This window comes from Nocardia sp. 149-1B (assembly GCF_057747975.1).
The window spans coordinates 507,789-564,680 of record NZ_CM173233.1 but is presented as its reverse complement, the minus strand read 5'-3'; the positions used below and the strand labels follow the sequence as shown (position 1 = coordinate 564,680).

At 72.2% G+C, this 56,892-nt stretch carries 52 protein-coding genes and 1 tRNA gene (2 of these 53 running past the window's edge); 25 read left to right on the top strand and 28 right to left on the bottom strand.

Annotated features, from left to right (window positions below):
- From AC3ANS_RS02650 to AC3ANS_RS02635, 4 genes are all read left to right on the top strand, one after another.
- Nucleotides 1-495, top strand: the 3' end of a protein-coding gene (locus AC3ANS_RS02650; RefSeq protein WP_488294620.1) for an alpha,alpha-trehalose-phosphate synthase (UDP-forming). 951 nt of this gene lie to the left of the window's left edge; the window shows 495 of its 1,446 coding nt (coding positions 952-1,446); the start codon falls outside the window, past its left edge; its stop codon occupies nt 493-495.
- Nucleotides 496-561: 66 nt separating this feature from the next.
- The gene (locus AC3ANS_RS02645; protein WP_488294619.1) at nt 562-1,917 is read left to right on the top strand and encodes an alpha/beta fold hydrolase; all 1,356 of its coding nucleotides are present in this window, start codon (nt 562-564) and stop codon (nt 1,915-1,917) included.
- Between the two features lie 97 nt (nt 1,918-2,014).
- The gene (locus tag AC3ANS_RS02640) at nt 2,015-3,346 is read left to right on the top strand and encodes an MFS transporter (RefSeq protein WP_488294618.1); all 1,332 of its coding nucleotides are present in this window, start codon (nt 2,015-2,017) and stop codon (nt 3,344-3,346) included.
- A 5-nt stretch (nt 3,347-3,351) separates the two neighbouring features.
- Nucleotides 3,352-4,827 (top strand): pyridoxal phosphate-dependent decarboxylase family protein, encoded by a 1,476-nt coding sequence (locus tag AC3ANS_RS02635; RefSeq protein ID WP_488294617.1) that lies wholly within the window; start codon nt 3,352-3,354, stop codon nt 4,825-4,827.
- Here the strand turns inward: AC3ANS_RS02635 and AC3ANS_RS02630 are convergent.
- Nucleotides 4,788-5,702: a carbohydrate kinase family protein gene (locus AC3ANS_RS02630; protein ID WP_488294616.1), complete on the bottom strand. Its 915-nt coding sequence runs from the start codon at nt 5,700-5,702 to the stop codon at nt 4,788-4,790. The genes AC3ANS_RS02635 and AC3ANS_RS02630 overlap by 40 nt on opposite strands.
- Nucleotides 5,703-5,737: 35 nt before the next feature.
- Nucleotides 5,738-6,388: a TetR/AcrR family transcriptional regulator gene (locus tag AC3ANS_RS02625; protein ID WP_488294615.1), complete on the bottom strand. Its 651-nt coding sequence runs from the start codon at nt 6,386-6,388 to the stop codon at nt 5,738-5,740.
- Nucleotides 6,389-6,454: 66 nt separating this feature from the next.
- Here AC3ANS_RS02625 and AC3ANS_RS02620 point away from each other — a divergent pair, with 66 nt between their 5' ends.
- The 5 genes from AC3ANS_RS02620 (at nt 6,455) to AC3ANS_RS02600 (ending at nt 11,592) form a co-directional block, all read left to right on the top strand.
- Nucleotides 6,455-7,972, top strand: coding sequence for a flavin monoamine oxidase family protein (locus AC3ANS_RS02620; protein ID WP_488294614.1), 1,518 nt, complete (start codon nt 6,455-6,457; stop codon nt 7,970-7,972).
- Nucleotides 7,969-9,000 (top strand): SMP-30/gluconolactonase/LRE family protein, encoded by a 1,032-nt coding sequence (locus AC3ANS_RS02615; RefSeq protein ID WP_488294613.1) that lies wholly within the window; start codon nt 7,969-7,971, stop codon nt 8,998-9,000. Before AC3ANS_RS02620 ends, AC3ANS_RS02615 begins: the two co-directional genes overlap by 4 nt.
- Nucleotides 9,001-9,062: 62 nt before the next feature.
- Nucleotides 9,063-9,713 (top strand): uracil-DNA glycosylase, encoded by a 651-nt coding sequence (locus AC3ANS_RS02610; RefSeq protein ID WP_488296585.1) that lies wholly within the window; start codon nt 9,063-9,065, stop codon nt 9,711-9,713.
- Between the two features lie 53 nt (nt 9,714-9,766).
- Complete coding sequence (locus AC3ANS_RS02605) at nt 9,767-10,759, top strand: potassium channel family protein (RefSeq protein ID WP_488294612.1); 993 nt, start codon at nt 9,767-9,769, stop codon at nt 10,757-10,759.
- Nucleotides 10,760-10,830: 71 nt separating this feature from the next.
- A complete protein-coding gene (locus AC3ANS_RS02600) occupies nt 10,831-11,592 on the top strand; it encodes a dioxygenase family protein (protein WP_488294611.1) in 762 nt (253 codons plus the stop codon).
- 15 nt (nt 11,593-11,607) lie between these two features.
- On the opposite strand, the gene AC3ANS_RS02595 is transcribed toward AC3ANS_RS02600, so the two are convergent.
- From AC3ANS_RS02595 to AC3ANS_RS02585, 3 genes are all read right to left on the bottom strand, one after another.
- Complete coding sequence (locus AC3ANS_RS02595; protein WP_488294610.1) at nt 11,608-12,477, bottom strand: endonuclease/exonuclease/phosphatase family protein; 870 nt, start codon at nt 12,475-12,477, stop codon at nt 11,608-11,610.
- A gap of 149 nt (nt 12,478-12,626) precedes the next feature.
- A complete protein-coding gene (locus AC3ANS_RS02590) occupies nt 12,627-14,186 on the bottom strand; it encodes a succinic semialdehyde dehydrogenase (RefSeq protein WP_488294609.1) in 1,560 nt (519 codons plus the stop codon).
- Between the two features lie 5 nt (nt 14,187-14,191).
- Entirely contained in the window at nt 14,192-15,820 is a 1,629-nt protein-coding gene (locus tag AC3ANS_RS02585; protein WP_488294608.1) for a GMC family oxidoreductase, read from the bottom strand.
- Between the two features lie 144 nt (nt 15,821-15,964).
- On the opposite strand from AC3ANS_RS02585, the gene pdxY reads away from it, so the two are divergent.
- Both pdxY and AC3ANS_RS02575 read left to right on the top strand, forming a co-directional pair.
- Nucleotides 15,965-16,813 (top strand): pyridoxal kinase PdxY, encoded by an 849-nt coding sequence (gene pdxY, locus AC3ANS_RS02580; protein WP_488294607.1) that lies wholly within the window; start codon nt 15,965-15,967, stop codon nt 16,811-16,813.
- 127 nt (nt 16,814-16,940) lie between these two features.
- The gene (locus tag AC3ANS_RS02575) at nt 16,941-17,588 is read left to right on the top strand and encodes a DUF305 domain-containing protein (protein WP_488294606.1); all 648 of its coding nucleotides are present in this window, start codon (nt 16,941-16,943) and stop codon (nt 17,586-17,588) included.
- Between the two features lie 100 nt (nt 17,589-17,688).
- Here the strand turns inward: AC3ANS_RS02575 and AC3ANS_RS02570 are convergent.
- From AC3ANS_RS02570 to AC3ANS_RS02560, 3 genes are all read right to left on the bottom strand, one after another.
- Nucleotides 17,689-17,761, bottom strand: a tRNA-Thr gene (locus AC3ANS_RS02570).
- Between the two features lie 51 nt (nt 17,762-17,812).
- Nucleotides 17,813-18,535, bottom strand: coding sequence for an SDR family NAD(P)-dependent oxidoreductase (locus AC3ANS_RS02565; protein WP_488294605.1), 723 nt, complete (start codon nt 18,533-18,535; stop codon nt 17,813-17,815).
- Nucleotides 18,536-18,553: 18 nt separating this feature from the next.
- Nucleotides 18,554-19,003, bottom strand: coding sequence for a nuclear transport factor 2 family protein (locus AC3ANS_RS02560; protein ID WP_488294604.1), 450 nt, complete (start codon nt 19,001-19,003; stop codon nt 18,554-18,556).
- Nucleotides 19,004-19,173: 170 nt separating this feature from the next.
- On the opposite strand from AC3ANS_RS02560, the gene AC3ANS_RS02555 reads away from it, so the two are divergent.
- Entirely contained in the window at nt 19,174-20,382 is a 1,209-nt protein-coding gene (locus AC3ANS_RS02555) for a DUF4032 domain-containing protein (RefSeq protein WP_488294603.1), read from the top strand.
- A gap of 262 nt (nt 20,383-20,644) precedes the next feature.
- On the opposite strand, the gene AC3ANS_RS02550 is transcribed toward AC3ANS_RS02555, so the two are convergent.
- The 13 genes from AC3ANS_RS02550 to AC3ANS_RS02490 form a co-directional block, all read right to left on the bottom strand.
- Complete coding sequence (locus AC3ANS_RS02550; protein ID WP_488294602.1) at nt 20,645-21,226, bottom strand: hypothetical protein; 582 nt, start codon at nt 21,224-21,226, stop codon at nt 20,645-20,647.
- Nucleotides 21,227-21,229: 3 nt separating this feature from the next.
- The gene (locus tag AC3ANS_RS02545; RefSeq protein ID WP_488294601.1) at nt 21,230-22,903 is read right to left on the bottom strand and encodes a hypothetical protein; all 1,674 of its coding nucleotides are present in this window, start codon (nt 22,901-22,903) and stop codon (nt 21,230-21,232) included.
- Nucleotides 22,900-23,607, bottom strand: a complete 708-nt coding sequence (locus AC3ANS_RS02540) for an ABC transporter ATP-binding protein (protein ID WP_488294600.1) — start codon at nt 23,605-23,607, stop codon at nt 22,900-22,902. Before AC3ANS_RS02540 ends, AC3ANS_RS02545 begins: the two co-directional genes overlap by 4 nt.
- Nucleotides 23,604-24,404: an ABC transporter ATP-binding protein gene (locus AC3ANS_RS02535; RefSeq protein ID WP_488294599.1), complete on the bottom strand. Its 801-nt coding sequence runs from the start codon at nt 24,402-24,404 to the stop codon at nt 23,604-23,606. Before AC3ANS_RS02535 ends, AC3ANS_RS02540 begins: the two co-directional genes overlap by 4 nt.
- Nucleotides 24,394-26,436, bottom strand: a complete 2,043-nt coding sequence (locus tag AC3ANS_RS02530) for a branched-chain amino acid ABC transporter permease (protein ID WP_488294598.1) — start codon at nt 26,434-26,436, stop codon at nt 24,394-24,396. The genes AC3ANS_RS02535 and AC3ANS_RS02530 overlap by 11 nt, the downstream gene beginning before the upstream one ends.
- Before the next feature lie 6 nt (nt 26,437-26,442).
- The gene (locus AC3ANS_RS02525) at nt 26,443-27,900 is read right to left on the bottom strand and encodes an ABC transporter substrate-binding protein (protein ID WP_488294597.1); all 1,458 of its coding nucleotides are present in this window, start codon (nt 27,898-27,900) and stop codon (nt 26,443-26,445) included.
- Nucleotides 27,901-27,992: 92 nt separating this feature from the next.
- Entirely contained in the window at nt 27,993-29,444 is a 1,452-nt protein-coding gene (locus AC3ANS_RS02520) for an ABC transporter substrate-binding protein (RefSeq protein WP_488294596.1), read from the bottom strand.
- Nucleotides 29,445-29,536: 92 nt separating this feature from the next.
- Complete coding sequence (locus AC3ANS_RS02515; RefSeq protein WP_488294595.1) at nt 29,537-31,057, bottom strand: hypothetical protein; 1,521 nt, start codon at nt 31,055-31,057, stop codon at nt 29,537-29,539.
- A 23-nt stretch (nt 31,058-31,080) separates the two neighbouring features.
- Nucleotides 31,081-32,025 (bottom strand): 23S rRNA (guanosine(2251)-2'-O)-methyltransferase RlmB, encoded by a 945-nt coding sequence (rlmB, locus tag AC3ANS_RS02510; protein ID WP_488294594.1) that lies wholly within the window; start codon nt 32,023-32,025, stop codon nt 31,081-31,083.
- Nucleotides 32,025-33,416: a cysteine--tRNA ligase gene (gene cysS, locus AC3ANS_RS02505; RefSeq protein ID WP_488294593.1), complete on the bottom strand. Its 1,392-nt coding sequence runs from the start codon at nt 33,414-33,416 to the stop codon at nt 32,025-32,027. Before cysS ends, rlmB begins: the two co-directional genes overlap by 1 nt.
- Before the next feature lie 37 nt (nt 33,417-33,453).
- Complete coding sequence (locus AC3ANS_RS02500; protein ID WP_488294592.1) at nt 33,454-36,009, bottom strand: ATP-binding cassette domain-containing protein; 2,556 nt, start codon at nt 36,007-36,009, stop codon at nt 33,454-33,456.
- Entirely contained in the window at nt 35,996-38,224 is a 2,229-nt protein-coding gene (locus AC3ANS_RS02495; RefSeq protein WP_488294591.1) for an ATP-binding cassette domain-containing protein, read from the bottom strand. Before AC3ANS_RS02495 ends, AC3ANS_RS02500 begins: the two co-directional genes overlap by 14 nt.
- Entirely contained in the window at nt 38,224-39,024 is an 801-nt protein-coding gene (locus tag AC3ANS_RS02490) for an HlyD family secretion protein (RefSeq protein ID WP_488294590.1), read from the bottom strand. Before AC3ANS_RS02490 ends, AC3ANS_RS02495 begins: the two co-directional genes overlap by 1 nt.
- Before the next feature lie 149 nt (nt 39,025-39,173).
- Between AC3ANS_RS02490 and AC3ANS_RS02485 the strand changes: the two genes are divergently transcribed.
- Genes AC3ANS_RS02485 through AC3ANS_RS02460 form a run of 6 tightly spaced genes read left to right on the top strand, consistent with a single transcriptional unit; the run spans nt 39,174 to nt 45,039 of the window.
- On the top strand, nt 39,174-39,461 hold the full coding sequence (locus AC3ANS_RS02485) for a hypothetical protein (protein ID WP_488294589.1): 288 nt from the start codon (nt 39,174-39,176) through the stop codon (nt 39,459-39,461).
- 57 nt (nt 39,462-39,518) lie between these two features.
- On the top strand, nt 39,519-40,778 hold the full coding sequence (locus tag AC3ANS_RS02480) for a YcaO-like family protein (RefSeq protein ID WP_488294588.1): 1,260 nt from the start codon (nt 39,519-39,521) through the stop codon (nt 40,776-40,778).
- Complete coding sequence (locus AC3ANS_RS02475; RefSeq protein ID WP_488294587.1) at nt 40,775-42,226, top strand: TfuA-like protein; 1,452 nt, start codon at nt 40,775-40,777, stop codon at nt 42,224-42,226. Before AC3ANS_RS02480 ends, AC3ANS_RS02475 begins: the two co-directional genes overlap by 4 nt.
- Before the next feature lie 6 nt (nt 42,227-42,232).
- Nucleotides 42,233-43,006, top strand: a complete 774-nt coding sequence (locus AC3ANS_RS02470; RefSeq protein ID WP_488294586.1) for a hypothetical protein — start codon at nt 42,233-42,235, stop codon at nt 43,004-43,006.
- On the top strand, nt 43,003-43,833 hold the full coding sequence (locus AC3ANS_RS02465; protein WP_488294585.1) for a sulfotransferase domain-containing protein: 831 nt from the start codon (nt 43,003-43,005) through the stop codon (nt 43,831-43,833). The genes AC3ANS_RS02470 and AC3ANS_RS02465 overlap by 4 nt, the downstream gene beginning before the upstream one ends.
- Before the next feature lie 9 nt (nt 43,834-43,842).
- Nucleotides 43,843-45,039, top strand: coding sequence for a C39 family peptidase (locus AC3ANS_RS02460; RefSeq protein ID WP_488294584.1), 1,197 nt, complete (start codon nt 43,843-43,845; stop codon nt 45,037-45,039).
- Between the two features lie 67 nt (nt 45,040-45,106).
- On the opposite strand, the gene AC3ANS_RS02455 is transcribed toward AC3ANS_RS02460, so the two are convergent.
- The gene (locus AC3ANS_RS02455) at nt 45,107-46,210 is read right to left on the bottom strand and encodes a hypothetical protein (protein WP_488294583.1); all 1,104 of its coding nucleotides are present in this window, start codon (nt 46,208-46,210) and stop codon (nt 45,107-45,109) included.
- A 183-nt stretch (nt 46,211-46,393) separates the two neighbouring features.
- Nucleotides 46,394-47,953, bottom strand: a complete 1,560-nt coding sequence (locus AC3ANS_RS02450) for a molybdopterin-dependent oxidoreductase (protein ID WP_488294582.1) — start codon at nt 47,951-47,953, stop codon at nt 46,394-46,396.
- Between the two features lie 37 nt (nt 47,954-47,990).
- Between AC3ANS_RS02450 and ispF the strand changes: the two genes are divergently transcribed.
- On the top strand, nt 47,991-48,473 hold the full coding sequence (ispF, locus tag AC3ANS_RS02445) for a 2-C-methyl-D-erythritol 2,4-cyclodiphosphate synthase (protein WP_488294581.1): 483 nt from the start codon (nt 47,991-47,993) through the stop codon (nt 48,471-48,473).
- 8 nt (nt 48,474-48,481) lie between these two features.
- Here ispF and nirD read toward each other — a convergent pair whose 3' ends face one another.
- Nucleotides 48,482-48,853 (bottom strand): nitrite reductase small subunit NirD, encoded by a 372-nt coding sequence (gene nirD, locus AC3ANS_RS02440; RefSeq protein WP_488294580.1) that lies wholly within the window; start codon nt 48,851-48,853, stop codon nt 48,482-48,484.
- A gap of 127 nt (nt 48,854-48,980) precedes the next feature.
- Here nirD and AC3ANS_RS02435 point away from each other — a divergent pair, with 127 nt between their 5' ends.
- A complete protein-coding gene (locus tag AC3ANS_RS02435) occupies nt 48,981-49,649 on the top strand; it encodes an IspD/TarI family cytidylyltransferase (RefSeq protein WP_488294579.1) in 669 nt (222 codons plus the stop codon).
- Here the strand turns inward: AC3ANS_RS02435 and AC3ANS_RS02430 are convergent.
- Nucleotides 49,606-50,208 (bottom strand): 2-C-methyl-D-erythritol 4-phosphate cytidylyltransferase, encoded by a 603-nt coding sequence (locus AC3ANS_RS02430; RefSeq protein WP_488294578.1) that lies wholly within the window; start codon nt 50,206-50,208, stop codon nt 49,606-49,608. The two genes, AC3ANS_RS02435 and AC3ANS_RS02430, sit on opposite strands and share 44 nt — an antisense overlap.
- Nucleotides 50,209-50,298: 90 nt before the next feature.
- Nucleotides 50,299-50,784, bottom strand: a complete 486-nt coding sequence (locus tag AC3ANS_RS02425) for a CarD family transcriptional regulator (RefSeq protein WP_011757466.1) — start codon at nt 50,782-50,784, stop codon at nt 50,299-50,301.
- 210 nt (nt 50,785-50,994) lie between these two features.
- On the opposite strand from AC3ANS_RS02425, the gene AC3ANS_RS02420 reads away from it, so the two are divergent.
- The 3 genes from AC3ANS_RS02420 (at nt 50,995) to AC3ANS_RS02410 (ending at nt 53,252) form a co-directional block, all read left to right on the top strand.
- Entirely contained in the window at nt 50,995-51,831 is an 837-nt protein-coding gene (locus tag AC3ANS_RS02420) for a UbiA prenyltransferase family protein (RefSeq protein WP_488294577.1), read from the top strand.
- Between the two features lie 110 nt (nt 51,832-51,941).
- Nucleotides 51,942-52,484, top strand: a complete 543-nt coding sequence (locus AC3ANS_RS02415) for a hypothetical protein (RefSeq protein ID WP_488294576.1) — start codon at nt 51,942-51,944, stop codon at nt 52,482-52,484.
- Between the two features lie 27 nt (nt 52,485-52,511).
- Entirely contained in the window at nt 52,512-53,252 is a 741-nt protein-coding gene (locus AC3ANS_RS02410) for a phosphoglyceromutase (RefSeq protein ID WP_488294575.1), read from the top strand.
- A gap of 117 nt (nt 53,253-53,369) precedes the next feature.
- On the opposite strand, the gene phoU is transcribed toward AC3ANS_RS02410, so the two are convergent.
- The gene (gene phoU / locus AC3ANS_RS02405) at nt 53,370-54,023 is read right to left on the bottom strand and encodes a phosphate signaling complex protein PhoU (protein ID WP_488294574.1); all 654 of its coding nucleotides are present in this window, start codon (nt 54,021-54,023) and stop codon (nt 53,370-53,372) included.
- A gap of 120 nt (nt 54,024-54,143) precedes the next feature.
- Here phoU and AC3ANS_RS02400 point away from each other — a divergent pair, with 120 nt between their 5' ends.
- Nucleotides 54,144-55,298 carry a sensor histidine kinase gene (locus tag AC3ANS_RS02400; protein WP_488294573.1) on the top strand — a complete coding sequence of 385 codons (1,155 nt, stop codon included), beginning with the start codon at nt 54,144-54,146 and terminating at the stop codon, nt 55,296-55,298.
- Nucleotides 55,295-55,972: a response regulator transcription factor gene (locus tag AC3ANS_RS02395; RefSeq protein ID WP_284533172.1), complete on the top strand. Its 678-nt coding sequence runs from the start codon at nt 55,295-55,297 to the stop codon at nt 55,970-55,972. The genes AC3ANS_RS02400 and AC3ANS_RS02395 overlap by 4 nt, the downstream gene beginning before the upstream one ends.
- 665 nt (nt 55,973-56,637) lie before the next feature.
- On the opposite strand, the gene AC3ANS_RS02390 is transcribed toward AC3ANS_RS02395, so the two are convergent.
- On the bottom strand, nt 56,638-56,892 hold the final stretch of the coding sequence (locus AC3ANS_RS02390; protein WP_488294572.1) for a maleylpyruvate isomerase N-terminal domain-containing protein. It continues 366 nt past the right edge of the window; only the last 255 of its 621 coding nucleotides appear in the window; the start codon falls outside the window, past its right edge; the stop codon is at nt 56,638-56,640.

Here is a 56,892-nt window from a genome sequence, read left to right as displayed (position 1 = left end):
GTGGAGCAGTACCGCATCCTGCGCGACGACATCGACCGACTGGTCGGCCGCGTCAACGGCGACCTGGGGAAGATCGGCCGTCCGGTCATCCACTACCTGCACTCCTCCTACCCGCGCGAGGAGATGGCCGCGTTCTACCGCGCCGCCGACATCATGGCGGTCACGCCGCTGCGCGACGGGATGAACCTGGTCGCCAAGGAGTACGTCGCGTGCCGCTTCGACAACGACGGCGCCCTGGTGCTCTCGGAGTTCGCGGGGGCCGCCGACGAGCTGCGGCAGGCGTGGCTGGTCAACCCCCACGACATCAACGGCATGAAGTCGGCGTTCCTGGAGGCCTACCGCGCCGACGAGCGTGACCTGACCCGCCGGATGAAGGCGATGCGCAAGACCGTCCGGCAGAACGACGTGGCCGCCTGGGCCGAGAGCTTCCTCGCTGAGCTCAACGCGCTGCGGCCCTCGCACGAGAAGTCGGTGCGCCCGCCCGACCGGTCCTGACGACCGTGTCGGGGACCTCACTCGACCGGCGTCGTGACCTCACCCCGGGGGAGTAGTTTTCCGGGCATGGACCTCGTCCCGAAGCCCGACCAGGTGGCATCCGCGGCCGGCAACGTCGCGCACCTGCTGCTGTACGGCGGCCTCGCCGACCTGCGCCCGATGCCGCGCACGCTGATCGACGACGGGATGCTGCGCGAGGTCTACCACTACCGCCCGGTCGCGAACGTCCGCGCGCAGGGCGACCCCGTCCTGCTGGTCACGCCGCTGGCCGCGCCCGCGATCTGCTTCGACCTGCGCCGGGGGTGCTCGGTGGTCGAGCACTTCGTGAGCGTCGGGCGCCCGACGTACGTCGTGGAGTACGGCAACGTCTCCTTCCGCGACCGCAACCTCGGGCTCGAGCACTGGGTCGAGGAAGTCGTCCCGGCGGCCGTCCGCGAGGTGTCCGCGCACGCCGGCGGCCGGCCCGTCCACGTCGTGGGCTGGAGCCTCGGCGGGATCTTCGCGATGCTCGCCGCGGCCGACGCCACCGACCTGCCGATCGCCTCGCTGTCGGTGCTCGGCTCTCCGGTGGACGTCACGCGGGTGCCGCTGGTCGCCCCGCTGCGGCCGCTGCTGGACCTGACCGGCGGGCACAGGTTGGTCACCCGGGCCTACCGCGCCGCCGGTGGAGCCCCGACACCGCTCGTCCGGTGGGCGTTCCAACTCTCGTCGTTCCAGAAGCTGGTGACCAAGCCGCTGGCGATCGCGACCCACCTCGACGACACCGACTTCCTCGCCCAGATCGAGGCGGTCGACCGCTTCACCGCGAAGATGACCGCCTATCCGGGGCGGAGCTTCGGGCAGCTCTACCACCGCTTCGCGAAGGGCAACGCGATGGCGACCGGCTCCCTCGAGATCGGTGACCACGAGGTCTCGCTGTCGGCGATCAAGGCGCCCGTGCTCGTGTTCGCCGGCGCCACCGACGGAATCGCGCCGGTCGAGGCGGTGCGCGCCGTCGTACCCCTCCTGTCGGCCGCGCGCGAGGTGCGGTTCGAGATCGTCCCGGGCGGACACCTCGGCATGCTCACCGGTCGCGCCGCCCGCGGCACCACCTGGCAGGTGCTCGACGAGTGGATCGCGCAGTGGTCCGGCACGGACGCCGTGCCGGCGCGGAAGGTCGCGGCGAAGAAGGCGCCCGCCAAGAAGACCGCTGCCACGAAGACCGCTGCCACGAAGAAGGCCACCGCGAAGAAGGCCACCGCGAAGAAGGCCACCGCGAAGAAGGCCACCGCGAAGAAGGCCACCGCAAAGAAGGCCCCCGCCACGAGGACGGCCGTCACGAAGAAGGCGCCCGCCAAGAAGGCCGCGGCCACACCGGATGCGATCGGCGCCAACCCACGCCGGCGCTACGGATCGGCCGGCTCGAGGGCCCTCTCCCGCTGACCCGACTGGCAATACCTGCACTTGTCGGGTGAAGTTTCGCACGACTTGTGCAGGTTTCCCCGGGTACCCGGGGAAACCGCCCGCTAGCCTCCCCCGCATGCCAGCCAGCGAGAGCCTGCCCCGGGGCGTGCGGATCGGGTACGGGTCGGGGTCCGTGGCGACCGGCGCGTTCGGGACGGTGCCGGGGCTGATGCTCCTGCCGTACCTCACCGACAGCCTCGGGATCAGCGCGCTCATCGCCGGCTTCATCGTGTTCGCCCCCAAGGCCTGGGACGTGGTGCTGAACCCGATCGCGGGCCGCATCAGCGATCGCACGGTCGACGCCCGCGGGCCGCGTCGACCGTGGCTGCTGCGCGCGGGCATCGCGCTGGCGGTCGGGTTCGGGCTGCTGTTCGCCGCGCCCGACATGGGCAAGGTCGCGGAGGCGGCCTGGGTGCTGGCGCTGTTCCTCGCCTGCGCGACGGCGTACGCGTTCTTCCAGGTGCCCTACGTCGCGATGCCGGTGGAGATGACCTCCTCCTACCACGAGCGCACCCGGTTGATGACGTGGCGAGTGGCGATCCTGGCGTTCACGATCATGCTTGCGGGTGCCACCGCACCGGCGATCCGCGACGCGGTCGGCGGTCGGGACGGCTACCGGGTGATGGGCGTAGCGATGGCGCTGATCATCCTGGTCGGCGTGGTCAGCGCGTACGTCGGCACCGGCCGGGCTCGGGTCGCTGCCGCGGAGCCCGGCGCCGGCACGTTGCGCGACCAGCTGCGGATCGTGGCGAGCGCGCGTGACTTCCGGTGGCTGCTGACCTGCTTCGTGGTGCAGGCGCTCGCGACCGGCTGCATGCTCGCGGGCGTCGACTACCTGGCCTCGGACGTGCTCGGCAAGGACGGTGCCGCCACGATCCTGTTCATCTGCTTCGTCGGTCCCGCCCTGCTGCTCACGCCGGCGTGGTCGGCCATCGGCAGCCGGCTGGGCAAGAAGCGCGGCTACGTCGCCTCCTCGATGTTCCTCGGCGCCGGCGCCCTGCTCGCGGCGACCGCCCGCACCGCTCCCCCGGCGTTCGTCTACCTGGCGGTCGCGCTGGTCGGCGTCGGGTACGCCGGGTGCCAGGTCTTCCCGATGGCGATGCTGCCCGACGCCGCGGCGGTGGACGCGCAGCGCACCGGCTCCAACCGGGCCGGGGTCTACACCGGCGTCTGGACCGCCGGCGAGACGCTCGGGCTGGCGCTCGGCCCGGGGGTGTTCGCGCTGGTGCTCGCGATCGGCGGCTACCGATCCTCCACCGACGGCGACGTCGCCCAGCCCGACTCCGCGCTGACCGCGATCGTGCTCGGGTTCTCGGTGCTGCCCGCGGTGCTGACGGCGCTCAGCCTGCTCTGGCTGCGCCGCTACTCCCTCGACGCCGACCAGGTCGACGCGGCGGTGGGAGCATGAGCGCCGTGAGCATCCCTGACGGCGACGCCCTCGCCCGGTTGCGGGCCATGCAGGCGGCCGACCTGCCGGTCCACGGCGGCCGGACGCTGGCCTACGTCTACGACTCCGGCCTGCCCGACATCGACCGGATCGGCCGCGAAGCGGTCGCGGCGTACGCCGGTTCCAACGGGCTCGACCCCACGGCGTTCCCCAGCCTGCTGCAGATGGAGAACGAGCTGGTCGGCTTCGCCGCCGACCTGCTCGACGCGCCTGAGAGCTGCGTCGGGACCGTGACCTCCGGCGGCACCGAGTCCGTGCTCCTGGCGGTGCAGTCCGCCCGCGACAGCCGACCCGGCGTCGACCGGCCGCGGATGGTGCTGCCGGTCACCGCGCACGCGGCCTTCCACAAGGCGGCGCACTACTTCGGGGTCGAGCCGGTGCTCGTGCCGGTCGGCACCGACTTCCGCGCCGACCCGGTCGCCATGGCGGCCGCCGTCGACGAGGACCCGGACCGGACCGTGCTGGTCGTGGTCTCGGCGCCGTCGTACGCGCACGGCGTCGTCGACCCGGTGACGGCGGTCGCGACGCTCGCCGCGGAGCGCGGGATCCGCTGCCACGTGGACGCCTGCATCGGCGGCTGGGTGCTGCCCTACGCCGCACGCCTGGGCCGGCCGGTGCCGCCGTGGACGTTCGCCGTCGAGGGCGTCACCTCGATCTCGGTCGACCTGCACAAGTACGGCTACGCGCCCAAGGGGAGCTCGGTGCTGCTGCACCGATCGGCCGGGCTGCGGCGCCCGCAGTTCTTCGCCTCGGCGGCGTGGCCGGGCTACACGATGCTCAACTCGACGATGCAGTCGACGAAGTCGGGCGGACCCCTGGCCGGCGCATGGGCCGTGGTGCAGTCGTTGGGCGACACGGGCTACGAGCTCCTCTCCCGAGACGTGTTCGAGGCCGTGGACGCGATCGTGGCAGGGCTCGCCGACATCCCCGCCCTGTCCTTGATCGCCGCACCCGACTCGACGCTGATCGCGATCGCGACCGACGGCAGCTGCGACGCGTTCACGGTCTGCGACGAGATGGCGGCGCGCGGCTGGTACGTCCAGCCGCAGATGTCGTACGCCGACCACCCGCCGACCATCCACCTCTCGGTCAGCGCCGCGACGCTCTCCCATGTGCCGGAGCTCCTGGTCGCACTGCGCGACTCCGTCGTGGCCGCGACCGAGGCCGGCCCGGTGGCCGTCGACCCCGGCATCGCGGAGTTCATCGCGGCCCTCGACCCATCGGCACTCACCGACGAGGACTTCGATGGCCTGCTGGCCGCCGCGGGCCTGGTGGGGGGTGCGGAGGGCCTGGACCTCCCCGAGCGGATGGCCGAGGTCAACGCGATGCTCGACCTCGCCTCGCCGGCGATGCGCGAGGCGCTCCTCGTCGCGTTCCTCGACCGGCTCTCGCGGCCGTCGCGTCAGCGCTCGGAGAAGGCCAGCACCGACTCGAGGTCATAGCTGCCGGCGTCGGTGCCGAGACCCTGCGCGACCTGGGCCGCGGTGGCGCAGCCGAGCTCCGCGGCGCCCCGCAGGTCGCGTCCGAGCGCGAGCCCACGCAGGAAGCCGGCCGAGAACGCGTCTCCGCACCCGGTGGTGTCGACGACCTCGATCGAGTACGCCGGGACCTCGATCGTCTCGTCCGCGGTCACGACCAGGGCGCCCTTGCTCCCCTGGGTCACCGCCACGCAGCCGGCCCCGGCCGCGACCAGCGCCCGCGCACCCTCGGCGAGCGTGGCGGCGCCGGTGAAGCCGAGCACCTGCTCGTCGTTGGGCAGCAGGTAGTCGGTGTGCGGCAGCGCGCCCGCCACCCACGCGAGCATGTCGGGGTCGCCGGGGGCGAGGATGTCGAGCGACGTCGTGGCGCCGATCGAGCGAGCGTGCGCGAGCAGCTCGCCGGCAGCCTCTCCGCCGAGGAACTCCGGGCCGCCCAGGTGCACGTGGGTGCAGCCCTCGAGCGCGGCGAGGTCGAGGTCGTCGAGCGTGAACGCGCCGTTGGCGCCGATGCAGTGCCAGGCCGGGCGGTCGCCGTTCGGGCGCACGGGGATCACCGAGGCGGACGTCTGCTGGTCGGCCTTGCGCACGAGACCGGTGACGTCGACACCCTCGCGCTCGAGGAGCGCGAGCAGCGTGGTGCCGATCGGGTCGTCGCCAACTGCCCCGAAGCTGTGCACCTCCGCACCCAACCGGCTCAGCACGATCGCCGTGCCTCCGGCGGTGCCGGCGGGCGAGACCCGGATCGTCTCGACGAGCTGCCCGTCGGAGCCGTCGGGGATCGAGTCGATGCCGATCACGTGGGTGTCGAGGACGTGCACGCCGACGGTGGCGATCTTCATGGGTTCTCCTGGTCGGTCTCGGGACGGGTCAACGGTCATCGGCGTACGCCGGCAAGGCCCTCGGGCGTCGCGTAGCGCTCGAGGTAGGCGGTGACGAGCGCGATGCCCTCCTCGACCATGGCCTCGTCGCCGTCGAGCGACTGCTCGAACGCGAGCTGGAACACCCGGTCGCCGACCTCGACGGCCAGCAGCGCGGCCGAGGCGGGGAGGTCCGGTCGCGCGAGGCCGCCCTCCACCGCGAACGACTGCAAGGTCTCGGCGATGCGGGCGTTGTGCTCGCGGCCGAACCTGTGGACGGCGACGTTGGTGCGACCGCGCAGGTAGATCTCCACGAACGCCGGCCGCCGGTGGTAGACCCGGACGAAGGCCCGCATGGTCGTGCGCACCAGGCTCGCCACCGAGAGCACCTCGACCGCGGCGAGGTCCTCGGCGACCTGGGCGTCCATCTCGTCCATGTCGCGCTGGGCGAGCGCGAGCATGACGTCCTCCTTGTCGGAGAAGTACTGGTAGAGCGAGGCGACCGGCGCACCCGCGGCCTCCGCGATGTCGCGGGTGGTCACCGCCTCCACCCCGTGGTCGATCACGAGCCGCGCCGCCGCGTCGAGGAGGCCCTCGACGCGGCGGCGGCTGCGCTCCTGGCGGGGGACCCGTCGCTTCGGGGTGGTCGTCGGGGTCGCGCCAGGCATACGGCGAGTGTAGAGTACGAACACGAATGTGACACACGTTCACATCTGGACGCTCCAGGAGCCGCCGTGACCCAGCCCCTGCCCTCCACCCCTCTCGGGATCCCGCTCTCGCGCCGGCTGCTGCTCGGCGGCGCCTCGCTCGGCGGGCTCGCGCTCGGCACCGGCGCGCTGCACGACGCGGTGGCCGCCGGCTCGCGCCAGGGATCGCTGCCGCGCCAGGTCGACGTCGTCGTGGTCGGCGGCGGCATCTCCGGCCTGGTCGCCGCGCGCGACGTGGCCCGGGGCGGCCACGACGTACTCCTCCTCGAGGCCCGCGACCGCGTCGGCGGCCGGGTCCTCAACCACCACCTGACCCAGGGCGGCGGCGAGACCATCGAGTCCGGTGGCGCGTTCGTCGGCCCGACCCAGGACCACATCCTGCGGCTCGCGCGGGAGCTGAAGGTGCCGACGTTCGCCGAGTACAACACCGGCAACAGCGTCTACATCTCCTCGCTGACCGGACGGACGGAGTACTCCGGGACGGTGCCGCCCGACCCGACGATCCTGCCGGACGCCGCGGTCCTGCTGACCCGCATCGACAACATGGCCGCGGAGATCGACGTCGCCGCGCCCTGGGCCCACGCGAGCGCCGCCGACTGGGACGCGATGAGCCTCGGGGAGTTCATCCGCCGCAACAGCCTCAACCCCGACGGTGTCGGCAACCTGATCAAGTCCTGGACGCAGCCGGGCTTCGGCGCCGATCCCGACGAGCTCTCGCTGCTGTTCGTGCTCTGGTACGTCGCGTGCTCGGGCAACGAGCGCAACGTCGGCACGTTCTCCCGCAACTCCGACACCGCGAACGGCGCGCAGGAGCGCCGCTTCGTCGGTGGCTCGCAGCTCGTGCCGATCCGGCTCGCCCGCAAGCTCGGCGACATCGTCGCCCTGCGGGCACCCGTGCGCCGCATCGAGCAGCGCGACCACCGCGTGGTCGTGCACACCGCGCGTGGCACCGTCACCGCCCGCCGGGCGATCGTCGCCGCGCCGCCGCCGCTGGTGCTCGACATCGACTGGTACCCCCGGCTCCCCACCTCGCGCCTGCAGCTGTTGCGCCACCTCGACATGGGTCAGCTGATGAAGTGCGACGCGATCTACGAGCGGCCCTTCTGGCGCGACGCCGGGCTCAACGGGTTCGGCATCAGCGACTCGGGTGCGGCGCGCGCGGTGTTCGACAACTCACCCAAGGACGGCACGCCCGGCGTGCTGCTCGCGTTCGTCGGTGGCGCGACCTGGCGCGAGTACGGACCGCAGCCGTTGGCCGCGCGCCGGCAGGCGGTCCTGGAGGGCTTCGCGGCGATGTTCGGCGAGCAGGCGCTGCACCCGGTCGACTACGTCGAGCACGACTGGACCAAGGAGCAGTGGACCCGCGGTGCGCCGACCGCGTTCCACGCGCCCGGGACGATGGTGCGGTTCGGACCAGCGATCCGCCAGCCGTTCGGCCGCGTGCACTGGGCCGGCACCGAGACCTCGACGTACTGGAGCGGCTACATGGACGGCGCCGTGCGGGCCGGCGAGCGCGCCGCGATCGAGGTCCGGGACCGCCTGTGAGGCGGCTGCCGGCCGTCCTCGCCGCCGCCGCGCTGGCGCTGGCCTGCTGGTCGCCCGCCATGTCGGCGACCGGGGAGCCAGGCGACACCCGGGTCTTCTCGCTGGTGCCGGCACCGGGCTTCCCGGCGTACGTCCACGTGCACACCAACGGTCGCGTGTACGCCGGTAGCTACACCGATTCCGGCAGCACGGCGCCGTCACGGGTCTTCGAGTGGCGCGCCGACGGCACCCTGCTGCGCAGCTGGGCCGTGCCCGGGCAGCGCCTCGACCAGGACCACGGCGTCCAGGTCGCGAACCAGACCCACGACGGCAGGCTGGTGCTGCTGGAGACCTCGACCGCCTCGGTGCTGACGCTCGACGTGACCACGGGGCGGTTCCGGCGGGTCGTGCGGTTCCCCGACGGCGCGGTGCCCAACTACGCGACCTGGGGACCGGGCGGCGCCCTGTTCGTCACCGACTACGCCGAGGGCGTGATCTGGAAGGTGCCGCACGGGTCACGGACGCCGCGGCGCTGGTTCAGCTCACCGGCGCTGACCGGCGCGATCGAGTTCGGCACGACCGGCATCCGCTACCGGCCCGCCCGCCACGACCTGCTCATCACCCAGCAGACCGTCAGCGACGGCAGCACGCTGCCCACCAATGGCGCGCTCTACCGGCTGCCACTGGGGCCACATGGCGGCCCCGGCGAGATCGAGACCATCTGGACCTCCCAGCCCGGCGACCTGCCCGACGGCTTCGGCATCGGCCGGTCCGGGCACGTGTACGTCGCGCTCGCGGGTCTGTCCAACCAGCTCGTCGAGCTGACCGCGCACGGCGAGGAGGTCCGCCGCTACGGCACCGCGCTCACCGGCGACAACGGCTCGCCGATCCCGTTCGACACCCCGTGCAGCGCCACGTTCCTGGGGCGCAGCGTGCTGGTCGCCAACCAGTCCGCCGTCGCCGGCGACGCCACCCACCAGGCGATCCTCGACGTCCGCGTGGGCGAACCCGGGCGTGCGCCGTACCTGCCTCGCCGCGCGGGCTTCTGAGACGGGCGCCCGCTAGCCTGCGGGACGTGAGCGCGCTGGCGGGGCTGGTCGACAAGGGGCTGATGGCGACGGACTGGGCGCAGGCGCTGGCGCCGGTCGACGACCAGGTCGCGGCGATGGGGCGCTTCCTGCGCGAGGAGCTCGCGGCAGGGCGGCCCTATCAGCCCACCGGCGAGCGCGTCTTCCGGGCGTTCCAGCGCCCACTCGCGGACGTGCGCGTACTGATCGTCGGCCAGGACCCCTACCCCAATCCGGAGCATCCGATCGGACTCAGCTTCGCGGTGCGCCGCGACGTGTGGCCCCTGCCGCCCAGCCTGGTGAACATCTACACCGAGCTCCGCGACGACCTCGGCATCGTGCCGCCTCGACACGGCGACCTGACGGCGTGGGCGGACCAGGGCGTGATGCTGCTGAACCGGAGCCTGACCGTGCGGCCAGGCGCCTCGAACAGCCACCGCGGCAAGGGGTGGGAGCCGATCACGGCATGCGCGATCCAGGCGCTCGCCCAGCGCGGCGGACCGCTGGTCGCGATCCTCTGGGGCAGCGACGCGCGCAACCTCAAGCCGATGCTCGGCGACCTCCCGGTCGTGGAGTCTCCGCACCCGTCACCGCTCTCGGCCTACCGCGGGTTCTTCGGCTCCCGGCCGTTCAGCCGGGTCAACGCGCTCCTCGAGGAGCAGGGCGCCCCGCCCGTGGACTGGCGTCTGGGCTGAGCGGGACCTTCGGCCCGGGCGCGCCCGGGAACGCGGACCCTAGCGTCAGGAACGTGGACGACGTACGCCGCATCGGCACCGCGCTCCTCGCTCTCGTGGCGGTCACGGTCTTCGGGACCGTGGGCTACCTGCTGCTGGGCTTCAGCCTGCTGGAGGCGACGTACCAGACGGTCACCACGGTCGCGACCGTCGGCTTCCGCGAGGTGCGGCCGCTGTCGTCGACCGGGCAGGTCTTCACGATGGGTCTGATCCTGGTCGGGGTCGGCACCGTGCTCTACAACCTCGGCGTGATCCTCGAGGCGGTCACCGAGGGCCACCTGCGCCAGACCCTGGAGAGGCGTCGCATGGACAAGACGATCGCCGCACTGCGCGGCCACGTGATCATCTGCGGCTACGGGCGGGTCGGCCGGGCGGCGGCCGACTTCCTGCGGTCCACCGGGGAGACCGTGGTGCTCGTCGACAGCGACGCCACCCGGTTCGACGGGCTGGACCCGCACGTGCTGCACCTCGTCGGCGACGTCACGGAGGACCCGACGCTGATGGCCGCGGGCATCGCGACCGCCCGCGCGGTCGTGGTCTCGCTGGAGTCCGACGCCGACACTATGTTCGCCACGCTCTCGGCGCGGGCGCTACGCCCGGACGTCGTGATCGTGGCGAGAGCGCGCACCTCGGGCTCCAAGACCAAGCTCGAGCTCGCGGGCGCCACCCGGGCCGTGAACCCGCAGCGCTCCGGCGGCCGGCGGATGGCGGCATTCGCACTCCAGCCGGACGTCGCCGAGTTCCTCGACGTCGTCATGCACGAGGAGAGCCTCGTGTGGCGGTTCCAGCAGGTGCTGATCGAGCCGAGCTCGGCCCTCGCCGGACGCCGCCTCGGCGAGCTGGCGCTGCGCGAGCGCACGGGCGCACTGCTTCTCGCGGTGCGGCGTACGCCGGACGGGCAGGTCGAGCCGAACCCGCTCGACGACCTCGTGATCCCGGCCGGCGCCGTCCTCGTCGCGCTCGGCACCCAGCCGGAGCTGGAGGCGCTCGCCGCCCTCGCGCGCTGAGCCTCGGCGGGCTATCCTCGAGGAATAAGTTGAATCTCGAACTACTTGAGGTGGACATGGACGATGCCCGCATGCCAGCGCTCTACCTCGGGCACGGCGCTCCCCCACTCCTCGACGACCCGGTGTGGTCGGGGCAGCTCGCGACCTGGGCGCGAGACCTCCCCCGCCCCAAGGCGATCCTCATCGTCAGCGCCCACTGGGAGTCGGCGCCGGTCAGCCTCAGCGCCAGCGGCGCGCCGCTGGTGTACGACTTCGGCGGCTTCGACGCCAGGTACTACCGGATGACCTACGAGACCCCGGACGCCACCGCACTCGCCCAGCGGATCGCGGCGATGATGCCGGCCGGTGAGCCCGTGCACCAGCACGCCAGCCGCGGCCTCGACCACGGCGCCTGGGTGCCGCTGAAGATCATGTACCCCGACGCCGACGTACCGGTCCTGCAGATGTCGCTGCCCACGCACGACCCGGTCCGGCTGATGCGCCTGGGTGAGCGGCTCCGGCCGCTGCGCGACGAGGGTGTGCTGATCATCGGCTCGGGTTTCCTCACCCACGGCCTGCCGTTCCTCAAGGAGTGGCGCATCGACGCCGCCGCACCGGGCTGGTCGACGGACTTCGACGCCTGGGCGGGCGAGGCACTCGCGCGCGGCGACGTCGACGAGCTCGCGAACTACCGCGCGCACGCTCCTGGCATGCCCTACGCCCACCCGACGGTCGAGCACTACACGCCACTCTTCGTGACCCTCGGTGCCGCCTCCGACCCGACCGAGCCGGGCCTGCAGGTCATCGACGGGTTCTGGATGGGGCTCTCGAAGCGCTCGCTGCAGGTGGCCTGACCTCGCGGGCTGCCCTCAGGGCAGCCGTACGTCGGCGACCGGGACCGTGTGGTCGGTGATCTCGTCGAGCACCCCGCCGTCGGCGAAGCGGAGGTCGGACCACTGCATCGACGGGCTCCCGAAGAGCCAGTCCACGTGCATCACCGACGGCGGACGACAGCCCTCGGCCTGGCTGTAGGAGCCGCCGTTCGCGGCGCGCAGGTCGGTGCTCGCGGCGACCGCGCAGAAGAAGTCGGCGTGGGCGTTCATGTCGCCGGTGACCACCACCGGCCGCTTCTTGGCCCGCAGGTCGGTGACCTCCTGCAGCAGCCGGCGAGTCCCGATCCGGCGCTCCCGGGCGCCGGCCTTGCCCCCGCCGGCCGTCATGTGGGTGCTGATCACCCAGACCCGGCGCCCGGTGCGGCGGTGGCTCAGCAGCACCACCGGCTGCTCGCGCACCTGGTCGCCGTCGAAGGGGATCGTGAAGGTGTGTGCCTTCACCAGGGTCCAGATCCCGGGCCGCCAGGCCACCGACTGGGCGGTCTGCGAGTTCGTCGACGACCACGGGCTCGGGTAGGACTGCCAACGGCCGTCGCGGGCGAGCGTGCGCAGCTGGTCGAGCTGGCCCTCCTGCAGGCCGGCGACGCTGATCTTCTCGCTCTCCAGCCACCGGGCGGCCATCCGGGCGCGCACCCGGCCGTTGCGCCAGTTCTTCGCGTGCACGGTGTGGTTGGAGCCGAGCACGTTGAACGACGCCACCCGGAACGACACGGGCTCCCGCGTCGGGGCAGCGGCCGGCCGCGCCTGCACGGTCGGACCGGTCACGACGAGACCGAGGAGGACGGCCACGACGGTGCCGACGACGGCTGCAGGGCGGGCAGGGAGGACGGGGGTCCGGTGGGACATGAGAGGGCTCCGAGAAGGTGGGCGATGGACGCTCGCTGTATCGGCCGGTCGACCCGACGGCCTGAGGAAGTTGTTCAACCATCACCCACATGGGTGAGGTCGTGCAAGCTCGCGACGCTCGTTCGCCGACGCGTGATCGCCCCCGGGGTCTACCTGATGCCCGTCTTGCGCATCAGGCGCAGCCCGCTGATCATCCCCTTGACGTACTTGTCGTAGTCCTGGCCGGGCTTGGCGCCCATCACCTGCTTCTTGAGCACCGCCAGGTTCTGCACGTCGGTGTACTTGAGCAGGCCCTGGTCGCCGTGCCGCGCACCGACACCCGACTGCTTGACCCCGCCCGACGGCGTGCCCTTCGAGGCGAACGCGGTGGCGAGGATGTCGTTGACGTTGACGTTGCCCGACTCGATCCTCATGCCCACCTGGCAGGCATTGGCGACGTCACCGCCCCACACCGAGGCGTTGAGGCCGTAGTCGGTGTCGTTGGCCAGCGCGACCGCCTCGTCCACGGTGCGGTACTGGTGCAGCGCCACGACCGGCCCGAACGTCTCGGTGACCCCGCAGAGCATGTCCGTCGTGACGCCCTCGAGGATCGTCGGCTCGAAGAACGCCGGCCCGAGGTCGGGCCGGGGCTTGCCGCCAGTGAGCACGGTGGCGCCCTTGGCGACCGCGTCGTCGACGTGCGCCTTGACGCGCTCCATGTGGTCGGGCGAGACGAGCGAGCCCATGTCGGGCCCGAAGTCGTACGACGCCCCGATGGTCAGGGCCTCGGTGGCGGCCACGAACCGGGACTTGAACTCGTCGTACCGCGAAGCCGGCAGGTACATCCGCTCGATGTGCATGCAGATCTGTCCGGTGTTGCCGAACGCCCCGAAGATCGCGCCGTTGACGACCTCCTCGAGGTCGGCGTCCTCGAGCACGATCATCGGGTTCTTGCCGCCGAGCTCGAGGCAGCAGCCGATCAGGTTGCGCCCGGCCCGCTCGCCGATCACCCGGCCCGTGGCGGTCGAGCCGGTGAACATCACGTAGTTGGCGTTGTCGATCAGGGTCGGACCGACGTCCGGGCCCTCGCCGCAGACCACCTGGAACAGGCCCTTCGGGAGTCCGGCCTCCTCGAGCATCGAGATCCCGTAGAGCGGTGAGAGCGCGGTCTTGTTGTCGGGCTTGAGCACGATCGCGTTGCCGGCCATCAGGGCCGAGATCGAGTCGGAGATGCCCGTGGCGAACGGGAAGTTCCAGGGGGCGATGATGCCGACGACGCCCTTGGGCTGGCGGATCTCGGTGGAGCTCGACACGAACGGCACCGGGCCGCCGCGCTTGACCGGCTTGAGCAGGTGCGGCGCCCGCCTGAGGTAGTGGCTCATCACCATCACCGGGTCGCAGGTCTCCTCGATCGCCATCCGGCGGTTCTTGCCGCTCTCGACCTGGATCAGGTCGGTCGTGGTCTGCGCGTTGTCGAGGAACAGGCTGTGGGCGCGCTTGAACACCTCGAGCCGATCCTTGAGCGGCCGCGCCGCCCACGACCGCTGCGCCTCGCGGGCGGTGGCGAACGCCTCCTCGATGTCCGCGGGCGTCGACTGCGGCAGCTCGACGAGCACGTCGCCGGTGTAGACCTCGGTGAGCTTCCACGTGCCACCGCTGGTCGAGGGGACCCGCGAGACGAGCTTCTCGAGGAACGCGTCGGTGATCGATGCCGGTCGCTGCAGGGCCATCGTGATCACGCCCGTCCGAGAACGAAGTCTGCGCCGCGCTCGCCGATCATGATCGCCGGCGCGTTGGTGTTGCCGCCGGTGATCGACGGCATGACCGAGGCGTCGCAGACCCGGAGGCCCTCGATGCCGCGGACCTTGAGGTCCGGAGTGACCACCGACAGCTCGTCGGTGCCCATCCGGCAGGTGCCGACGCCGTGGTAGACCGACGTCGCCCGGTTGAGGATCGCGTCGCGCAGCTGCTGACCCCTGAGGTTCGCGCCGGGATGGATCTCCTCCTTGACCGCGCCGCCGAATGCCGCGCCGCCCATGATCTCGCGGACCATCTCCGAGCCCTCGGCCAGGACCTCGAGGTCGCCGGGGTCCGCGAGGTACTGGAAGTCGATGAGCGGTGCCGCGGTCGGGTCCCCGGACGCCAGACGCAGCGTGCCGCGGCTGCGCGGGTAGATCAGCGTCGAGAGCAGCGTGATCGAGGTCCGCGGGTCGACGTCGTGGCGGATCGGCTCGTCCTGGTTCGGCGAGACGTAGGACCAGGGCAGCAGGTGGAGCTGGAGGTCCGGCACGTCGGTCGCCTGCGACGTACGCAGGAAGGCAACGGCCTCGAACACGGAGTTGGCCATGAACGTCTTGCCCGGCCGCACCGCCTCCTTGAGCACGCCCTTGCCGAAGAAGAACGCGTTGCCGCGCATCTTCGACGACGTCACGTGGAAGGTCAGCGCGTGGAACAGGTGGTCGTGCAGGTTGTCGCCGACCGGGAGGTCGGCGAGCACGTCGATGCCGTGGTCGCGCAGGTGCTGGGCGTGGCCGATGCCGGAGAGCATGAGGATCTGCGCCGAGCCCACGAACCCGGCCGAGAGGATGACCTCCTTGCCGGCCCGGACCGTACGCCGGGTGCCGTCCTTGTCCGTCACCTCGACCCCCGTCGCCCGGCCGTTCTCGACCACGACCTTGGTGACCAGGACCTCGGTCTGCAGCTGCAGCGTCGGGACGTCGAGGTGGTGGATGTAGCCGCGCGAGGCGCTGTAGCGCAGGCCGCCGGCGGCGTTCTGCTGCATCCGGCTCACGCCCTCCTGCGACTCCGCGTTGTAGTCGTCGAGGACCTTCACACCGAGCACGTCGGAGGTCGCCTGGATGAACTGGAGCGACCCCTCCTGCGGCGCGGCGTTGCGGGTGACCTTGATCGGCCCGCCGGCACCGCGGTAGTCGTTGGCACCGCCCTCGAAGTCCTCCATGCGCTTGTAGGCCGCGTTGACCTCGTCTGCAGACCAACCGGTGCAGCCCTCGGCGGCCCAGGAGTCGTAGTTGGCGCGGTTGCCCCGGACGTAGACCATGCCGTTGATCGAGCTGGAGCCGCCGACGACCTTGCCGCGCGGCACCGGCATCTTGCGGTCGAGGATGTGCTTCTGCGGGGTGGAGTAGTAGCCCCAGTCGACCCGCTTCTTGATCTCGGGGACGGAGTGCATCGGCCCGATCATGCCGGGCTTCTTCACCAGGTACTGGTTGTCGCTCTTGCCGGCCTCGAGCACGATCACGCTCGCTCCGGACTGGGCCAGCCGGCCCGCGACAGCAGCGCCCGAGCTGCCGGAGCCGACCACGACGTAGTCGGCTTCATTCTGGTACGGCGCGTTCTTGGCCATGTGTCGAAACCTCGCTGGAGCAGGGCGGCATACCGCAGGAATGTGGGCGCCGCCACACTGTAACGTGTTCTAGTAATGGTGTGCACCCCTCGCACGCATCGGGCGGGGGCCGGGGATCGGCCGCCGGTGCGTCACACTGCGCGGATGCAGATCCTCTCGATCCAGTCCTCGGTGGCCTACGGCCACGTCGGCAACTCGGCCGCGGTCTTCCCGCTGCAGCGACTGGGCCACGAGGTATGGCCGGTGATCACGGTGCACTTCTCCAACCACACGGGGTACGGCGCGTGGCGCGGACCGTTGCTGGACCCCGCCGACGTGCGCGAGGTGATCGCGGGCATCGACGACCGCGGCGCGCTGGGCGTCGACGCGGTCCTGTCGGGCTACCAGGGCGACCCGGCGGTGGGCCAGGTGATCCTCGACGCGGTGGCCCGGGTCAAGGAGCTCAACCCGGACGCGGTCTACTGCTGCGACCCGGTGATGGGCGACGTCGGGCGCGGGATGTTCGTGCGGCCGGGGATCCCGGAGTTCCTGCGCGACACGGTCGTGCCGCGCGCGGACATCGTGACCCCCAACCACTTCGAGCTGGACTTCCTGGCCGGTCGCGCGACCAGCACGCTGGCGGAGGTCGTGGACGCCGCCGACGAGCTGCGCGCGCGGGGGCCCCGCGACGTGCTGGTCACCAGCGTGGTCCACGGCGAGGTGCCCGAGGGCCGCATCGACGTGGTCGCGGTCTCCGACGACGGCGCCTGGGCGGTGGAGACGCCCCTGCTGCCGATCACGCCCAACGGTTGCGGCGACGTCACCGCCGCGCTCTACCTCGCCCACCTGCGGTCGACCGGGTCGGCGGAGACCGCCCTGGCCCGGACGACCTCGTCGGTGTTCGCGATCCTCGAGGAGACGCTGGCCGCAGGAACCCGTGAGATCCAGCTGGTCGCCGCCCAGGAGGCGATCGCCCACCCTCCGGCCCGCTTCGACGTACGCCGGCTGCGCTGAGCCCGGCCACGTCGCCGGTCGGCCGCCATCCCGGCGAACGGTCGAGTCAGCGGGCCGGGTCGCCGGTCCCGTCGGTCGGGACCTTCGCCTCGGGTTACCGAGCGGTAGTCGGACCTAGCGTCGAGGCATGGCTACCCTTCGTCGCCCCGCGCCGGGGCGCGTCGTCGTCGCCTCCGCGACGCTCGCGCTGTTCGCCGGGATCGGGCTGGCCGGGTGCGGGACGGACGTGGCGCTGACCGCCGCCCAGGTCCCCGAGCCGGCTCACGACCGTGCCGACGTCGCATTCGCAGCGGAGATGGTCCCGCACCACGAGCAGGGACTCGAGATGGTCGACCTCGCCGGCGCGCGCGACGTCAGCGCCGGATTCACGGACCTGACCCGGCGGATCGCAGCTGAGCAGGCGGACGACATCGACGAGATGGAGTCCTGGCTGACGACCTGGGGCGAGGAGCCCGCACCCGCTCCCGACCAGACGATGGATGACGACACCCTGACCGACCGCTCGATGACCGGCGCGATGCGCGGGCTGATGCGCACCCGGATGGGTCCATGGGCGCTCGATGCCGACGACCTCGACGCCCTCGGCGGCTGCGGCCCGGCGCGGTTCGAGGACTGCTGGCTGCGGATGATGATCATCCACCACCAGGGCGCGATCTCGATGGCCCGGCACGAGATCGCGCACGGCGAGTACCCGCCCGCGGTCACCCTGGCCGAACACATCGTGATGACCCAGCAGGCCGAGATCGAGGAGATGCGGCGGCTGCTGCGCGACTGATCCGCCGCCGGACGTCATACGGTGGGAGCAGGCGGACGCACTGTCCGCATGACGTCTCGGGGTGGGTCGCCCGAGGACGACGACCTCGGAGCCGGCCCCGAGCCGCGTAGGAGAGTCGAACTCCTGACCGTCCGCTTACAAGGCGGGTGCTCTACCAGCTGAGCTAACGCGGCATGCCCCGACCGAGGTCGAGGCGACGCCACATCGTACGGGGGGCTGTGGCCTCAGCTCATGCCACCGTCGAACGCGAGGATCTCGCCGGTGATCATCCGCGCCTGCGGCGATGCGAGGTAGACGATCGCCGAGCCGATCTCGTCGGGCCGGATCGCGCCGCCGGGCAGCATCATCATCAGCCGGTCGGCCACCCGGGTGTCGAGGTCGTCGGTGAGCTTGTGGAACACCTGCTCGACGATCGGGGTGTCGACGGTGCCGGGGCAGATCGCGTTGACGCGGATGCCTTCGGGCGCGAGCTCGAGCGCGAGGGCTCGGGTCAGCTGGGTCAGCCCGCCCTTGGCGGCGGCGTACGCCGTGGCGTAGGGCTGTGCCTTGTTGCCCGCGACCGACGAGACGTTGACGACGTTGCCGCCGCAGGCCCGCAGGTGCGGGAGCGCCGCCTGGATCAGCATGAACGGGCCCTTGAGGTCGACCGCGTGCACGCGGTCCCACTCCTCCTCGGTGACGGTCTCGATCCGGCCGAACTGCACGATGCCGGCGACGTTCGCCAGCACGTCGATGCGGCCGTCCGCCGCACACGTCTCGACCGCGGCGAGCACGGAGGCGCGGTCACCCACGTTGCACTCGACGTAGGTGACGCCGTCGGGGACGCTCGGTCGGATGTCGAGACCGAAGACGGTGTCGCCGAGGTCGCGGAAGAGCGCCGCGGTGGCGTGGCCGATGCCGGAGGCGGCCCCGGTGACGACGACGACGCGGTTGCCTGGCTCGTTCATGGGCGGCCCTTTCAGGGGCTAGAGGTTGATCGTGAGGTGGTGCTCGAGGACGCCCGATCGCCCGACACCGAACCGGCGCTCGGTGAAGTGCCAGCCGCCGGCGATGGGGCCGGGGGCGAAGGTGTCGACGTACGTGCCGGTGACGATCGGCTGCAGCGGGACGGCGGCCACGGCCTGGAAGACCAGGTACGCCGAGGTCGCGACCACCGAGCCGTCGGCGGCGGGCTCGTCGAAGGTCGTGTTGGCGACGACGTGCTGGGTGCCGGGCGTGCCGTCCTCGTGCAAGCGCACCAGCCCCGAGTACAGCCGCTCGACCTCGCCGGCGCCGGTCGCGAGCACCGTGCCGTCCTCGGTCCGCAGCACGGCGTCGGCCATCAGCGCGCCGACGCCCGCGAAGTCGCCGGCGTCGATGAGCCGGCAGTAGCTGCCCAGCAGCCCCCGGATCCGGTCGCCGTCGGTGAGCTGCACGGCGCGGACGCTACCACCATGCTAGAACACGTTCTAGGTCCACCGCGAGCAACCTGCGACCGCAACCGCGACCGAGCAGGTCCAGGACGTCGGAGCTGGCGGGCCGCGCACCTGGTGGCCCGCGCACGAGCGAGTCGGTAGACCCGCTCGCGGTGGCATAGCCTGGGAAGGTGGCGCTCCGCATCGTGGCCAACCGTCCCGACCCGTCCCTGCTCCAGCTGCCGTGGGACCTGCCGCTGGAGGAGTGGACCGAGCACGTCGTGCCACTTCCTCGCGGTCTCTCGCGGCACGTGGTGCGGATCGTGCGGCTGGGCGACAACACCTACGCGGTCAAGGAGACCGTGGACGAGATGGCGTTCCGGGAGTACCGGCTGCTGCGCGACCTCCAGCGCCTCGGCCTGCCCTCGGTCACCCCCCAGGGCGTCGTGACCGGCCGGGTCGACGAGCACGGCGAGGAGCTGCCCGCCGCGCTGCTCACCGAGCACCTGCAGTTCTCGCTCCCCTACCGCAGCCTGTTCGCCCACGGCCTCACCGCGGCCAACCTGCCCGAGCTGGTCGACGCGATGGTGGTGCTGCTGGTCCGGCTGCACCTGACCGACTTCTACTGGGGCGACGTGTCGCTGTCGAACGTGCTGTTCCGCCGCGACGCCGGCGGGTTCGCGGCGTACCTCGTCGACGCGGAGACCGGTGAGCTCAAGCCGAGCCTGTCCGACAACCTCCGGGAGTACGACGTCACCGTGGCCGTGGAGAACGTCTTCGCGGAGCTGCTCGACCTCCAGGCCAGCGAGTCCCTCGACCACGAGGTCCAGGCGCACGCGATCGTCGACCTGCTGTCCGAGCGCTACCACGCCCTGTGGGACGAGCTGACCCGCCCCGAGGAGTTCTCAAGCGGGGAGCTGTGGCGCATCGAGCGCCGGGTCGAGCGCCTCAACGACCTGGGCTTCGACGTCGACGAGCTCGACATCGTCACCGACTTCAACGGCGACCGGGTGCGCATCCAGCCCAAGGTCGTGGAGCTCGGCCACCACAGCCGTGAGCTGCAGGCACTCACCGGCCTCGACGTCGAGGACGCCCAGGCGCGGCGGATGCTCAACGACATCGCCTCGTTCACCGCCCACTTCGACCTGGGCCGCGAGGACCGCAGCCTGGTCGCGAACAAGTGGCTCACCCAGGTCTACGAGCCGATCATGGCGATGGTGCCGCCGGAGGCCCGGGGCAAGCTCGAGCCGGCCGAGATCTTCCACGAGATGCTGGTGCACCGGTGGTTCCTCTCGGAGAACGCCGGCCACGCCGTGAACATCTTCGAGAGCGCCCGGCACTACATCGACAACTACCTGCTCACGAAGCCCGAGGAGAAGGTCGCCGCCGACGAGGACTGACCCAGGGGTCATCGCCGAGTCGGCGCAACTGCACGCCCAGCAACGCCGAGTCGGCGCAACTGCACGCCTCAGACCGCCGAGTCGGCGCAACTGCACGCCCACGCCTGTGCAGACGCGCCGACTCGACACCCGCACCGCGTGCAGACGCGCCGACTCGACACCCGCACCGCGTGCAGACGCGCCGACTCGACACCCGCACCGCGTGCAGACGCGCCGACTCGACACCCCACCGCATGCAGACGCGCCGACTCGACACCCCTGGTCAGGGGTGGCAGATGCGGCAGGACGTGAGGTGCCCGTTGTCCTCGCCCACCGGGCGCAGGTCGGTGCGGTGGGCGATCAGCGCGCAGTCCCGGCGGTGCATCGTGGTGCCGTCACCGGCGGTCACGGGCAGCGCGGACACGTCGACGCCGTCGTCGCGCTGGCTGGCCGAGCGTGAGGTGACGTCGGCGAGCACGAGCAGGGTGTCGGCCAGGCGCTTGGAGGACTCCTTGCCGTCGGCCGCGATCCGGGCCAGCCAGGCGCCGAAGTAGAGGAACCCACCGGTGAACGTCAGTCCGAGGCCGAGCAGGCCGCCGGAGACGACGTAGGACAGCTGGTCGTACTGGTACGGCGTGTGCGCGGCGCCGTACCAGCCGAGCACGATCACGACCAGGCCGAGGGGCAACAGGATCGCGCCGGCCCAGAACAGGATCAGCTGCAGCAGCTGGTAGTGGTTGTCCTTGAGCGGAGCCGCTCCGGACCCGGTGCGGCTGCCGGCTCGGGGCAGGCCGAGGGAGAGCCGCTGCGCGGGCGCGGACGGGTCCGCCATCTGGGTCGCCATCTGGGGGGTCATCGTGGTCATCGGTCACGCCTTTCGCAGGTCGGGGAGGCCGCTGTCGAGGCCGTGGGTGCAGGAGCCGGAGCCGCCGAGCGCGATCACGCCCACCTTGCGCAGCCAGGTGCCGCCGACGGCGGCCAGGGCGATGCTCGCGACCAGGACCGCCCCGGGGATGGAGTAGAGCGGCGGCAGCCCCGAGCCGGTGAGCTGGGCGTCGCCGAGATCCCCGGCAGCGGACGGCGCACCGCCCGTGGATCCGGGGTCGACGGACGGCGAGCCGCCGGCGGGCAGCGAGCTCCCGCCACCCGCGCCGCCGGTGGCCCCGGAGCTGCCGGGGTCGTTGTCGGGGACGTCTCCGGTCGGGAGGTCGATGCCCTGGACGGTGTCGACCTCGGTGGAGGCGTTGCCCAGGGTGATCACGAACCGCGGGGAGAGCCCGACCAGCGCCTGGAGCAGGCTCTTGAGCTGGGGCGGGTCGCTCGGGAAGGCCCCGACGAGCTCGTCGAGCGGCAGCGCGTCGAGCTGCTTGCGCAGCTTGGAGGTGTCGATCTCGACCACCAGGCCCGCCATGGTGCTGCTGGCCTGGTCACCCTTCTTCTTCAGCCCCGGCTCGGGCAGCGTCAGCTTCACGCCGAGCTGCTCGAGCGCCTTCGCGGCCTGGTCCGGCAGGCCGGGGATGTCGGCGTGCTGGCCGGCCGCCTCGAACCCGTCGGGCCCGAAGGAGAACTCCTGCCCGGCGATCGTGATCCCTCCCAGTGTCGCCTTGCCGGCGGAGGTGCCCTTCACACCGTCGCTCGAGCTGGTGCTGGTCACGACCAGGCCGTTGAGCACGATGGTCCCGCCGAGCAGCGAGACGTCACCGAGGGCCGAGCGTGAGGTCGTGACGACCTTGGCGTCGGTGACGACGTTCTTGCTCGACGAGGTGTAGCCCTCGACGTCGACGAGCGCGGCGAGCTCGGGAGGCAACCCCGGGGCGCCCGGCGTGCCGGGGTCGGTCTGGGGCGCGTCGGCCGCGGCGCCGGCACCGCTCGAGCCGGTGATCGCCTGGCCGAACTGCTGGAGGAGCCCACTGCCGCCGCCGGCGCTCGTGCCGGGCGCTCCCGGGAGACCGGGCAGTGTCGGGAGCCCGGGGATGCTCGGGAGACCAGGAAGGCCGGGGACGCCGGGGGCTCCCCCGCCGCCACCCGATCCGCCGTCCTCGGTGCCGTCCCCGACCTGACCGTCGGGTGAGAACCCCACCTGGGCGATCGTGGTCTTCGCATCGGCGCTGGTGCGCATCACCGAGCCCGGGAACGGCTCGTCGGCCTGCTGGGCCTCACCGGAGGGCTGGGAGGAGTTGACCTGGATCGGGTAGCCCTGGGCCGCGAGCGGCCCGGAGAGCTGCGGTGGCAGCCCGAGGTTCTCGATCACGGTCTTGGCGCCCTCACCGATCGAGTCGCCGGGCCACAGCCAGCTGGCGCGTCCCACCGAGCTCCCCGAGTCGGCCTCCACCTTGGAGTAGGCCAGCTCGAGCTCGAGCTGCGGCGACGCCGGGATCGGGATGGTCGGCTCGTAGACCTCGATCTTCACCGGGGCCGCCCACGCGGTCGAGCTGTAGCCGGAGAACGGCGGCTTGTCCTGGCCGGCGGCCGCGCCGGCGGAGACCGGGAGCACGGCGGCGACGAGGGCCGCCGCCGAGATCGAGAAGAGTGCCGGCTTCATGCTGCGCCTCCGAGGATCACGTCGTCCATGGTCGAGAGAACTTCGGCCGGCTCGCCGCTGGCCACGATCCGGCCGCCGGTCATCACCGCCGCGTAGTCGGACACCCGCAGCGCCGTCCGCGCGAACTGCTCGATGCACAGGATCGAGACCCCGCTCTCGGCGATCTGCGCGACGGTGTCGTAGAGCTCGTCGACGATCAACGGCGCGAGACCCATCGAGAGCTCGTCGAGCAGCAGCAGCGCCGGGTCGGAGGCCAGGGCCCGCGACATCGCGAGCATCTGCTGCTCCCCGCCGGACATCGTGCCCGCGAGCTGGTGGCGGCGCTGGTGGAGCCGCGGGAAGTAGGAGTACGCCGTGTCGAGCACCGCGTCGGCCGAGACCCCGGCGTACGACATCAGCGTGAGGTTCTCCTCGACCGACAGGTTGGGAAACACCGACCGGCCCTCGGGCACCGTGCACAGACCCAGCCGAGCGAGCTCCTCCGGCTCGGCGCCCTGCACGTGCACGCCGCCGAGGTGGATGTCGCCGGAGGTCGGCTTCTTCTGCCCGCTGATGACCTTGACCAACGTGCTCTTGCCGCCGCCGTTGGGGCCCAGCAGCGCCATCACCGCGCCCTTAGGCACCCGCAGGTCGACCCCGCGCAGCACCTCGATGCGGCCGTACGCCGCATGCAGGTCGACGACCTCGAGGATCGGGACGCTCATGCTCGGATCGCCTCCATCTCGCGGGTGAGGTCCGCGGGCGACGGGGCGTCATCCGGCGCGGACTCGGAGTAGCCGAGGTAGGCCTTCTGCACGACCGGGTCGGCGCGCACCTCGGACGGGGCACCGGAGGCGATCACCCGGCCGAAGTCGAGGACGTGGATGTCGTCGCAGACCGACATCACGAGGTCCATGTCGTGCTCGACCATGAGGATGCCGCGACCCTCGGCGGCGAGCTGCGCGAGCAGCTCACCGAACGCGTCGGTCTCGGACTCGTCGAGGCCCGAGGAGGGCTCGTCGAGCAGCAGCAGCTGGGGCTCGGCGGCCAGGCAGCGCGCGAGCTCGAGCAGCCGTGCCACACCGGTGGGGATCGAGTCGGCGCGCTCGCCGGCGTACGCCGCGATGCCGACGCGCTCGAGCAGCCCGTCGACGTCGGCGGAGGCCGGCCGCACCAGGCCGGTGATGCCGCGGTGGATGTCGCGGGCGACCCGGACGTTGTCGCGCACGGTCAGCGAGCCGAAGGCCTCCAGCCGCTGGAAGGTGCGGCCCATCCCCCGCCGGGAACGCCTGTGCACCGGGAGCCGGGTGATGGTCCGCCCGTCGAAGCGCACCTTGCCCTGGTTGGGCCGCTGGAGTCCGCTGATCACGTTGAAGCACGTGGTCTTGCCGGCGCCGTTCGGGCCGATCAGGCCGGTGATCCGGCCCGCCTCGGCAACGAAGGTCGCATGGTCGACGGCCGTCACGCCACCGAACTGGACCACGACGTCCTCGACCTCGAGAAGGGGTCTGTCAGTGCGCATGGGCGGGCACCTCCTGGCTGGGGTTGTCGCCCGCGCGGTGGCCGGCGGGTGGGTCGGCCTCGGGCACGATGAGCACCGACCCGGCCCGCGACTCGGCACGGGAGTCGGCGAGGGGTACGGCGGTCGCGCTGTCGTCCTCGACCCGGGGGCGCGGCAGCGGCAGCAGCGGCACCGCGGTGCGGACCCGGTCGCCCAGGCGGGCGTCGAGGCGGCGGCCGAGACCGAACACCAGGTTGGCCAGGCCGTTGGGGTCGCGCCCGAGCGCGACCGCGCCGAAGCCGAGCACGGCGAAGACCAGGCCGGCCAGCTCGGGCCGGGAGCTCTGCAGCACCGGGAGCAGCATCAGGCCGACCCCGCCCATCGCCGCCCCGGTCACCGACGTCACGCCGCACACGACCGCGAGCAGGAGCAGCGGGAGGCTGTTGAAGAGCTGGAAGTCCGCGGCGCCGATCGTGCCGCGCAGGCCCGCGAACAGACCTCCGGCGAGGCCGGCCATGCCGGCCGAGAGCCCGAACAGCGCGACCCGGAACCACCGCATGTCCAGCCCGAGCGTGCCGCACGCGGCCGGGCTGTCGCGCATCGCGATGAGCAGCCGCCCCAGCACCCCGCGACGCAGCAGCAGCAGGGCGAGCGCCATCAGCACGAAGAACACCGCCATCACGAGCACGTAGCCACCGGTGGAGGTGAACTCGCGGCCCAGCACGGACAGCCGCCGAGCGCGCAGGGTGCCGTTGTAGCCGAACGCGAAGTCGGCCTGGAACACCATCTTGTCCATGAGCACGCCGAACGCCAGCGTCGAGAGCGCGAGGTAGAGGCCCGTCAGCCGCAGCACCGGCAGGGCCACCAGCGCACCCACCCCGGCGGCGATGGCGGCGGCGAGGAACAGCCCGACCAGGTTGGGCTCGTCGAGCTTGGCGTACGCGAGCGCACCGACACCGGCGAACGTGAACTGCGCGAGCGAGACGTGCCCGCCGTACCCGGTGAGCAGCACCAGCGAGAGCATCACCATCGCGTACGTCGCCGCCGTGCCGACCAGCAGCAGGTCGGCGTCGCCCATCGCGACCGTGAGCAGCGCGACCCCGACGAGCAGCACCGCACCCCAGCTGAGCGACTTGGTCAGCGACGGCAGGGGCGCGGACACGATCCCCTTGACCTGACCGATGCGCAGCTGAGCCTGGGGCATCGCGATGATCACCACGAACAGGAACAGCGCGGGCACGACCGCGCGGAGGCCGGCCAGGTTGCCCTCGGAGGGCAGGTAGGCGACCGCGAACGACTGCAGGATGCCCAGCCCCATCGCCCCGACGAACGTGAGCGGCAGGCTCTTGAGCCGGCCGAGCATCGCGGCGGCGTAGGCGTTGATCACGAGCAGCGTCAGGTCGTAGTAGTTGAGCCCGATCACCGGCGTGAGCAGGATGCCGGCGAGCGCGGCCAGCGAGATGCCGATCGCCCAGGCCAGCGACGCGACCCGGTCCGGCTTGCCGCCGAAGAGCCGCAGCAGATCCGGGTTGTCGACCGAGGCCCGCATCGCGGTGCCCACCCGGGTGCGGTTGAGCAGCACGTACAACGCGGCGGCCACCAGCGCGGACAGCGCGATCGTGATGAGCTGGTGGGCGGTGACGTAGGTGCTGCCGAGCTTGACGCCCTTGTCGGCCAGGAAGGGCGCGACCGTGCGCGGGGCCGGTGGCCAGATGTACTGCGCGACCCCGATCAGGCCGACGAAGAGGCCCACGGTGACCACGAGCGAGACGCTGACCGGCCCCTCGCCCAGGCCGCGGGTGACGAACCGCTGCACCAGCCACCCGGTGCCGGGTGCGACCACACCGAGGACCAGCACCAGGGCCAGCCAGGTCGGCATCCCCTGGCGGACGCTGAAGTCCCAGAACGTGAAGGCCATGACCATGCCGAAGGCACCGTGCGCGATGTTGAACACGCGCGTGGTCGTGTAGGTCAGCACCAGCCCACTGGCGGCGATCGCGTACGCCGCGCCCGTGAAGAGGCCGAGGATCGTGAAGGAGAGGATCGAGGACATCGGGGGTCAGCTCCCTGTTCCACTGTTGATGAGCGGCGCGCACATGAAGTTGCCGGGAGAGACCTGGCGCCACCTGCCACCGTCGAGCTGGAGGATGGACTGGCAGTTGGCCGTGGTCTTGGACCCGACCTGCTGCGGGGAGTGCAGACCGTTGCCGGTCCAGTTCTTGACGCCCTCGAGCGCGTCGACGAGCGAGGCCCGGCTGAGCTTGCCGCCCAGCGCCACCGCCTGCTCGACGAAGAGCCGCGCCGCCGACCAGGCGTAGAGGCCGTAGAAGTTCGGCACCGCGCCCGGCTTCACCTGGTCGAGCCAGGAGCGGTAGAGCTGCATCTCCTTGATGCCCGTGTCGTCGAACATCGCGGTGGTCGAGTAGGCGTACACGCCGTTGCCGTTGTCGCCGGCCTCGTCGACGAACCGCTGGTCGTAGATGGTCGAGTCCTGCAGGAACACGTCGGGCTCGTAGCCCTGCTGCTTCATGGCGTCGAGGAGCTTGACGGTGTCCTGGTAGGGCCCGACGTACACGACGAGCAAGATGTGCTTGTCCTTCAGCTGCTGGACGTACGGCGCGTAGTTGAACTCGGAGACGTCGATGCCCTGGAAGTAGTCGACCTTCCAGCCCGCCTTGTCCCACGCCGACCGGAAGGCCGCCGAGTTGACCGGGGAGGCGCCCGCGTTGATGTAGAGGAGTGCGGCGTGCTGGGTCGCGTCCTTGTCCTTGCCGAGGAAGTAGCGGGGCATCGCGCTCGGCACCAGGTTGGGGTCGACGGCCTGGGCGGCGAAGCAGGTCGAGCAGTCCCGCCGCTCGGGCGTCACCGTCGTGGAGCGGATGTCGGGGAGGCCGCAGGACTGGGCCGCCGACGCGCCGCCGGAGTCGAACGCCGACATCGAGCCGACCGCGGCGAAGGCGTCGTCGCACGCCTTGGTGTAGGCCTGCTGGTCGGCGCCGGCGTCGGCGCGGCTGTCGAGCAGCTCCACGTCGAGCTTGCGCCCGCAGATGTCGTTGCCGGAGTTGAAGTACGCGACGTAGGCCCGGGTGGCCTGCTGGGCGGACTCGAAGATCCCGGGCACGGGACCGGAGATGTCCGAGACGTTCGCGATCGTGATCGTGTCGTCGGTGATGCCGGTCTGGTTCTTGAACCCCTCGCAGCCACCGGCCTTGGCGCCGCCGGTCGCGGAGTTGTCGCCGGTCCCGGTCGCACCGCCGCCGCCCGAGCCGCCCGACCTGCTGGTCGTGCCGCCACCGCTGGTCGTGGAGCCGCTCGCGCTGCCGCCCGTCGGGTCACCGCCCGCGGCGGTCCCGGCGGCGGTGTCACTGCCCGTGCCGGCCGCGCCGGCCACGCCGGCGGCGGTGGTGCCGTTGACCTGGGCGACCGTCTCCGGGGCGAGCTGGGACCCGCACGCCGCGAGACCGGCGCAGAGCGCGCCGGCGACGATCGGCGCGAGCAGGCGTTGCGGGCTACGCATCGCTTCCCTCCCAGGAACCAGAACACGTTGCACCACTCAACGACCCACCGAGGGCGAGGTGACGCGGGCCACACGACGGTCTGGACATGGGCTCAGCTGCTGGTCGTGCCGCTACAGAGGTACTTGGTGCCGCCGATCGGCACCCAACGCCCCTTCTGCAGCTGGATGAAACGCCAGCACTCACCCGTGTGGCGCGGGCCCACGTGCTGCGGGGAGTGCATCCCGTTGGCGGTCCAGTTGTCGACCTTCGCGAGGTTGGCGAGCAGCGTGGACCTGCTGAGCTTGCCGCCGAGCGCGGTCGCCTGCTCGACGAACAGCCGGGCCGCAGACCAGGAGAAGAGCCCGAAGAAGCTGGGCTCCGCACCGGGCTTCACCTGCTGCAGCCAGCTCAGGTACAGCTGCAGCTCCTTGTTGCTCGACGCCTCCTCGAACGGCGTGAAGTTGATGAACAGCGTGGTGCCCTCGACCGCGTCGCCGCCGTTCTGCACGAACTCCTTGGTGTACGCCGTCGGGTCGAGCATGTAGACCTCGGGCTTGAACCCCTGCTGCTGCATGGCGTCGGCCAACCGGACGAACTGCGCGGAGGCACCGATCATCTGGACGTACTGGATGCCCTTGTCCTTCATCTGCTGGACGTAGGGCGCGTAGTTGAACTCCGAGATGTCGATGCCCTGGACGTAGTCGAACTTCATGCCGCGCTTCTGCATCGCCGACACCTGGGTCTTGGCGTTCTCGGAGGCGGCGCCGGCGTTGATGTAGAGCATCGCCGCGTGCGCGGCGGCGTCGGGATGGTTCTTCTTCACGAAGTCGGGGACGGCATTCTGGAACTCGGTCGCCACGGTCGACTGCGCGCCGTAGCAGGTCGTGCAGGCCTGGCGGTCGAAGGTGACGGAAGCGGACCGGATGTCGGGAAGCCCGCAGGCCTGGGCGGTCGAGGCGCCGCCGGAGTCGAACGCCGACATCGACCCGATCATCGCGAACGTCTCGTCGCAGGCCTTGGTGTAGGCCTGCTGGTCCGCGGCCGCGTCGGTGCGGCTGTCGTAGGTCTTGAGCACCAGCTTGTGCCCGCACAGCGAGCTGGTCGCGTTGTAGTAGGCGACGTACGCGCGCACGGCGTCCTGGCTCGCCTCGAACAACCCGGGCACCGGGCCCGACACGTCCGAGGAGTTGCCGATCGTGATCGTGTCGCTGGTGATGCCGGTCTGGTTCTTGAAGCCCTCGCAGCTGCCGGCCTTGGTGCCACCGGTCGCGGAGTTGTCGCCGGTGCCCTTGGCCCCGCTGCCGCCCGACCCGCCCGTGGTCGTGGTCGAGCCGCCGCCGCCCGTGGTGCCGGACGTGCCGGCACCGCCTCCGGTCGAGCCCGGCACCGAGCCGTCGATGCCCGTCGTGCCGCCGTCCGCGGCGACCACCTGGCCGCCAGAGCCACCCGCGGTGCCGTTGACCTGGGCCACGGTGGCGGGGTCGAGCTGGGAGCCGCAGGCGGCGAGGCTCAGCGCCGCGACGGCGCAGAGCGGCACCACGACGGCACGTCGGAACGGGAGCACAGGCCCTCCACACAGAACTAGAACAGGTATCAGTTCTGGCTCAACGACCCGGACCGGCATTAGTGACGCACGTCTCGTGCGGGTCGCCGGGATCAGCCGGAGGGGGTGCTCCCCGGTTCGTTCTCCTGCTGCACCTCGGGCGGGTCCTCGGGCAGCCGGAGCACCCGGTAGCCGGCGACCTCATAGGTGCCGTTCGTCTGCAGCGTCACCCACTGGATCCCCACGGGGCGGCCACCGTGGTAAGTGATCAGGCTGATCTGGGCGGGACGGCGGGGCTTGCTCCCGAGCGCGATCGCGTACGCCGCGCCGCCGGCCGTCCCGGTGGTGTAGCTGTAGCCGATCTCGCCGTTCTCGCCCACGACCCGGTCCGGCCCGACCCGCACGTGGAGGTGCCCGCCGATCACCAGGTCCACGCAGCCGCGCCGGAGGGCCTCATCACCGAGGTTCGCGTCGTGGACGAGGATCGTGTCGACCCGCTCGTCGGCCGAGCAGGCGGCGTCCGCGAGCCGGGTCCCGACGTCGTCGAAGCTCAGCCCGGTCTCGTCGCGCCAGTTGCCCAGACCGCTGGACCGCGGGTCGTCGACACCGAGCAGCGTGCTCCCTCCAGGCCCGTCGACGATCTCGCCGTCGAGCATCGTCCATCCCTGGTCGGCGAGGTAGGAGTGCACGAAGTCGCCGTGGTCGTGGTTGCCGGCCACGCCCCAGCGGTCCATGCCGTCGAACGCCGCCGAGACGGAGTCCAGCGAGAACGCCTCCCAGGTGTTGCCCGAGGAGGTGTCGTCGCCGCCGTCGAAGACGGCAGTGGCGCCCGCGGCGTCGGCGATCGCCCGCGCGACCGGGTCCATGCCGATGTTGTCGTGCCGGTCGGAAACGAAGGCGACCACGGTGTCGCCCTCGTCCGGCGTACGCAGGGGTAGGTCGGCCGCAGCGTCCGCGGCGTCGCGGTAGAACGTCTTGCTGGTGTCGTAGGTGTCGACCGCGCTCTCGATGAGCCGCCGGGTCTGCGCCGTGGTCACGTCGCCGCTGACCTCGACGCCGTCGGCCTCCGCCGGGAGGGGTACGTCGGGCCCGAGGAACTCCGCGAGCGGCATCCAGTCGCGGTCCTCGACGACGACGTCGTCGTCACCGGTCCACGGCTGCCAGAGGGCCAGACCGATCAGCACGGTCAGGACCAGTCCGAGCGCGACGTGCGGGGCGTGGATGCGGCTGCGCAGCTCACGTCTCCGCGCGGCGCCGACCAGCACCCAGCCGACCACGGGTGGCAGGGCGAGCACACCACCGCGCAGGGCCGCGCCGATCGCCATGTCGCCGACCGCGTCGGTCACCTTGGCGATCTGGCCGTCGGGCTGGCCCGCGATCGCGGCGTAGCGCTGCACCAGCTCGTCGGTCGACGTGGCGTCGGTCTTGCCGAGCCGGATGTCGACGCCGACGAAGCTCGGCGAGTCGACGCGCACGTCGGGAAGCACCGGCCCGGTGTGGAGCACCGCGTGGCCGGAGAAGTTCGGCCGGATCACGGCGTCGTGGCTGGCCAGCACCACCGAACGGCTGCTGGTGAGGAACATCAGCAGCCCGATCAGGACCGCGCACACCAGCCAGACCCCGGCGTACGCCAAGGCCCGAGGGATCCGCCCGACGCTCAGCGACGCAGCTCCGAGATCGCGTACAGCGCCACCGAGGCGGCCACGCCGGCGTTGAGGGACTCCAGCTGGTTGGCCATCGGGATGGACACCAGCTGGTCACAGGTCTCGCTGACCAGCCGGGACAGGCCGTTGCCCTCCGAGCCGACCACGACCACCAGGGGACCGTCGGCGAGGTCGAGCTGGGGCAGGCTGACGTCACCATCGGCGGCGAGGCCGATCACCATGCAGCCCGCCTCCTGGTAGGCCTTGAGCTGCCGCACCAGGTTGACGGTCTGGGCGACCGGCAGGCGGGCGGCCGCACCGGCGCTGGTCTTCCACGCGGAAGCCGTCATGCCGGCCGAGCGACGCTCGGGGATCAGTACGCCGTGCGCACCGAACCCGGACGCGCTGCGCACCACGGCCCCGAGGTTGCGCGGGTCGGTGACCGAGTCGAGCGCGACGATCAGCGGCGGCTGACCGCTGGCCGCGGCGGCGTCGAGGAGGTCGTCCGGGTGGGCGTACTCGTAGGCCGGGATCCGAGCCGCGAGGCCCTGGTGGACCGCGCCGCCGGTCATCCGGTCGAGCTCGCTGCGGGAGACCTCCTGGATGTTCAGGCCTCGTTCCGCCGCGGTCGCGAACGCCTCGCGCAGGCGAGCATCGCGCTCGGCGCCCTCGGCGACGTACACGCCGGTCACGGGCACCCCGGCACGCAGGGCCTCGACCACGGAGTTGCGGCCCGCGACCCACTCGGCGTCGCTGCTGCTCTTGCGCCGCGGGCGCCCTCCGGTGGACTTCTCCCCACGCTTCGCGGACTTGTAGGCCTGGTGGTAGGGCCGGTCCTTCGCCTTGGGCGTGGGGCCCTTGCCCTCGAGGCCGCGCCGGACGCGTCCACCCGAGCCGGCGGTGGGGTTGCCCTTGCCGGTCTTCTTGATCGCGCCCTTGCGCTGGGAGTTGCCTGCCATTACTTCGTTCCTGCTTCCAGTGACCACGTGGGGCCGTCGGGGGTGTCCGTGATCAGGATGCCGGCGGACTTGATCCGGTCGCGGATGGCGTCGGCGGCCGCGAAGTCCTTGGCCGCGCGGGCCTCGGCGCGCTGCTCGAGCAGGCCCGCGACCAGCACGTCCACCGCGCTCGTCAGCTGCTCCTCGTCGCCGCTGCTGCCGCTCGCCCAGGCCGGGTCGGCCGGGTCGAGGCCGAGGACGGCGAGCATGGCGCGCACCTGGGCGGCCTGCGCGGACGGGTCCGCGGCGCGGTTGCCCTCGCGCACGGTGTCGTGGAGCACCGCGGTCGCGGCCGGGGTGCCGAGGTCGTCGTCCATCGCGGCGGCGAAGGCCTCGGGCACCTCGCCGACCTCGCCCTCACCGGCACGCTCGAGGAAGCTCTCGATGCGCCGGAACGCCACCGCCGCCTCGTCGAGCGCCTCGAAGCTGAACTCCACGTGGCTGCGGTAGTGGGCGGCGACCATGTAGTAGCGCAGCTCGATGCCGCGGTAGCGCTCCAGCACCGAGGGGATCGCCAGCGAGTTGCCCAGCGACTTGCTCATCTTCTCGCCGGCGGTGGTGATCCAAGCGTTGTGCATCCAGTACGACGCGAACGGGTGGCCGGCCGCGCGCGACTGGGCGAGCTCGTTCTCGTGGTGCGGGAAGCGCAGGTCGACGCCGCCGCCGTGGATGTCGAAGGCGCTGCCGAGGTACTTGCCGGCCATCGCGGAGCACTCGATGTGCCAGCCCGGGCGGCCGCGGCCCCATGGGCTTGCCCAGGAGGCGGTCTCGGGCTCGGACTCCTTGTGCCCCTTCCACAGGGCGAAGTCGCGCGGGTCGCGCTTGCCGCGCGGGTCGGCGTCCTCGGCGGCCTCCATGTCGTCGATGCGCTGATGGGTCAGCTCGCCGTACTGCGGCCAGGACCGCACGTCGAAGTAGACGTCGCCGGAGCCGTCGTCGGCGGCGTAGGCGTGGCCCCGGTCGATCAGCGCCGAGATCAGCTCGATCATCTCGGGCACGTGGCCGGTCGCCGCGGGCTCGTACGTCGGAGGGAGGACGTTGAGGGCGTCGTAGGCGCGGTCGAGCTCGCGCTTCATCCGGTAGGCGAGCTCGTACCACTGCAGGCCCTGGTCGGCGGACTTGACCAGGATCTTGTCGTCGATGTCGGTGACGTTGCGGATGAACGTGACGTCGAAGCCGCGGTAGGCCAACCACCGGCGCAGCACGTCGAAGTTGACGGCCGAGCGCACGTGGCCGACGTGCGGCTCGGACTGCACGGTGAGACCGCAGACGTAGAGACCCGCCTTCCCCTCCTCGAGGGGGACGAAGTCACGGACTTCGCGGGTCTCAGTGTCGTACAGCCGGATGGTCACCGGCCAAGTCTAGGGTTCCTGACGGTACGCACCGGCATCACCGCAGCTGGCGGGCGACGAGCCGGGCGAAGACGCCGTCCGCGGCGCGCAGCTCGTCGTACGTGCCGGACTCCACGACCGTCCCCCGGTCCAGCACCACGATCCGGTCGGCCGCGCGGATCGTGGAGAGCCGGTGCGCGATGACGATCCGAGTGACGCCGAGGGCGTTGATCGCGTCAGTGACCGCCTTCTGGCTGGCGTTGTCGAGCGCGCTGGTCGCCTCGTCGAGGATCAGCACGGACGGGTCCCGCGCAAGGGCCCGCGCGAGGAGGATCCGCTGAGCCTGGCCGCCGGAGACGTTGCCCGCGTCGATGACGCTCTGCATGCCCATCGGCATCGCCCGGATGTCGTCGGCGATCGCGGCCCGCTCGGCGGCCGACCACGCCACCGACTCGTCTCCGGCCACGCCGCCGAGGATGTTGTTCAGCACCGAGTCGCGCATGACGGCGCCCTGCTGGACGACCACCCCCATCTGGCGGCGCACCAGGCCGAGGTCCAGGTCGGCGAGGTCGCGGCCGTCGAGCAGGACTCGGCCCTCCTCCGGCACGTCGAAGCCGAGCAGCAGCCGGGTGATCGTCGACTTGCCCGCGCCACTCGACCCGGTCAGCGCGACCAGCTCCCCGGGCGCCACCACCAGGTCGACGCCCTTGAGCACGAGCGGCCCCTGGGCGTCGTACCGGAACGAGACGTCGCGCAGCTCGATGCGTCCGGTGAGGCGGCCGGGGTCCTGCCCGTCCGCGGCGGTCTCGGGGCGCTCCTCCATCAGCGGGCGGAGCAGGTCGAAGGTCGGGCCGGCGTTGGCCAGGGGTGAGATCAGCACCGAGAGACCCTGCACACCCGCGAACGCCAGCCCGAACGCGCTGACGAAGGCCAGGTAGTCGGCGGTGGCGATCGGCGGGGCGCCGTGCCATTCGTGGTGGATGACGAGGAAGAACGCCGCGGTCACACCGGTGGCGGCGAAGCCGAACCAGGCGCTGACCTGGCCGACGGCCAGCGTCTGCCGGGACATCGCCGCAGCCTGCACACGGACGATCTCGAGGTAGCGGGCCACCACCCGCGACTCCGCGTGCGCGAGCCGGATCTTCGGCAGCCCGGCCAGCAGCTGCGTCATCCAGGCGTTGCCCTCACGGCCGGCCGCCAGCGCGGACGTGGCCGCACGCGAGATGCGCCAGGATGCGACGACCAGCACCACGACGGTGAGCAGCAGCGCGCACGAGGCCACGAGCGCCAGCTCGACGCTGTAGGTGAACATCAAGACGACGTTGACCAGCCCGAACCCGGCCGCGAGCAGGGCGCTCACCACGGGCCCGCCCATGAGCTGTTGGAGGGAGTCGACGGCGAGCACCCGCATGGTCAGGTCGCCGCTGGAGAACCTGCGGAAGAACGGCGCCGGCAGCGACAGCACCCGGTCCCAGAACGCGGCCTGGGTGTTCCGGGTCGCGTTCTGCGTGATCCTGCCGATGGCGTAGACCTGCACCACGTTGAAGGCGAACGCGACGAGTGCGGCCGTCACGAGCGCGAGGGCGACCTGCGCGAGCACGCCGTGCTCCCGCTCCGGGATCACCGTGGCGACGACGTGGCTCGTCAGGATCGGGGTGCCGAGGCTGATCAGCGCGATGGCGAGACCGAGCGCCACCGCCAGCCGCCACAGTCTTCCCGACCCGTGCGCACCGATCCGCAGCACGTCACGAGCGGTTGCGGTACGGCGTCGGGGCAGGGGTGCGTAGAACTCGTAGGCCCGCGGCAGCAGGCGGGTGACGAGCTCGTCGCTGAGCGGCTCCGTAGGCCGGTCGGGCGACACGACGTACCGGCCACGGCGTCCAGGCACGAGGGCCACGGGCTCCGCGGGGGCGCCGTCGCGGTCGAGGAAGCCGAGGTACGCCGTCGAGGCGCCCTCGCGCCACCCGGCCCCGAGCGACACTGCGCGGAACCTGATCCCGGATTGGTGGGCGACGAGGCGCACCGGGTCGGTGCTCGACGCGAGCAGGTCCGGTGACGGCGCGACGATGGAGAACCCGTGGTGCTGACCGACCGCCCGCATCATCTGGACGAGCGGGTCCGACGGCGCGCCCGGGCCGGCACCCAGCCCGGTTGCCGCGGCCTCGAGGTCGCGGTAGGCCCGGTCCAGGGACTGGTCCCCGGCGGCGAGGCCGGCACGGCCGAGACGCTCGCGCTCGAGCAGGTCGGCCTGCCACGCACGGTCCACGGCCTCGGTGATCGCGGCGCCGAACGCCACGGGAGTGTCGACCCAGGCGCCGACCTCGACGCCGAGGGTCTCGCCGACCAGCGCGGCGAATCGGCGGCGGGCGTCCGTGTCGCCGGGTCCGGCATCGTGGCTCTCGACGGCCGCGGTGGTGCCCGCGGTCAGCAGCAGCAATCCGGACCCGGGGAACGCGACGTCCCCGGCATCGAGTCGCGCCACCGGGTAGCGCACCCCGGACGGCCGGACCGAGTAGACGTGGACCACCCCGTCGCGCACGGCCACCGGATCGTCGGCGAGGCCGAGGGTGAGCGGCAGCGTCCGGGCCCCGTCGACGTCGCTAGCTGCCGACATCGCCGCCCTCCCCCGCGTCCAGGACCATCTGCCGGTAGGGACCGTCGACGGCGAGGAGCTCCGCATGGGTGCCGCGCTCGAGGATCGTCGCGCCCGGCCCGAGCACGATGATCTCCTCGGCGTCCCGGATCGTGCTCAGCCGGTGGGCGACGACGACGCAGGACATGCCCCGGCGGCGTACCGCCTCGATCACCCGCGCCTCGGTGATGTCGTCGAGTGCGCTGGTCGCCTCGTCGAGGACCAGCACCCGCGGCGCTCGGACGAGGGCCCGGGCGATCTCGAGCCGCTGCACCTGCCCGCCGCTGAAGTTGCGGCCGTACTCCAGGACCTCGCAGTCGAGACCGTCGCCGCGCGCAAGCACGTCGTCGAGGACCTGGGCGTCCGCGAGCGCGGCCCGGATCGCGGACTCGGGCACCGTCTCGTCCCACAGCGTCACGTTCTCGCGGACGGTGCCGTGCAGGAGCATGACCGCCTGGTCGACCTTGGCGACGGCACGCTCGAGTTCGCCCGCCCGGTAGTCCGACAGCGGACGTCCGTCGTAGAGCACGGAGCCGCCGACGGGCTGGTGCAGGCCGGCGACCAGGTTCGCGATCGTGGTCTTCCCCGAGCCGGACCCGCCGACCAGGGCCACGTGGGCGCCCGGCCGGAGCTCGAGGTCGAGGTCGCGGACCACCACCGGTGCGCCCGGACCGTAGGAGAACGTCAGCGCCTGCACCGAGACCGCCCCGGCCAGGTCGCGCAGCGGCGCGGCGCCCAGCTCCGGCCGGGCGAACCGCACGTCCTCCTCGTTGGCGAGGACGTCGTCGAGGGCGTTGAGGCTGGACACGACCAACTGCATCTGCCCGGCCGTGCTCATCAGCGTCTGGAGCGGCGCGTTGAGGCTCGTCGCCAGCGCCGTCACCGCCAGCAGCGTGCCGATGCCGATCGTGCCGTTCATGACCAGGAGGCTGCCCAGCACCAGGATCGCGGCGTTCGTGAGCGCCGCCACGAGGACCGGGGTCGCGGTCAGCAGCGCCGAGCTCGGCACCAGCGACGAGGTCGCGGAGAGGTACGACGCCTGCTGGCCGGCGAGCGTCGCGAACGTGTCCTGCTCCATGCCCGTGGACTTGATCGTCTCGATCATCCGCACCGAGCTCGCCGTCGTGCCGCGCAGCTGGTTCTGGTGCCGCAGCACCCGGTTCTGCGCGTTGGTGCGCCGGACGGTGACCGCGCGGAGGACCACGACGTCGACGGAGGCCAGGGCGAGGACCACGAGGGCGAGGACCCAGCTGTAGTAGAGGAGCAGGCCGGCGTAGGCGACGGTGGCCAGCACGGCGACCGCGGCGCTCGCGATCTGGGTGGCGAGCAGCGAGGCGACCTGGGCGTTGTACTGCACCCGCTGGCTGAGGTCGCCGGGCGCGCGCTGGAGGTAGAACTCGACCGGGAGCCTCAGCAGCCGCGAGGTGAAGGTCGCGGTGCCGACCAGCGTCACCTTGAGCTGTATCCGGGTGACGACGTGATACTCCAGCAGCGTCGTCCCGGCCCGGACCAACCCGATGGCGCCGAGCACCACCGCGAGCCCGACGACCAGCTCGCGGCCACCGCCCTGCAGGCCGTCGTCGACGAACAGCCGGCTGATCGGCGCGACGGCGAGGCCGAGCAGCATCGCCACGACGCCGGCGACGACGACGTACGACACGCCTCGCCTGCTGTTCCGCAGGCGTGACCAGAGCGACGGGAGCGCGCGGAACGGCTGGCCGGCCGGGGTGAAGTCGTCGGTCAGCCGGAACGAGATCGCGACGCCGGAGTAGTCGGCCTCGAAGTCGGCGCGACTCAGCGAGTAGGGCCCGCGCGCCGGGTCGTTGACGTAGAAGCGGCCGCCGTGCGCGCCCTCGAGCACCAAGAAGTGCGACCGGCGCCACCACACGATCGCGGGGACGGCGATCCCGTCCAGGGTCTCCACCCCGCCGCGGTGGCCCTGGTAGTCGAGACCGAAGGACTTCGCGGCCTTGGCGAGCGCCAGCGCCGTCGAACCGTCGCGGGTCACCTCGCAGGCCGCGCGCATCGTCTGCAGGCCCTCCCAGCGACCGTGCCGGGCGAGCACCATGCTCAGGCTGGCGGCGCCACACTCCACCTGGGCCTGCTGGAGGATCGTCGGCACGGGGGCACGGCGCGGCACGGTGGTCACCGGCGCCCCGATGGTCACGGCCGTGGGAGCCGGCGTCGTGGCGGCCATCAGTCGCCGAACAACAGCTCGACCGGCCGCGGGTCGTCGTAGGTGTCGACGATGGTGACCGGCTCCCCGGGCTGCGGCATGAGGGCTGCCGCCGCGCCCGAGAGGGGGAGTCCGAGCGTGACGCGGAAGAGCACGTCACCGCCGCGGCCGCGCCAGATGTCGACCAGCGCCTGGGAGCCACCCTCGAGGAGCATGCTCTCCGGCGTCGACGGCACGTCGGAGACCGTCAGCACCGTCAGCCGGGTGGCGCTCGTCCGGCCGGAGGCGAGATCGGTGATCTCGGCGGTGACCTTGGCTGCCGGGGTGAACCGCGCCGCCTCGGGCGCCGGCACGAAGGCCACCAGGGTGAAGCCGGCGCCGGGCTCGGGATCGCCGACGATCCGGGCGAGGGCATCTCCGGGCGCGACTCCCTGCCCGGTGGTGACGGAGACCGATGCGACCGTTCCCGGTCGCGGCGCGACGACGGGCACGGCCGTGCCCCCGTCGTACGGCGCCACCTCGCCGAGGACGTCACCCGCCTCGACGTGGGCGCCGATCCCGATCGTGATCCACGCCTGCCCGTCTAGACCAGCTGTCACGTCGACGGAGTGCTCGAGGGAGGAGACCGTCCCGGTGACCGTGACGCGCTGGGGCACGTGCGCGACGGCCGACCAGACGACCGCGGCGAGCACGGCCAGGCACACCGCCCCGAGCGCCCACACCAGGGGAAGCGGAGCGGTCTCGATGGTCCGGTCGAGGGACTCCGGACCCGGCGTGGGTCGCGGCTGGACCGGCGGCGGCTGGGTCCGGGTACGCGTCATGGGCTTCCTCACCTGTCGGCCCGCGCACCGTAACCGTCCTCGAACCTCCAGAACCGATATCGACGAAATCGGTCCGCGCGGCCGGCGGCGGTCTACTGTCGCTCGACGGCTGTCACGACGTGGCGGCGCACCCCTTCGAGGGAGCACTCATGAGCACTGCCATCAACGACGTCATCCAGGCCGCGGCGAACAACCCTGAGCTGCTCAACGCCCTCCGGACCGCCACCACTCCGGATGAGCGGGCGAAGGTCCTCACTGACGCCGGCCTCACCCCGCCGACCCACTCCGACATCAACGAGCACCTCAGCGCCAGCATGGACGACACCCTGGCCGGCGTGGCCGGCGGCAGCGGCACCGCGCCCTACCAGCCCGGTCCCGGCACGCTCTCCTCCGCCACCGCCGCCTCGACCGCCGTCGCCCTCGGGTGCGCGGGCTGACCGATCCTGCACCTGGCCGGCGGCTCACGTCGCGGCCAGGCCGCTGGTCCTGCTGACATGACGAGCATCAACCTCTCGGGCGTCCTGGAGGCCGGTGACCCGGAGATCGTCTCGCTTCCCACCGAGTCCGGGTGGCGCACCCGGGACACCGGCGACCTGCGCGAGCACCTGCGCCACTACCTCCGCGACTACGGCATCACCCGGGTCGCCCACCTGACCGGCTTCGACCGCGTCGGGCTGCCCGTGTACATGGCCGTCAAGCCACAGGGCCGCTCCCTGTCCAGCGGCAGCGGCAAGGGCTCGACCAACGACGCGGCGTGGGTGAGCGCGGTGATGGAGTGCGCCGAGCAGGCCGTGTGGGAGAACGTCGTCCACGAGGAGGTCGTCGCCAGCGAACGGTCCCTGCGCCGCCTCGGTGTCGCCGCCGTCGAGGCGGGCCGGCTGCCCACGGTGATCGGAGCGGACTACCGTCCCGACTGGCCCATCGCCTGGGTGGAGGGGTGGGACATCGTCCAGGGCGCACCCGTCTGGGTGCCCCGAGACCTGGTGCAGGTGTCGCAGGACTCCACCAACAGCACCGTCACCGGCCTCCGGCCGTTCGTGGTGGGATCCAACGGGCTGGCGAGTGGCGCCCACGTGGTGGAGGCGGTCCTCTCCGGCCTGCAGGAGGTCATCGAGCGTGACGGGCTCGCCGTGTCCGCGATCCGCGGCCCGGTGCCGGAGCTCTCCCCGTGGGACCAGTTGACCGCGACCGCACCTTCGGTCGCGGAGCGTGTCGAGCGGAGCGGTCTGCGCCTGCAGGTGCACGACTGCACCACCGAGATCGGGGTGCCGACGGTGGCGGCGTACCTCCACGACGACGAGGGCGGCGCCGGCCTCTTCAAAGGCGCGGGGGCCGGGACGGATCTGGCGACCGCCTTGGTGCGGGCCGTCACCGAGGCCGCTCAGGCGCGGTGCCTCATCATCTCCGGTGCCCGTGACGACGTCTTCGAGTCGGCGCGCGACGCCGGAGTGGGCATGCACCGCCGGGCGGCCGACGATCCACTGCCCGAGCTCACCGGCGGCAGCAGCCCCGTCGTCGGCTCGATCGTCGGTGCGATCGAGTGGATGGTGGACCGGCTCACCGAGCACGGGTTCGACCGGGTCGTGGTGGTGCGGCACACGGGTCCGGGCGATCCGGTCCAGGTGGTTCGCGTGATCGTCCCCGGCCTCGAGGGCTACCCCTTCGCCCATGCGGCCCGGGGTGACCGGGCACGGGCCGTCGCGGCTGCCACGGCCGCCGCGGCCGCCGCGGTTCCCGGGGAGAGGACCGCGTGACCCGGGGCCCTGACGTCGTGTTCCTCGGCCCGACACTCGCGCACGAGGAAGCGCGGCAGCTCCTGCCCGACGCCGTGCTGCTCCCGCCGGCCGCGATGGGCGACGTGCTCGCCGCGTGCCACGAGCACCGGCCCCGGTCCATCAGCCTGGTCGACGGCTACTTCCTGTCTCGCATGTCGGTGTTCCACAAGGAGCTCCTCTACGCCATGAGCCAGGGGGTCTGGACGCTGGGGGCCGCGAGCATGGGCGCCCTGCGAGCCGCCGAGTGCGCGTCGTACGGGATGATCGGAATCGGGTCGATCTACGCCGCCCTCGCATCCGGAGAGCTCGAGGACGACGACGAGGTCGCCCTCACCCACGCCGACGGATCGGACGGCTTCCGGCCGCTCTCCGACGCCATGGTCACGATCCGCGCGACCCTCGCCGCGGCCCGGACCTCCGGCCTGATCGACACCGACGAGCACGACCAGCTCGTGGACGTGCAGAAGCAGCGCTGGTTCCCGGACCGGCGGCTGGCGGCGGTCACGACCGACGCCACCACGCTCGGCATCACGCCCGCCCGTGCCGCCGCCCTGACCTCCTGGCTCCGCGACCACGTCGTCGACCCGAAGCGCGCCGACGCCCTCGAGCTGCTGCGCCGCGTGCGCACCCTGCCCGACGGCCCGATCCCCGAGGCGGACCGGCCCACGGTCGTCATGTCCGGGGCGTTCTCCGCGACGCTCGCCCGCGACCAGCGGGTCAGCACCGCGGAGGGCTGGCCGGTCACCTTCGACCGGATGCGCAGGCACGCGGTGCTGCACGACGACGACTACGACGAGGTGATGCTCGCCGCCCGGCTGCGGCGCGCCGTCACCGAGCTGTCCCTGCTCGTCGGTGGACCTCCCACTCCGGAGGAGCGCGCCGCCGGCTGGGCCCGCCTCGCGGCACTGCTGGGCGTCGAGGAGGAAGAGCTCGACGAGCGGCTGCACGCCCTCGACATGGACGACCGCGCCATCGCAGACATGACGGCCGCGCACGCGCACGAGCTGCGCCTGGCACGCAGCTGGCTGGGCAGGCGCAGCCACGGCATGATCACCGCCGACTTCGTCGACGAGCTGCGTCTCCGAGGGCGCTACGACGACACCAAGCAACGGACGGCGACGGAGCACGAGGTCGCGGCGGACGTCGTCTTCGACCCCCCACCCAGCCCGGACACCGTGCTGCGCACCTTCGCGGCGCTCTACGGCGCGACCGCGTCGCCAGGCATCACCGAGCTCGTCGTCCGGGAGGAGCTCGGCTCGGTCGCGGAGCTGCTGGTGACGATGGAGACGTCGATCAGGTGCAGCCACGCGCTGCTCGGCACCGGCCTCCGGCAGGCTCCGACGACCGTCGGTCCGGTGCCCGGCGTAGCCGGTGACCCGATCACGGAGGTTGTGACGGACGAGCCCATGATGGCCCGGGGCCGGTAGCCCGCCATGCTCGACCTGCCTCTCCTGTGGGGCGACGAGCCGGCGCCCGATCCGGGGCCGCTGGCCTGGTGGGAGCTGCGGCCCGGCATCGAGGTCGGCCTCGGGCTTCCCTCGCTCGGACGGGTGCGGGTCGGACGGGACCGGATCGAGGTCACGGCCCCGGACGCCGGGGCCCGGGTCGCCACGTGGGCGCGACTGGGCGACTGGGCGGTGGCACAGTGGGCCGGCGCCAACGGCCACTGGACCGCGCGAGGCTCGGTGGTGGTGGTCGGCGGGCATGCGTACGCGATCACCGGACCTCCGGGCGCCGGGGCCTCCGTCCTCGCGCTTGCCCTGGCGGCGCGCGGGTGGCCGGTGCTCAGCGACGGAGTCGTCGTGGTGGACGGGCGCGGACGAGCCCTCGCGGGTCAGCCCGGCGTCACCGTGGACGCCGGTGCCGGGCGCGGCGTACCCGAGCATCGGCGCCGCGACCTGCACACCGGCGTTCCGCGGGTGCGGATCGAGACCCGGTGGCATGACGACGCCCCGCTCGCCGGCATCGTGGTGCTGACCCTGAGCCAGCGGGTCGACGGGTTGACCCTCGACTCGATGGACGACCAACCGGAGACCGCGGCCCAGGTGCTGCGGGCGCTGACCATCCGCGCGGAGCTGCTCGAGCGTGACGCCCGGCTGCCGGACGTCCCGTGCTGGCGCCTCCGCCGGCCGGTGACGCTCACCCCGTCCTGCCTTCCCGATGCCATGGGGACGCTGCTCGCCGCCGGGCTGGCGGGCCGACGGTGACGGGCACCGTGTGGCTCGCCTCCTATCCCAAGTCGGGCAACACCTGGGTGCGCCTGCTGCTGGCGTCGGCCGAGCAGGGTGAGGACTTCGACTGGGGACGCCCCGGCGGCCCGACCGACGAGGTGGTCCGGGAGCTGGGTCTGCCGCTGTCCAGCGCCAGCCCGGAGGAGGCCGCGGCGCTGGTGCGCCTGTCCTGGGTGCTCGCCCAACGGGACCGCGGCGTACCGCTGCGCCGCAAGACGCACCGGCCCTGGGGGCCGGCGGCCGACGGCTACCCGTGGGGTGGGCCGGCGGACGTGCTCGGCACGCGCGTGATCCACATCGTGCGCGACCCGCGGTCGGTGGCGGTCAGCTGGGCACACCACCGCGGTTGCACCCAGGACGAGTCGGTCGAGGACCTCGCGACGGTGAGCCCCGGCGTCCTCCCCTGGAGCGCCCACGAGGCGGCGGGCTGGCCGCAGCTCGGGTGGTCCGATCACGCCGCGTCGTGGCTCGACCAGACCGACCTCCCCGTCCTGACGGTGCGCTACGAGGACCTGCACGCCGACCCGGAAGGGACGCTGGTCGCCATGGCCGCGTTCGCCGGCCTCTCCCCGACCGTCGAGGACGTGCGCGCGTCGGTCGCTCGGTGCGCCTTCCCGGTCCTCGCCCTGCGGGAGGCCTTCGAGGGGTTCGCCGAGGTCGCCCATCGCGACCAGCTGTTCTTCCGGCGCGGCCAGGTGGACTCGTGGACCACCGAGCTGCGGCCGGACCTCGCCGACGCGATCGTCGAGACCCACGGGGCCCTCATGCGGCGCCTGGGCTATCTCGACGGGCCGGAGACCTAGGCTGACCTGGTGCGTCGACTGACCTCCTCGATCCTGCTGGTGACCGCGCTGACGATGGGGCTGCTGGCACCGCCCGCGCAGGCGGTGCCGGCCCGCCGCATCGACTACACCAGCTGGGACGCACCGGCCGACCTGCGCGCCGGCACCCTCGCGGGGCTCCGCGTCGCGGGCGGACGGCTGGCGCTCGACACCGACACCGCGACGGGTCGCTGGACGTCACCCTGGGCTACTCCCGGGTTCGCCCTCACCCGGCTGATCGCGTCCTGGTCGGCGCGCACCCCCGGCAAGAGCCGCATCGCCGTCGAGGTCCGCGGACGGTCGGGGTCCACGACCTCCAGCTGGGACACGCTCGCGGTGTGGGCGGCCGGCGACAGCGCGGTGCGCCGTACGACCGACTCCGGCCAGGCCGACGACCTCGGCTCGGTCAACGTCGACACGTGGGTGGTGCCCGGAGGGGTGACCTCCTACCAGCTGCGGGTGACGCTCGCGCGGCCCGCTGGACAGGCCGCCGGCCCGACGCTCGACTCCGTCGGCGCGATGTCGTCGCTGCTGCCCGACGTCACCGACGTGCCGACCTCCCGACCCGGGGTGGCGCGCGGGGTCGTGCTCGACGTGCCGAGCTACTCCCAGATGGTGCACCGCGGCGACTTCGCGCAGTACGGCGGTGGCGGGGAGGCGTGGTGCTCCCCCACGTCGACGTCGATGGTGCTCGGCTACTACGACGCGCTGCCCCCGGCCTCGGCGTACTCCTGGGTGCCGGCGGGCCACGTCGACCCCTGGGTCGACTACGCAGCGCGGATGACCTACGACTACGACTACGCGGGCACCGGCAACTGGCCGTTCAACACCGCCTACGCGGCCTCGCTCGCCGGGCACGCGTTCGTGACCCGGTTGCGCTCGCTGCGCGAGGCGGAGCGGTTCATCGCCGCCGGCATCCCGCTGGTGGCCTCGATCGCGTTCGGGCCCGGAGAGCTGGACGGCGCTCCGATCTCCTCGACCGCCGGCCACCTGCTGGTGATCGTCGGCTTCACCGACTCCGGTGACGTGGTGGTCAACGACCCGGCGGCGAGCACCCGTGCCGGCGTGCGCCGCACCTACGACCGCGGCCAGTTCGAGGACGCCTGGATCCCCACGTCCGGCGGCACCGTCTACGTGATCACCGACGCCGACCACCCGCTGCCTGCCGGGAGCCCCGGCAACTGGTAGCCCCCGACGCAGAGCTGCCGGCCGGGCCCTGCGGCCCGACCGGCAGTCGTGGTGCTCGAGCAGTCGCTCAGCTACGGCGGATCCGCAGCGCCGCGACACCGATCAGTCCGACACCCGCGAGCAGCAGCAGTGCCGGGGTCCGGTCGGGAGCGTCCTGCGCCGGGGCGGCACTGGCGGGGGCCGCCGCGAGGACGGCCGGCGTACCCGCAGAGCCCGCAGCGCTCGCCGAGCCCGCATAGCCCGCGTCGACCGTCGTCGGCACCAGGTCGATGCTCGTCGAGGAGTCTTCGGGCGCCGCGTCCGCCGAGGACGCCGTGTGGACGTGGATGTGGCTCGGGCTCACGGCGGGCACGACGCAGTCACCGGGCTGCGTCGGCGACTGCGTGGTCGTCGTGTGCGTGACCGGCTGTCCGGGGACCCAGGTGTTGGTGGCGTCGTCGTACACGAACGGCGTCGTGGTCGCGACGGTCGTCGTCACCACCGCGGAGGAGTCGCAGTCCACCTGGCTGGTGGAGTGCGACTCGTGGGCGGCCGGCGGCTGCGCCGGCATCGTCAGGCACCCGTGGGCGACCTGCTCCTGCGCCGACCAGGGGGTGAACACCACGTTCGCGATGGTCGCCGTCGTGTCGGTCACGAGGTCCCAGGTGTTCGTCGCCGCGTCGAAGGCGTACGTGTCGGTGTACTGCTCCTCATAGGCCAGCGCACCCGCGCCGTACGTCGTGCCGCCGAACGCCACCGCGCAGCCCTCGAGCGCCTTCGCGTCGGCGCGCGTCACGTCCGGTGGCGGCGTGCAGGCCGTGCCCACCGGCTGGCCGCCGGGCAGGTCGGCGCAGACGTCGACCGGCGTGCCACACGGGCCGACGCTGCCGGCCTGCTGGCCGTGGTAGCTGCCGTCCGCGGCCTCGACGTAGGCGGACCAGGCGGTCGTGGCGCCGCCCTGCGGCACCGGGAAGGTCTGGTCGAACGACGCCCCGAAGGTGCCGCTCTGCGTGACCCCGCCGATGGTCACCGCCCAGCGGTTGGCCAGGTTGCCGTCGTACGCCGTGGCGCCGACGCGCACGCCGTTGCAGTCCGCGCTGATGGCCGGCGTGTGCGCCGAGGCAGGTGACATGGCGAACAGGCTCGCGCCCGCGCCGACGATGGTCGCGGCGATGACCGCGACGGTTCTCATGATCGATCTCATGACTGGTTCCCCCCAGTTGTATTCAGATGTCCTGCCTGTCCCGGGATGGGCGGCAGTGCGGCCAGGGGGTACCCGCGCCGGAGCCGCCGACCCGGCGGTCTAGACGTGTCACACCTGACGGCATGACCGGGGTCGGATCGGAGATGCTCGCGCGCGCCCCGGGAGCCGGCCTCAGCCCTGCTCGGGCTCCCGGGCGGTCACGCCGATCGTGTGCCACCCGGTGGCACCGTCGGGGACCACGTCGTGGACCTCGCCGGTCTGCACGAGGCCGTCGGCGTCGGTGGCTCGCACCGTCACGGTGTGCTCGCCGACGGGTACGTCGATGCTCGCCACCCACTGCACCCACGTGTCGGTGCTCGGTACGGCGGCCAGCTGCGCGGGTTGCCACTCGCCGCCGTCGACCGCGACCTCCACGCGGGCGATGCCGGTGTGCTGGGCCCAGGCGACCCCCGCGATCCGGGCGCCCCCGGCGTCGATGTCACCGCCGTCGCGGGGCACGTCGATGCGCGAGGAGATCTTGACCGGGCCGAGCTCGGACCAGCCCTTCTGTGTCCAGTAGGCCTCGATGTCGGCGAAGCGGGTGACCTCCAGGTCGACCACCCACTTGCACGCCGAGACGTAGCCGTAGAGGCCGGGCACCACCGTGCGCACGGGGAAGCCGTGCTCGATCGGCAGCGGGCGGCCGTTCATCGCGACCGCGAGCATCGCGTCCCGGTCGTCGGTGAGGACGCTGAGCGGCGTACCGCAGGTCCAGCCGTCCTCGGACGTCTGCAGCACGGCGTCCGCGTCGCCGTGCACGCCGGCGGCGCGCAGCAGCCCCGCGATCCGCACCCCGCTCCACCAGGCGTTGCCGATCAGGTCGCCACCGACCTCGTTGGACACGCAGTTGAGCGTGATCCAGGCCTCGGTGAGCTGGTGGTCGATCAGGTCCTGATAGGTCAGCACGATCTCGCGATCGACCATCCCGTGGATGCGCAGCTCCCAGTCGGAGGGCTCGATCGCCGGGACCACGAACGCCGTGTCGATCCGGTAGAAGTCGTCGGACGAGGTCGTCCAGGGGGTCATGCCCGGGACGTCGACCCGCGAGCCCCGCGGCGCGACCGGCGAGGTCACCCCCGGCAGCCGCAGCAGCCGCCGGCTCTCCTCCACGTGGCGGCGTCCGCTGCCGATGACGCGGCCGGCGACGCCGACCACCACTCCGGCGGCGGCGATCGAGCCGGCACGCAGCAGGAACGTACGCCGCGTGTGGTCGGGGTGCGCCGGGTCGGACACGTGCACCGGCGCCGCGGCCACAGCAGGCTCGCGGCGGCGCAACGGCTCCGTCAGCAGCGACAGGCAGACCAGCCAGGTCACGAGTCCCGCGGCGACGGGCAGCGCGTCGAGGGTGGTGGCGCCGCGCCGACTCCACACCGCCACCCCGCCGACCAGCGCGAGCACGGCGTACACGATCACGGCGAGCCACCACGTGCGCCGCGCCAGCTGGCCGGTCCAGGCGAACAGGGCGGCGCTGAGCACGAGGATCACCGCCAGCAGGAACGACTTGTCGTCGCGGCCCAGGAACTTGATCGCGCCCTCGACCACCGGACCCGGGGTCAGCCGGATGACCAGGTCGGCCACCGCGACGAGCGGGGACTCGCGGATCGTCAGCACCATCGCCGAGCTGTAGCTCACCGCCACGCCCGCGAAGCCCGCGACCAGGCCGGCGGCCGGCCACGCTCGCGAGGTGCTCACCGGGCGATTGTTGCGCACCCTCCGGCATGATCCTCCTGTGGAGCAATCGCCCAGGATCGGCATCGGCACCGACGTCCACCGGCTCGTCGACGATGTCCCGATGCACCTCGCCGGTCTGCACTGGCCCGAGGAGCCCCAGGGGCTCGAGGGTCACTCGGACGCCGACGTCGCGGCGCACGCCGCCTGCGACGCGCTGCTCTCGGCCTCGGGCCTGGGCGACCTGGGCACGAACTTCGGTACGTCGGAGCCCGCGTGGGCGGGTGCGTCCGGTGCGGCTCTGCTCGCCGAGACCGCGAAGCGGGTGCGGGCCGCGGGCTTCACGATCGGCAACGTCGCGGTCCAGGTGATCGGCAACCGGCCGCGGCTGGGCGCACGCCGCGCGGAGGCCGAGGCAGCGCTGAGCGCGGCCGTCGGCGCCCCGGTCTCGGTCTCGGCCACCACCACCGACGGGCTGGGGCTGACCGGCCGCGGTGAGGGCGTCGCCGCGATCGCCACCGCGCTGGTCCTCGAGCAGCGCTGACCGGGGCGCTAGGCGGCTGCGTCCTTGCGGTGCCCCACCAGCACCACTCCCTCGACGACCCGGACGTCGTACGCCGGGACCGACACGTGGTCGTCGTCGAGGCACCTGCCGCTGCGCAGGTCGAACGCGTGCTTGTGGGTGGGCGAGGCCACGAACGGCACCCCACCTCGCACCCCGACGATCCCGCGGGCCATCACCGAGGCCTTCGCGAACGGGTCGTGGTTGCCCAGGGCGTAGACCTCGTCGTCCTGGGTGCGGAAGATCGCGATCGCCTGGCCGTGCACCAGCGCCGTGGCCCCGCGCTCGACCTCGAGCTCGGCGACCCGGCACACGGGCTGCCACTCCTCGGTGCCGCGGCTCCGCGGCTCCGGCTGGCTCATCGGGGTCATCGAGGTCCCTTCCTGGTCCGTCGAACCTAGGACCGGGGTGTTGAGCCGCTGTTTCGGCGTGTAACAGCCGTGAAAACCCTCGCGGCGCGCGATCCGGGCCGAGCCCTACACTGCGCGGGTGCCCGCCGCCGTCGTGATCCTCGCCGCGGGCTCCGGCACGCGGGTGGGCGCGGACACCAACAAGGTGCTGCTGCCACTCGGCGACCGGCCGTTGCTCGCGTGGTCGGTGCTGGACGCGCTCGCCCTCCCCGACGTACGCCGGGTGCTGGTGGTGGTCCGGCCGGGCGAGGGCGACGTGGTCGCGGCAGCCCTGGCCCCCCACCTCGGCACCGGCGAGATCGGGATCGTCGAGGGCGGCGCGACGCGGCACGGCTCGGAGGCCAACGCGCTGCGGGCCCTCGCCCCCGAGGTCGAGAGCGGTGCGATCGACGTGATCGCGATCCACGACGGTGCGCGACCGCTCGCGGGCCGTGCGCTGTTCACGGCCACCATCGACGCGGCCCGAGACCACGGCGGCGCGATCCCGGTGGTGCCCCTGCGCGGGCTCCTCGCCCTGGACGGGCGGGCCCTGCCCGAGCTCGACGGCGTGCAGACACCGCAGGCCTTCCGGGCACGCGAGCTGCTCGCGGCGTACGCCGGCGCGGACACCGACGGGTTCGACGGCACCGACACCGCCGCCTGCTGGAGCCGCTACACCGACCTGCCGGTGATGGCCGTGGGCAGCAGCCCGCGCAACCTCAAGGTCACGTTCCCGGAGGACCTGGAGCTGGCCGACCGCCTGCGGTGAGTGCCTCCAGCACCCGTACGTCGTCCTCCGAGCCGACCCGCCGCGCGGCCGGTGGGGCCTCGACCAGCTCGACGGGGAACCGCCCACGCAGCGCGGCGACGAGCTCGACGAGGTCGTGGGAGGGCAGGTCGTCCAGCGCCGCGACGACGGCGGGTGGCAGCACCACGGGTGAGGCGACCGAGACCACTGAGTCGCGGTCGACGGTCTCGCCGACCATGCCGTCCGCAACGACCTTGACGGTGTCGGTGACCGGTCTGGTGCCGACCACCACGCAGGCGTGATCGACCGCCCGGGCCACGCACGCGGCGATGAACTCAGGCGGGCTCATCGGGCAGAGCGGGTCGTGCACGACGAACGGCTCGCCGGCGCCGGCGATCGACTCCCACGGCGTACCGTCGTCGACCGGCAGCACTCCGGCCTCGCCGAGCGCCCAGGCGGCGCAGGCCACCAGCGCCTCGCCGTGGATCAGCGTGAACGGCAGCGAGCCACGGCCGTCGACGAGCACCGTGCCGAGCGCGGGCGTCGGGTCGTCGGGGACGTCGTACGAATCGTGGGTCATGACGCCCCCAACGTATGACGTCTCGGCCCGGAACACGACGAGGCCCCCGGGTGGAACACCCGGGGGCCTCGATGCGTCAGTGGTGGAGCGTCAGGAAGCGAGCACCTCGTCGAGGAGGGCCTCGGCCTTGTCCTCGTTGGTGTGCTCGGCCAGCGCGAGCTCCGAGACGAGGATCTGGCGAGCCTTGGCCAGCATCCGCTTCTCACCGGCGGACAGGCCGCGGTCACGCTCGCGGCGCCACAGGTCACGCACGACCTCGGCGACCTTCATGACGTCGCCGCTGTGCAGCTTCTCCAGGTTGGCCTTGTAGCGACGCGACCAGTTGGTCGGCTCCTCGACGTGCGCAGCACGGAGGACGTCGAACACACGGTCGAGGCCCTCCTTGTCGACGACGTCGCGGACCCCGACGAGATCGAGGTTGCAGGCGGGCACACGGACCACCAGGTCCTGCTGGGCGACGATACGGAGTACGAGGTACTGCCGGTCCTCTCCCTTGATCTTCCGCATCTCGATGTCCTCGATGACTGCGGCTCCGTGATTCGGGTAAACAACCGTTTCGCCGACGGTGAAAGTCATATGTCAGGTACCCCTTCCTAGGCCCCTATCTTAACACGGGCTGAGAAAGGTCTCCGAGTCGTTTGCGCAGGTCAGGGGCACAATCGGGGGTTGACAGACGGCTTTTGGTGTGATGGCAGGGCCACCCAGGACCCGGCCAGGACCCGGCCGGGACCCACCCAGGACAGCGAATGTCCGCCGCCGGGCGACCTCTGACCGATACTGCGGGGTATGTCGCCGACCCTCCGTCACCGCGTGCGCCGCGGGGCCGCCCCGACCGCCGAGGCTGCACCCGTAGCGGAGCCGGCACCCGAGCCGGCACCCGAGCCGGCACCCGCACGGCGGGCCGAACGCCGCCGTACGGTCGCGCACAGCCTGCCGGTGCTCCTGCTGCGCTCGGCGCACCCACGGCAGGCACTCCTGACGGCGGCCGGGCTCGCGATGGCCGCCGCGCTGAGCGGCCGGCCGGGGCGCGAGGTCGGTCTCGTGCTCGCGACGGTGCTCGTCGGCCAGGCGGTGCTGGGCTGGCACAACGACCTCGTCGACCGGCCGCGTGATGAACGGCGGGCGCCGAGCGGCAAGCCGGTCGGGGACGGCCTGCTCGACCCGGGGACGGGTTGGTTCGCGCTGATCTGCGCCGTGCTGCTGCTGGTGCCGCTGGCGATCTCCAACGGAGTGACGGCCGGCAGCGTCTATCTCGCCACGGTCGCGGTCGGCCTGGTCGGCAACGTGGTGCTGCGCCGGGGCTGGCTCTCCTGGGTGCCCTGGGCGGTGGCGTACGCCGGCTACCCGGCGTTCCTCTCCTACGGCGGCTGGGGCGGTGGGGCCGCGGGTGACCCGCCGCAGCCGGCGATGGTGGCGCTCGCGGCCGCGCTGGGCGTCGGGGTGCACGTGCTGTGCGCGCTGCCGGGGCTGGTGGCCGACCACGAGGACGGTCACCGCCACGTGGCGCTGCGCATCGCCCTGAAGATCGGGGCCACCCGGCTGCTGGTGCTCGCGCTGGGCTGGACGGTGCTCACCGTCGCGGGCCTCCTGGTCGTCGGGAACAGCGTCGGCCTGACCCGCTGAGGCCGCCGAGCCCACAGGCTGAGCACACCGACTGGGGCGTGGTCCGAGCCCCCGGCGCGACCGCTAGGCTGTGCCACGCACCCCGCCGTAGACCCGTGAAGGCCTAGAAGATGCAGCTTCGCCCCTCTGCCCGACTGCTCTCCTCCGTCGGTGCTCTCCTGATTGCCGCGACCCTGACCTCGTGCGGGTTCGACTACGCGACCGACCGGGTCTACACCCCGACCGCCGGCATCAACGCCCGGGACGCGAAGGTCGACGTGCTCAACGCCGTCGTCGTCGCCGACCACGAGGGTGAGGGCGCGTTCGTGGCGTCGTTCGCCAACAACCTCAGCGACCAGGCCGTGAGCGTCGAGTCGCTGGCCGGTGGCGACGGGACGACCCTCACCGCCGACGGCTTCAGCCCGATCGAGGTGCCCGCCGGGCAGCTGGTCAACCTGGCGACCGAGGGCCCGATCACGCTGAAGGGCGACTTCGGCCCGGGCTCGGTCGTGTCGGTGACCATCGGCCTCGACGACGGCGAGACCGTCGACATGTCGGTCCCCGTCGTACCCCCCTGCAACGAGTTCGAGGGCCTCGCCCCCACCCAGTCCGCCGGCTCCTCGAGCGACGCGTACAACTGCGACGCCGAGCCCCCGGTCACCTCAGAACACTGATCCAGACACAGCCAAGGAGAACTTCACATGACCCACACGCTCATCCTGCTCCGCCACGGTGAGAGCGAGTGGAATGCGAAGAACCTCTTCACGGGCTGGGTCGACGTCAACCTCACCGACAAGGGCCGCGCGGAGGCGGTCCACGGTGGTGAGCTGATGCGCGAGGCCGGCGTGCTCCCCGACGTGGTGCACACCTCGGTCCAGCGCCGCGCGATCAACACCGCGTGCCTGGCCCTCGACGCCGCCGACCGCCACTGGATCCCGGTGCGCCGGTCCTGGCGCCTCAACGAGCGCCACTACGGCGCGCTCCAGGGCAAGAACAAGAAGGAGACGCTCGAGGCCTACGGCGAGGAGCAGTTCATGCTCTGGCGCCGCTCCTTCGACGTCCCGCCGCCGCCGATCGAGGAGGACAGCAAGTTCTCGCAGTTCGGGCTGCCGCAGTACGCCGGCCTCGGTGACGAGATGCCGCACACCGAGTGCCTCAAGGACGTCATCGCCCGGTTCCTGCCGTACTGGCAGTCCGACATCATCCCCGACCTCCAGGCCGGTCACACCGTGCTGATCGCCGCCCACGGCAACAGCCTCCGGGCGCTGGTCAAGCACCTCGACGGGATCAGCGACGAGGACATCGCCGGCCTGAACATCCCCACCGGCATGCCGCTCGTCTACGAGCTCGACGACGACTTCCGCCCCACCGGCCCCAGCCGCTACCTCGACCCCGAGGCTGCCGCGGCAGCCGCCGCCGCGGTGGCCAACCAGGGCCGCTAGAACGACGTCGAAGGGCCCCGGATCCAACGGATCCGGGGCCCTTCGACATTCACCTCAGGTGCTCAGGTGCTCGGGTGCCGCGGAGTGAGCTCCCAGGGCTTCCGCAGGCGAAGCCTGCTAGGCGGAAGCCCGAGGATTCTCGCCGGTGACGACGAACACGACACGGTTGGCGACCGAGACGGCGTGGTCGGCGATCCGCTCGTAGTAGCGGCCCAGCAACGCGATGTCGACGGCCGCCTCGACCCCGTGGCTCCAGTCCGCGGAGAGCATGTCGGCGAACGTGCTGCGCCGCAGCTTGTCCATCTCCTCGTCCTCACGAACCAGCGCGAGCGCCTCGTCGACGTCACGGTCGGTGATGATCTTCGAGACCCGGCGGACCATGTCCTCGGCCACGTGGGCCATCCGCTCGATCGTCGGCGAGACGTCGGCGGGTACGGCGAGGTGGGGCACCCGGAGCCGCGCGATCTTGGCGACGTGCACCGACAGGTCGCCCATCCGCTCCAGCTCGCTGACCATCCGCAGCGCGGCGACGACCGTGCGCAGGTCGCTGGCGACCGGCTGCTGCAGGGAGAGCAGCAGGAACGCGGAGTCCTCGACCCGCTCGCGGGCCCGGTCGATCTCGGCGTCGGCGCTGATCACACCCTCGGCGATCGTGGCGTCGCCTGAGAGCAGCGCCTCGGTCGCCAGGCGGACGGCGGTCTCGACGTTCTCGCAGATGCTCGCCAGGTCGGCGAACATGCCGTCGAGCTGTTCGTGGAAGGCCTCTCGCATGCGACCAGCCTAGGTGGACCAGGTGACCGGCTGGGGCCGGTACGTGAACGAGGGGTGAATATCGCGAAGCCGCGGCTCCGTGGGGCGAACTCACGGTGAAATGGCTCGTACGATTCAGGGGTGGATGCGACGACGCAGGCGTTCCTCGCCGCGCTCATCGGAGCCGTCGTCGCCGGCGGCGCGGTGCTGGCGTGGAGCCTCAGCGACCGTCAGCAGCACCACAACCAGCCGATCGAGGAGCCGGTGGTCCCCGTGGGGGTCGCCGCGGTGCTCTCGGTCCTGCGCAGCAGCGCGGTCGTCGTCGACGACGCCGACGTCGTCTTGAAGGCCTCCGCGCCGGCGTACGCGATGGGCCTGGTGCGCGGCACCTCGCTGCTGTCCACCGACCTCGCCGACCTCGTGCACCAGGTCCGGCGCGACGGCCAGATCCGTGAGACCGAGCTCCTGATGAGCCGGCCCGGGTTGCCCGCGCGCCACGTCACCGCCCGAGTCGCGCCACTCGGCTCCCGGATGGTGCTGGCCCTGGTGGAGGACCGCACCCGCGAGCGGCGCGTCGAGGCCGTACGCCGCGACTTCGTCGCGAACGTCAGCCACGAGCTCAAGACGCCCGTCGGGGCGATCCGGCTGCTGGCCGAGGCCGTCCACGACGCCGCCGAGGACCCCGAGGCGATCAAGCGCTTCTCGCAGCGGATGCTCACCGAGAGCGACCGGCTCTCCCGCCTGGTGCAGCAGGTCATCGAGCTCTCGCGCCTGCAGGGCGACGAGCCGCTCGAGCAGCCGATGCCGGTCGACCTCGACGAGGTCATCAGGATCGCCGTCGACACCAGCGCGATCGACGCCGACTCCAAGCGGATCTCGATCGTCACGGGCGGCACCCCCCAGCTGCAGGTCTTCGGCAGCGAGGAGCAGGTCACCGCCGCGGTCGCCAACCTGGTGGCCAACGCGGTGTCGTACTCCGACTGCGACGCCACGGTGCTGGTGTCGACCAAGGCCGACGACGACATGATCGAGATCTCGGTCGTCGACCAGGGCATCGGCATCCCCGCCGGCGAGATCGACCGGATCTTCGAGCGCTTCTACCGCGTCGACCCGGCGCGGCACCGGTCCACCGGCGGCACCGGCCTCGGGCTGTCGATCGTCAAGCACGTCGCGGCCACCCACGGCGGTGAGGTCCGCGTGTGGTCCGTTGAGGGCCAGGGGTCTACGTTCACCCTGACCCTCCCCCGTTACTTCTCGGCCCGTTCGACCAACTGGAACCAGGAGGCAGGTCGTTGACCCGCGTACTCGTCGTCGAGGATGAAGAGAGCTACAGCGATGCTCTCGCGTACATGCTGCGCAAGGAGGGCTACGAGGTCGCGATCGCCGCGAACGGCAACGACGCCCTCACCGAGTTCGACCGCAACGGCGCGGACATCGTGCTGCTCGACCTGATGCTGCCCGGCCTGCCCGGCACCGAGGTGTGCCGCCAGATCCGGCAGACCTCCAGCGTCCCGGTGATCATGGTGAGCGCCAAGGACGACGAGGTCGACAAGGTCGTCGGCCTCGAGCTCGGTGCCGACGACTACGTCACCAAGCCGTACTCGCCCCGCGAGCTCGTCGCCCGCATCCGGGCCGTGCTGCGGCGCGGCCAGGAGCCCGACCTCGCGCCCCCGACCCTCGAGGCCGGCCCGGTGCGGATGGACGTCGAGCGGCACGTGGTGACCGTCGACGGCCAGGCCCAGCGGCTGCCGCTCAAGGAGTTCGAGCTCCTGGAGATGTTCCTGCGCAACCCCGGCCGCGTGCTCACCCGCGGCCAGCTGATCGACCGGGTCTGGGGCTCCGACTACGTCGGCGACACCAAGACCCTCGACGTGCACGTCAAGCGGCTGCGCGCCAAGATCGAGCCCGACCCGGGCGAGCCGAAGTACCTCGTCACCGTCCGCGGACTGGGCTACAAGCTCGACGTCTGATCGCGCAGCGATCAGACGTCGCGCGAGCCGACGGCCCAGCGACGCGCGAGGAACGAGCGCGGCGGGTGTGGGCCGGCGGATCGAGCAGGACCGCCGCTGAGGCACGAAGCGGCGACGGACGTGCGAGATCTGACGTCGCGCGCGCCGACGGCCCAGCGACGCGCGAGGAACGAGCGCGGCGGGTGTGGGCCGGCGGATCGAGCAGGACCGCCGCTGAGGCACGAAGCGGCGACGGACGTGTCGAGATCTGACGTCTGATCGCGCAGCGATCACACGTCGCGCGCGCCGGTAGCTCCCGGGGTGGAGGCCACGCCCCACCCATCGGGGACCGTCGGGGTGGACACGTCACGCCCCACCCATCGGGGACCGTCGGGGTGGACACGTCACCGCCCGCCGGGCCGGTCCCGGACCAGCGGTGGACGATCCACCTCGGGGCGGGCCGTCGGGGTGGACACGTCACCGCCCGCCGGGTCGGTCCCGGACCGGAGGTGGACGATCCACCTCGAGGCGGACCGTCGGGGTGGACACCTCACCGCCCGCCGGGTCGGTCCCGGGCCAGCGGTGGACGATCCACCTCGGGGCGGGCCGTCGGGGTGGACACGTCACCGCCCGCCGGGTCGGTCCCGGGCCGGCGGTGGATGATCGACCTCGAGGACGCACACGCCTCACCCCAGGAGCGGGTACGCCGGCTCCGCGGACGGCAGCCGGCCGGTGGCGCGCAGGATCGCCTCGGCGTCGTCGGGTCCCTCGGGCAGCGGGCCACCGTACAGGCCCTCGAGCACCCGGCGGGTGTGGGCGAGCGCGGCGTCCGGCGGGGCGCCGGGGACCTCCAGCGTGAGGTCGAGCAGGTGCACGGTGGCCTCCACGACCAGGGTCGAGGCCAGGTCGGCGACGCTGATCACGTGGCCCTGGGTCTCGAC

Coding starts and splice junctions, on each gene's coding strand:
- AC3ANS_RS02645 (WP_488294619.1), top strand. CDS start 562: ATGGACCTCGTCCCGAAGCCCGACCAGGTGGCATCCGCGGCCGGCAAC.
- AC3ANS_RS02640 (WP_488294618.1), top strand. CDS start 2,015: ATGCCAGCCAGCGAGAGCCTGCCCCGGGGCGTGCGGATCGGGTACGGG.
- AC3ANS_RS02630 (WP_488294616.1), bottom strand. CDS start 5,702: ATGAAGATCGCCACCGTCGGCGTGCACGTCCTCGACACCCACGTGATC.
- AC3ANS_RS02625 (WP_488294615.1), bottom strand. CDS start 6,388: ATGCCTGGCGCGACCCCGACGACCACCCCGAAGCGACGGGTCCCCCGC.
- AC3ANS_RS02610 (WP_488296585.1), top strand. CDS start 9,063: ATGGCGACGGACTGGGCGCAGGCGCTGGCGCCGGTCGACGACCAGGTC.
- AC3ANS_RS02600 (WP_488294611.1), top strand. CDS start 10,831: ATGCCAGCGCTCTACCTCGGGCACGGCGCTCCCCCACTCCTCGACGAC.
- AC3ANS_RS02595 (WP_488294610.1), bottom strand. CDS start 12,477: ATGTCCCACCGGACCCCCGTCCTCCCTGCCCGCCCTGCAGCCGTCGTC.
- AC3ANS_RS02590 (WP_488294609.1), bottom strand. CDS start 14,186: ATGGCCCTGCAGCGACCGGCATCGATCACCGACGCGTTCCTCGAGAAG.
- AC3ANS_RS02585 (WP_488294608.1), bottom strand. CDS start 15,820: ATGGCCAAGAACGCGCCGTACCAGAATGAAGCCGACTACGTCGTGGTC.
- pdxY (WP_488294607.1), top strand. CDS start 15,965: ATGCAGATCCTCTCGATCCAGTCCTCGGTGGCCTACGGCCACGTCGGC.
- AC3ANS_RS02575 (WP_488294606.1), top strand. CDS start 16,941: ATGGCTACCCTTCGTCGCCCCGCGCCGGGGCGCGTCGTCGTCGCCTCC.
- AC3ANS_RS02565 (WP_488294605.1), bottom strand. CDS start 18,535: ATGAACGAGCCAGGCAACCGCGTCGTCGTCGTCACCGGGGCCGCCTCC.
- AC3ANS_RS02550 (WP_488294602.1), bottom strand. CDS start 21,226: ATGACCACGATGACCCCCCAGATGGCGACCCAGATGGCGGACCCGTCC.
- AC3ANS_RS02545 (WP_488294601.1), bottom strand. CDS start 22,903: ATGAAGCCGGCACTCTTCTCGATCTCGGCGGCGGCCCTCGTCGCCGCC.
- AC3ANS_RS02540 (WP_488294600.1), bottom strand. CDS start 23,607: ATGAGCGTCCCGATCCTCGAGGTCGTCGACCTGCATGCGGCGTACGGC.
- AC3ANS_RS02535 (WP_488294599.1), bottom strand. CDS start 24,404: ATGCGCACTGACAGACCCCTTCTCGAGGTCGAGGACGTCGTGGTCCAG.
- AC3ANS_RS02530 (WP_488294598.1), bottom strand. CDS start 26,436: ATGTCCTCGATCCTCTCCTTCACGATCCTCGGCCTCTTCACGGGCGCG.
- AC3ANS_RS02525 (WP_488294597.1), bottom strand. CDS start 27,900: ATGCGTAGCCCGCAACGCCTGCTCGCGCCGATCGTCGCCGGCGCGCTC.
- rlmB (WP_488294594.1), bottom strand. CDS start 32,025: ATGGCAGGCAACTCCCAGCGCAAGGGCGCGATCAAGAAGACCGGCAAG.
- AC3ANS_RS02500 (WP_488294592.1), bottom strand. CDS start 36,009: ATGTCGGCAGCTAGCGACGTCGACGGGGCCCGGACGCTGCCGCTCACC.
- AC3ANS_RS02495 (WP_488294591.1), bottom strand. CDS start 38,224: ATGGCCGCCACGACGCCGGCTCCCACGGCCGTGACCATCGGGGCGCCG.
- AC3ANS_RS02490 (WP_488294590.1), bottom strand. CDS start 39,024: ATGACGCGTACCCGGACCCAGCCGCCGCCGGTCCAGCCGCGACCCACG.
- AC3ANS_RS02485 (WP_488294589.1), top strand. CDS start 39,174: ATGAGCACTGCCATCAACGACGTCATCCAGGCCGCGGCGAACAACCCT.
- AC3ANS_RS02480 (WP_488294588.1), top strand. CDS start 39,519: ATGACGAGCATCAACCTCTCGGGCGTCCTGGAGGCCGGTGACCCGGAG.
- AC3ANS_RS02470 (WP_488294586.1), top strand. CDS start 42,233: ATGCTCGACCTGCCTCTCCTGTGGGGCGACGAGCCGGCGCCCGATCCG.
- AC3ANS_RS02455 (WP_488294583.1), bottom strand. CDS start 46,210: ATGAGAACCGTCGCGGTCATCGCCGCGACCATCGTCGGCGCGGGCGCG.
- nirD (WP_488294580.1), bottom strand. CDS start 48,853: ATGAGCCAGCCGGAGCCGCGGAGCCGCGGCACCGAGGAGTGGCAGCCC.
- AC3ANS_RS02430 (WP_488294578.1), bottom strand. CDS start 50,208: ATGACCCACGATTCGTACGACGTCCCCGACGACCCGACGCCCGCGCTC.
- AC3ANS_RS02425 (WP_011757466.1), bottom strand. CDS start 50,784: ATGACTTTCACCGTCGGCGAAACGGTTGTTTACCCGAATCACGGAGCC.
- AC3ANS_RS02420 (WP_488294577.1), top strand. CDS start 50,995: ATGTCGCCGACCCTCCGTCACCGCGTGCGCCGCGGGGCCGCCCCGACC.
- AC3ANS_RS02415 (WP_488294576.1), top strand. CDS start 51,942: ATGCAGCTTCGCCCCTCTGCCCGACTGCTCTCCTCCGTCGGTGCTCTC.
- AC3ANS_RS02410 (WP_488294575.1), top strand. CDS start 52,512: ATGACCCACACGCTCATCCTGCTCCGCCACGGTGAGAGCGAGTGGAAT.
- phoU (WP_488294574.1), bottom strand. CDS start 54,023: ATGCGAGAGGCCTTCCACGAACAGCTCGACGGCATGTTCGCCGACCTG.